General features: G+C 69.1%; 50 protein-coding genes, 1 other RNA gene, 2 pseudogenes and 1 riboswitch (1 of these 54 cut by a window edge). Of the genes and pseudogenes, 33 read left to right on the top strand and 20 right to left on the bottom strand.

Annotated elements, in window-relative coordinates; translation table 11 throughout:
• On the bottom strand, positions 1 to 19 hold the start of the coding sequence (gene lptG / locus AC1DKV_RS26765; RefSeq protein ID WP_441618714.1) for an LPS export ABC transporter permease LptG. Its footprint begins 1,136 nt before the window's first position; 19 of the gene's 1,155 nt are visible here — the first part of the coding sequence; it begins with the start codon at positions 17 to 19; its stop codon lies off the left edge, out of view.
• Positions 16 to 1,137: an LPS export ABC transporter permease LptF gene (lptF, locus tag AC1DKV_RS26760; RefSeq protein WP_441618712.1), complete on the bottom strand. Its 1,122-nt coding sequence runs from the start codon at positions 1,135 to 1,137 to the stop codon at positions 16 to 18. Before lptF ends, lptG begins: the two co-directional genes overlap by 4 nt.
• A gap of 136 nt (positions 1,138 to 1,273) precedes the next feature.
• On the opposite strand from lptF, the gene AC1DKV_RS26755 reads away from it, so the two are divergent.
• From AC1DKV_RS26755 to AC1DKV_RS26745, 3 genes are all read left to right on the top strand, one after another.
• The gene (locus AC1DKV_RS26755; protein WP_441618710.1) at positions 1,274 to 2,824 is read left to right on the top strand and encodes a leucyl aminopeptidase; all 1,551 of its coding nucleotides are present in this window, start codon (positions 1,274 to 1,276) and stop codon (positions 2,822 to 2,824) included.
• Between the two features lie 73 nt (positions 2,825 to 2,897).
• A complete protein-coding gene (locus tag AC1DKV_RS26750) occupies positions 2,898 to 3,341 on the top strand; it encodes a DNA polymerase III subunit chi (RefSeq protein WP_441618708.1) in 444 nt (147 codons plus the stop codon).
• Entirely contained in the window at positions 3,338 to 3,931 is a 594-nt protein-coding gene (locus tag AC1DKV_RS26745; protein ID WP_441618706.1) for a hypothetical protein, read from the top strand. The genes AC1DKV_RS26750 and AC1DKV_RS26745 overlap by 4 nt, the downstream gene beginning before the upstream one ends.
• Positions 3,932 to 4,061: 130 nt before the next feature.
• Here the strand turns inward: AC1DKV_RS26745 and ilvD are convergent, their stop codons facing one another.
• Entirely contained in the window at positions 4,062 to 5,735 is a 1,674-nt protein-coding gene (gene ilvD, locus AC1DKV_RS26740) for a dihydroxy-acid dehydratase (RefSeq protein ID WP_441618704.1), read from the bottom strand.
• 164 nt (positions 5,736 to 5,899) lie between these two features.
• Between ilvD and AC1DKV_RS26735 the strand changes: the two genes are divergently transcribed.
• From AC1DKV_RS26735 to AC1DKV_RS26725, 3 genes are all read left to right on the top strand, one after another.
• The gene (locus AC1DKV_RS26735) at positions 5,900 to 6,874 is read left to right on the top strand and encodes a LysR family transcriptional regulator (protein ID WP_441618702.1); all 975 of its coding nucleotides are present in this window, start codon (positions 5,900 to 5,902) and stop codon (positions 6,872 to 6,874) included.
• Between the two features lie 63 nt (positions 6,875 to 6,937).
• The gene (gene lgt, locus AC1DKV_RS26730; protein ID WP_441618700.1) at positions 6,938 to 7,750 is read left to right on the top strand and encodes a prolipoprotein diacylglyceryl transferase; all 813 of its coding nucleotides are present in this window, start codon (positions 6,938 to 6,940) and stop codon (positions 7,748 to 7,750) included.
• A gap of 273 nt (positions 7,751 to 8,023) precedes the next feature.
• Complete coding sequence (locus AC1DKV_RS26725; protein WP_441618699.1) at positions 8,024 to 9,871, top strand: cytochrome P450; 1,848 nt, start codon at positions 8,024 to 8,026, stop codon at positions 9,869 to 9,871.
• Positions 9,872 to 9,898: 27 nt separating this feature from the next.
• Here the strand turns inward: AC1DKV_RS26725 and AC1DKV_RS26720 are convergent, their stop codons facing one another.
• Both AC1DKV_RS26720 and AC1DKV_RS26715 read right to left on the bottom strand, forming a co-directional pair.
• A complete protein-coding gene (locus AC1DKV_RS26720; protein WP_441618697.1) occupies positions 9,899 to 10,873 on the bottom strand; it encodes a Bug family tripartite tricarboxylate transporter substrate binding protein in 975 nt (324 codons plus the stop codon).
• A gap of 165 nt (positions 10,874 to 11,038) precedes the next feature.
• On the bottom strand, positions 11,039 to 12,025 hold the full coding sequence (locus AC1DKV_RS26715) for a LysR substrate-binding domain-containing protein (RefSeq protein WP_441618695.1): 987 nt from the start codon (positions 12,023 to 12,025) through the stop codon (positions 11,039 to 11,041).
• 176 nt (positions 12,026 to 12,201) lie between these two features.
• Between AC1DKV_RS26715 and AC1DKV_RS26710 the strand changes: the two genes are divergently transcribed.
• From AC1DKV_RS26710 to AC1DKV_RS26685, 6 genes are all read left to right on the top strand, one after another.
• Positions 12,202 to 13,374, top strand: coding sequence for a CaiB/BaiF CoA transferase family protein (locus AC1DKV_RS26710; RefSeq protein WP_441618693.1), 1,173 nt, complete (start codon positions 12,202 to 12,204; stop codon positions 13,372 to 13,374).
• A 295-nt stretch (positions 13,375 to 13,669) separates the two neighbouring features.
• Positions 13,670 to 14,461, top strand: coding sequence for a GntR family transcriptional regulator (locus AC1DKV_RS26705; protein ID WP_441618692.1), 792 nt, complete (start codon positions 13,670 to 13,672; stop codon positions 14,459 to 14,461).
• Positions 14,462 to 14,490: 29 nt separating this feature from the next.
• Positions 14,491 to 15,981, top strand: coding sequence for a malonyl-CoA decarboxylase domain-containing protein (locus AC1DKV_RS26700; protein ID WP_441618690.1), 1,491 nt, complete (start codon positions 14,491 to 14,493; stop codon positions 15,979 to 15,981).
• Between the two features lie 114 nt (positions 15,982 to 16,095).
• Positions 16,096 to 17,082 carry a Bug family tripartite tricarboxylate transporter substrate binding protein gene (locus AC1DKV_RS26695; RefSeq protein ID WP_441643597.1) on the top strand — a complete coding sequence of 329 codons (987 nt, stop codon included), beginning with the start codon at positions 16,096 to 16,098 and terminating at the stop codon, positions 17,080 to 17,082.
• 28 nt (positions 17,083 to 17,110) lie between these two features.
• A complete protein-coding gene (locus AC1DKV_RS26690; protein ID WP_441618687.1) occupies positions 17,111 to 17,893 on the top strand; it encodes an enoyl-CoA hydratase/isomerase family protein in 783 nt (260 codons plus the stop codon).
• A 132-nt stretch (positions 17,894 to 18,025) separates the two neighbouring features.
• Positions 18,026 to 19,579 carry a malonate--CoA ligase gene (locus tag AC1DKV_RS26685; RefSeq protein ID WP_441618728.1) on the top strand — a complete coding sequence of 518 codons (1,554 nt, stop codon included), beginning with the start codon at positions 18,026 to 18,028 and terminating at the stop codon, positions 19,577 to 19,579.
• A gap of 1,225 nt (positions 19,580 to 20,804) precedes the next feature.
• Here AC1DKV_RS26685 and AC1DKV_RS26680 read toward each other — a convergent pair.
• The gene (locus AC1DKV_RS26680; RefSeq protein ID WP_441623225.1) at positions 20,805 to 21,611 is read right to left on the bottom strand and encodes a LytTR family DNA-binding domain-containing protein; all 807 of its coding nucleotides are present in this window, start codon (positions 21,609 to 21,611) and stop codon (positions 20,805 to 20,807) included.
• Between the two features lie 275 nt (positions 21,612 to 21,886).
• On the opposite strand from AC1DKV_RS26680, the gene AC1DKV_RS26675 reads away from it, so the two are divergent.
• From AC1DKV_RS26675 to AC1DKV_RS26640, 8 genes are all read left to right on the top strand, one after another.
• Positions 21,887 to 22,753, top strand: a complete 867-nt coding sequence (locus AC1DKV_RS26675; RefSeq protein ID WP_441623223.1) for an FAD binding domain-containing protein — start codon at positions 21,887 to 21,889, stop codon at positions 22,751 to 22,753.
• A 49-nt stretch (positions 22,754 to 22,802) separates the two neighbouring features.
• A complete protein-coding gene (locus AC1DKV_RS26670; RefSeq protein ID WP_441623221.1) occupies positions 22,803 to 23,324 on the top strand; it encodes a (2Fe-2S)-binding protein in 522 nt (173 codons plus the stop codon).
• Positions 23,325 to 23,409: 85 nt separating this feature from the next.
• The gene (locus AC1DKV_RS26665; RefSeq protein ID WP_441623219.1) at positions 23,410 to 25,821 is read left to right on the top strand and encodes an aerobic carbon-monoxide dehydrogenase large subunit; all 2,412 of its coding nucleotides are present in this window, start codon (positions 23,410 to 23,412) and stop codon (positions 25,819 to 25,821) included.
• 52 nt (positions 25,822 to 25,873) lie between these two features.
• A complete protein-coding gene (locus tag AC1DKV_RS26660) occupies positions 25,874 to 26,539 on the top strand; it encodes an SRPBCC family protein (RefSeq protein ID WP_441623217.1) in 666 nt (221 codons plus the stop codon).
• Between the two features lie 15 nt (positions 26,540 to 26,554).
• Positions 26,555 to 27,448, top strand: a complete 894-nt coding sequence (locus AC1DKV_RS26655; RefSeq protein ID WP_441623215.1) for an AAA family ATPase — start codon at positions 26,555 to 26,557, stop codon at positions 27,446 to 27,448.
• Positions 27,442 to 28,644 (top strand): vWA domain-containing protein, encoded by a 1,203-nt coding sequence (locus tag AC1DKV_RS26650; protein ID WP_441623213.1) that lies wholly within the window; start codon positions 27,442 to 27,444, stop codon positions 28,642 to 28,644. Before AC1DKV_RS26655 ends, AC1DKV_RS26650 begins: the two co-directional genes overlap by 7 nt.
• A gap of 35 nt (positions 28,645 to 28,679) precedes the next feature.
• Positions 28,680 to 29,789, top strand: coding sequence for an XdhC family protein (locus tag AC1DKV_RS26645; protein WP_441623211.1), 1,110 nt, complete (start codon positions 28,680 to 28,682; stop codon positions 29,787 to 29,789).
• On the top strand, positions 29,786 to 30,442 hold the full coding sequence (locus tag AC1DKV_RS26640) for a nucleotidyltransferase family protein (protein WP_441623209.1): 657 nt from the start codon (positions 29,786 to 29,788) through the stop codon (positions 30,440 to 30,442). The genes AC1DKV_RS26645 and AC1DKV_RS26640 overlap by 4 nt, the downstream gene beginning before the upstream one ends.
• On the opposite strand, the gene AC1DKV_RS26635 is transcribed toward AC1DKV_RS26640, so the two are convergent.
• The 3 genes and pseudogenes from AC1DKV_RS26635 to AC1DKV_RS26625 form a co-directional block, all read right to left on the bottom strand.
• Positions 30,402 to 31,103, bottom strand: coding sequence for an SIMPL domain-containing protein (locus tag AC1DKV_RS26635; RefSeq protein ID WP_441623207.1), 702 nt, complete (start codon positions 31,101 to 31,103; stop codon positions 30,402 to 30,404). The two genes, AC1DKV_RS26640 and AC1DKV_RS26635, sit on opposite strands and share 41 nt — an antisense overlap.
• A gap of 110 nt (positions 31,104 to 31,213) precedes the next feature.
• Positions 31,214 to 32,024: pseudogene (locus AC1DKV_RS26630) on the bottom strand (sulfite exporter TauE/SafE family protein).
• Between the two features lie 151 nt (positions 32,025 to 32,175).
• Complete coding sequence (locus AC1DKV_RS26625) at positions 32,176 to 32,670, bottom strand: EVE domain-containing protein (RefSeq protein WP_441623205.1); 495 nt, start codon at positions 32,668 to 32,670, stop codon at positions 32,176 to 32,178.
• 41 nt (positions 32,671 to 32,711) lie between these two features.
• Here AC1DKV_RS26625 and AC1DKV_RS26620 point away from each other — a divergent pair, with 41 nt between their 5' ends.
• Complete coding sequence (locus tag AC1DKV_RS26620; RefSeq protein WP_441623203.1) at positions 32,712 to 32,909, top strand: hypothetical protein; 198 nt, start codon at positions 32,712 to 32,714, stop codon at positions 32,907 to 32,909.
• A gap of 17 nt (positions 32,910 to 32,926) precedes the next feature.
• Here AC1DKV_RS26620 and ssrS read toward each other — a convergent pair.
• The 3 genes from ssrS to AC1DKV_RS26605 all read right to left on the bottom strand — a co-directional run bounded on the left by ssrS (position 32,927) and on the right by AC1DKV_RS26605 (position 34,127).
• A non-coding RNA gene (ssrS, locus tag AC1DKV_RS26615) (6S RNA) lies at positions 32,927 to 33,133 on the bottom strand.
• Between the two features lie 311 nt (positions 33,134 to 33,444).
• On the bottom strand, positions 33,445 to 33,786 hold the full coding sequence (locus tag AC1DKV_RS26610; RefSeq protein WP_441623201.1) for a cell division protein ZapA: 342 nt from the start codon (positions 33,784 to 33,786) through the stop codon (positions 33,445 to 33,447).
• A complete protein-coding gene (locus tag AC1DKV_RS26605; RefSeq protein ID WP_441623231.1) occupies positions 33,783 to 34,127 on the bottom strand; it encodes a hypothetical protein in 345 nt (114 codons plus the stop codon). Before AC1DKV_RS26605 ends, AC1DKV_RS26610 begins: the two co-directional genes overlap by 4 nt.
• A 219-nt stretch (positions 34,128 to 34,346) precedes the next feature.
• Positions 34,347 to 34,592, top strand: a riboswitch (cobalamin riboswitch).
• Positions 34,593 to 34,674: 82 nt separating this feature from the next.
• Between AC1DKV_RS26605 and AC1DKV_RS26600 the strand changes: the two genes are divergently transcribed.
• Genes AC1DKV_RS26600 through cobC form a run of 7 tightly spaced genes read left to right on the top strand, consistent with a single transcriptional unit; the run spans position 34,675 to position 41,614 of the window.
• On the top strand, positions 34,675 to 36,615 hold the full coding sequence (locus AC1DKV_RS26600) for a TonB-dependent receptor plug domain-containing protein (RefSeq protein ID WP_441623199.1): 1,941 nt from the start codon (positions 34,675 to 34,677) through the stop codon (positions 36,613 to 36,615).
• 15 nt (positions 36,616 to 36,630) lie between these two features.
• Positions 36,631 to 37,629 carry a FecCD family ABC transporter permease gene (locus AC1DKV_RS26595; RefSeq protein ID WP_441623197.1) on the top strand — a complete coding sequence of 333 codons (999 nt, stop codon included), beginning with the start codon at positions 36,631 to 36,633 and terminating at the stop codon, positions 37,627 to 37,629.
• A 5-nt stretch (positions 37,630 to 37,634) separates the two neighbouring features.
• Positions 37,635 to 38,486: an ABC transporter ATP-binding protein gene (locus AC1DKV_RS26590; protein ID WP_441623195.1), complete on the top strand. Its 852-nt coding sequence runs from the start codon at positions 37,635 to 37,637 to the stop codon at positions 38,484 to 38,486.
• Positions 38,483 to 39,160: a cob(I)yrinic acid a,c-diamide adenosyltransferase gene (cobO, locus tag AC1DKV_RS26585; protein WP_441643596.1), complete on the top strand. Its 678-nt coding sequence runs from the start codon at positions 38,483 to 38,485 to the stop codon at positions 39,158 to 39,160. Before AC1DKV_RS26590 ends, cobO begins: the two co-directional genes overlap by 4 nt.
• Before the next feature lie 51 nt (positions 39,161 to 39,211).
• On the top strand, positions 39,212 to 40,252 hold the full coding sequence (cobT, locus tag AC1DKV_RS26580) for a nicotinate-nucleotide--dimethylbenzimidazole phosphoribosyltransferase (protein ID WP_441623191.1): 1,041 nt from the start codon (positions 39,212 to 39,214) through the stop codon (positions 40,250 to 40,252).
• 31 nt (positions 40,253 to 40,283) lie between these two features.
• On the top strand, positions 40,284 to 41,048 hold the full coding sequence (locus AC1DKV_RS26575) for an adenosylcobinamide-GDP ribazoletransferase (protein ID WP_441623189.1): 765 nt from the start codon (positions 40,284 to 40,286) through the stop codon (positions 41,046 to 41,048).
• Complete coding sequence (gene cobC / locus AC1DKV_RS26570) at positions 41,033 to 41,614, top strand: alpha-ribazole phosphatase family protein (protein WP_441623187.1); 582 nt, start codon at positions 41,033 to 41,035, stop codon at positions 41,612 to 41,614. The genes AC1DKV_RS26575 and cobC overlap by 16 nt, the downstream gene beginning before the upstream one ends.
• A 15-nt stretch (positions 41,615 to 41,629) precedes the next feature.
• On the opposite strand, the gene AC1DKV_RS26565 is transcribed toward cobC, so the two are convergent.
• Genes AC1DKV_RS26565 through cobU form a run of 4 tightly spaced genes read right to left on the bottom strand, consistent with a single transcriptional unit; the run spans position 41,630 to position 45,319 of the window.
• Complete coding sequence (locus tag AC1DKV_RS26565; RefSeq protein ID WP_441623185.1) at positions 41,630 to 42,553, bottom strand: cobalamin-binding protein; 924 nt, start codon at positions 42,551 to 42,553, stop codon at positions 41,630 to 41,632.
• The gene (gene cobD / locus AC1DKV_RS26560; RefSeq protein WP_441623183.1) at positions 42,550 to 43,593 is read right to left on the bottom strand and encodes a threonine-phosphate decarboxylase CobD; all 1,044 of its coding nucleotides are present in this window, start codon (positions 43,591 to 43,593) and stop codon (positions 42,550 to 42,552) included. The genes AC1DKV_RS26565 and cobD overlap by 4 nt, the downstream gene beginning before the upstream one ends.
• Positions 43,590 to 44,606, bottom strand: coding sequence for an adenosylcobinamide-phosphate synthase CbiB (cbiB, locus tag AC1DKV_RS26555; RefSeq protein WP_441623181.1), 1,017 nt, complete (start codon positions 44,604 to 44,606; stop codon positions 43,590 to 43,592). Before cbiB ends, cobD begins: the two co-directional genes overlap by 4 nt.
• Positions 44,606 to 45,319 (bottom strand): bifunctional adenosylcobinamide kinase/adenosylcobinamide-phosphate guanylyltransferase, encoded by a 714-nt coding sequence (gene cobU / locus AC1DKV_RS26550; RefSeq protein WP_441623179.1) that lies wholly within the window; start codon positions 45,317 to 45,319, stop codon positions 44,606 to 44,608. Before cobU ends, cbiB begins: the two co-directional genes overlap by 1 nt.
• Before the next feature lie 146 nt (positions 45,320 to 45,465).
• Here cobU and AC1DKV_RS26545 point away from each other — a divergent pair, with 146 nt between their 5' ends.
• Complete coding sequence (locus tag AC1DKV_RS26545) at positions 45,466 to 46,920, top strand: cobyric acid synthase (RefSeq protein ID WP_441623229.1); 1,455 nt, start codon at positions 45,466 to 45,468, stop codon at positions 46,918 to 46,920.
• A 161-nt stretch (positions 46,921 to 47,081) separates the two neighbouring features.
• Entirely contained in the window at positions 47,082 to 47,741 is a 660-nt protein-coding gene (locus tag AC1DKV_RS26540; RefSeq protein ID WP_441623177.1) for a nucleotide-binding protein, read from the top strand.
• Here AC1DKV_RS26540 and AC1DKV_RS26535 read toward each other — a convergent pair.
• Positions 47,738 to 48,289, bottom strand: a complete 552-nt coding sequence (locus AC1DKV_RS26535) for a GNAT family N-acetyltransferase (protein ID WP_441623175.1) — start codon at positions 48,287 to 48,289, stop codon at positions 47,738 to 47,740. The two genes, AC1DKV_RS26540 and AC1DKV_RS26535, sit on opposite strands and share 4 nt — an antisense overlap.
• A 218-nt stretch (positions 48,290 to 48,507) precedes the next feature.
• Between AC1DKV_RS26535 and AC1DKV_RS26530 the strand changes: the two genes are divergently transcribed.
• Positions 48,508 to 49,731, top strand: a complete 1,224-nt coding sequence (locus tag AC1DKV_RS26530; RefSeq protein WP_441623173.1) for a PepSY-associated TM helix domain-containing protein — start codon at positions 48,508 to 48,510, stop codon at positions 49,729 to 49,731.
• An 84-nt stretch (positions 49,732 to 49,815) separates the two neighbouring features.
• Here AC1DKV_RS26530 and panC read toward each other — a convergent pair whose 3' ends face one another.
• The 3 genes from panC to AC1DKV_RS26515 all read right to left on the bottom strand — a co-directional run bounded on the left by panC (position 49,816) and on the right by AC1DKV_RS26515 (position 51,884).
• Positions 49,816 to 50,664, bottom strand: coding sequence for a pantoate--beta-alanine ligase (gene panC / locus AC1DKV_RS26525; protein ID WP_441623227.1), 849 nt, complete (start codon positions 50,662 to 50,664; stop codon positions 49,816 to 49,818).
• A 124-nt stretch (positions 50,665 to 50,788) separates the two neighbouring features.
• Positions 50,789 to 51,670, bottom strand: a complete 882-nt coding sequence (locus tag AC1DKV_RS26520) for a segregation and condensation protein A (protein ID WP_441623171.1) — start codon at positions 51,668 to 51,670, stop codon at positions 50,789 to 50,791.
• 28 nt (positions 51,671 to 51,698) lie between these two features.
• Positions 51,699 to 51,884, bottom strand: coding sequence for a DUF3460 family protein (locus AC1DKV_RS26515; protein ID WP_441623169.1), 186 nt, complete (start codon positions 51,882 to 51,884; stop codon positions 51,699 to 51,701).
• Between the two features lie 198 nt (positions 51,885 to 52,082).
• Between AC1DKV_RS26515 and AC1DKV_RS26510 the strand changes: the two genes are divergently transcribed.
• Positions 52,083 to 53,945, top strand: a complete 1,863-nt coding sequence (locus tag AC1DKV_RS26510; RefSeq protein ID WP_441650044.1) for an autotransporter assembly complex protein TamA — start codon at positions 52,083 to 52,085, stop codon at positions 53,943 to 53,945.
• Between the two features lie 37 nt (positions 53,946 to 53,982).
• Positions 53,983 to 55,012, top strand: a pseudogene (locus AC1DKV_RS26505) (translocation/assembly module TamB domain-containing protein); the annotation flags it as partial.

The following is a 55,012-nucleotide window of genomic DNA, read 5'->3' as shown; positions in this document are numbered from 1 at the left end:
AGACGCGCAATACCCTCATGCCTGGCCACCCTTGGCGGCCTTGCGCGGCAGCCCCAGCACGGCGCGCCAGCCGCCCAGGCTGATGTTCTGGCGATAACGGAACAGCATCACCGCGCCCAGCAGGGCGATCAGGTGGAACGGCCACCAGGCCATGGCGAAGGGGATGGAGCCGGAGCGCACCCAGGATTGCGAGAGATTGATCAGGTTGCTGTAGGTCAGGTAGATCAGCACCGCGAACACCAGCGGCGTGTAGCGGCCCAGGCGCGGGTTGACGTAGGCCAGGGGAATGGCGATCAGCACGAAGTTGAAGGCCAGCAGCGGCAGCGACATGCGCCACAGCAATTCGCCCAGGTTCTCATTGGTGCGGTTGCGCAGCAGGTCGATGGTGTCGCGGCTCTTGGTGGGCAGGCTGGCGTCGGACTCGGGTGGTTTGTTGTCCACCTTGACCGCGTACTGGTCGAATTCGACGATGCGGTAATCGAGCTTGCCGGGGGTGCCGGTATAGCGGCGGCCGTTTTCCATCACGACCAGGCGGTCACCGTTGGGCATGGTGCGGAACTGGCCCTGGTGGGCCAGCGACACGCCGATCTTGCCGGCTTCGGCGCTGGCCACGAAGACATTGCGCGCGTGGCTCATGTCGGCGTCGATGCTTTCGATGAACAGCACGTAGTTGCCCTTGGCCGGCTCGATGAAGCGCCCGGCGGCGATCATGGACAGCACGCCGCGCTGCTCGAAGCGGTCGCGGAACAGGGCGCTCTGCTGGTTGGCCCACGGCCACGCGAACATGCCCAGCAGCAGCGACATGACGATGAACGGCGCGGCGAACTGCAGCACGGGCTTGACCAGGTCGCGCAGCGAGATGCCGGCCGAGAACCACACCACCATCTCCGAATCCTTGTACCAGCGCGTGAGCACGATCAGGGTGGAGATGAACAGCGTGGCGGAGAGCAGGATCGACAGGTAGCCGATGGTGGCCAGGCCGATCAGCATCAGGACGTCGTTCGGGCTGGCCTGGCCATTGGCGGCCATGCCAAGGATGCGGATCACGAGCGAGGTCAGCATGAAGGTCAGCATGACCAGGAACACCGCCCCGGCGGTGTAGGCGAGCTCGCGACGCAAGGCTTGTTGAAAGATCATGCGTTGTCGGTTCCGGGCTGCCGGCCGGCGCGGGCGATGGTGCGCCGGTGGGCTTGCTAGTCAGCATAGCGGACCGGCGGCGGCAAATCGCGGATAATAGGAGCTTTCTTTGGACGAGCCCCTGGAAGGAAGCGCGATGGAATTTAGCACAAAAGCCTTGGATTGGAGCAAAGCTGGCCAAAATGGTTTCCTGGCGACCAAGACCGATTGCCTCGTGGTGGGCCTGTTTGAAGGACAGAGCCTGGCCGGTGTGGCAAAGGCGCTCGACGTGGCCACCAAGGGCTTGGTGTCGCGGCTCGTCAAGCTCGGCGATTTCGAGGGCAAGCGCGCTACGCAGCTGATGCTGCACGAGGTGGCCGGCGTGGGCGCGGCCCGCGTGCTGTTGGTGGGCCTGGGCAAGGAGGGCGAGTTCAACGACAAGGCCTTCGCCGAGGCCGTGCGCACCGCGCTGCGTGCCTTGTCCGGCACGCGTGCGTCCAATGTGCTGTGGTGCCTGGCCCAGCAGCAGGCGCCCCAGCAGGCCGGCAACGCCGCCAACCTGTCCTGGCGCCTGATCACCACCGTCACGCTGATCCGCGAGGCGGGCTACCGCCTGCTGGAGCGCCATCCCGGGCTCAAGCGCGCCGGCGCCGCCGCCAATGGCAAGGACAAGGCCACCGGCCTGCGCAAGGTGGTGCTGACCGTGGATGCGGCCGACGCCAAGGCAGCGGCCCAGGCTGTGGTGCGCGGCGCTGCCATCGCCAGCGGCATGGAGCTGACCAAGGACCTCGGCAACCTGCCTTCCAATATCTGCACGCCCACCTACCTGGCCAACACCGCGCGCGGCATCGCCAAGCGCCACAAGCTCAAGGTGGAAGTGCTGGGCCGCAAGCAGATCGAAGCGCTCAAGATGGGCGCCTTCCTGGCCGTGACCAAGGGCGCGGTCGAGCCGCCCCAGTTCATCGTGCTGCGCTACGACGGCGCCTCGGCCAAGCAGGCGCCGGTGGTGCTGGTGGGCAAGGGCATCACCTTCGATACCGGCGGCATCTCGCTCAAGCCCGGCGAGGGCATGGACGAAATGAAGTACGACATGTGCGGCGCGGCTTCCGTGCTGGGCACCCTGCAGGCGGTGGCCGAGATGGGCCTCAAGCTGAACGTGATCGCCGTGGTGCCCACTTGCGAGAACATGCCCGCGGGCAACGCCACCAAGCCGGGCGACGTGGTCACCAGCATGTCCGGCCAGACCATCGAGATCCTCAACACCGACGCCGAAGGCCGCCTGGTCCTGTGCGACGCGCTGACCTACGTGGAGCGCTTCAAGCCCGCGGCGGTGATCGACGTGGCCACGCTGACCGGCGCCTGCATCATCGCGCTGGGCCACGTCAACAGCGGCCTGTACGCGCGCAACGACGGCCTGGCCGACCAGCTGCTGCAGGCGGGCCGCAAGGCCATGGACACCGCCTGGCGCATGCCGCTGGACGACGACTACCAGGACCAGCTCAAGTCCAACTTCGCCGACATGGCCAATATCGGCGGCCGCCCGGCCGGCAGCGTGACCGCGGCCTGCTTCCTGGCGCGCTATACCGAGAAGTACGACTGGGCCCACCTGGACATCGCCGGCACGGCATGGAAGAGCGGCGCGGCCAAGGGCGCGACCGGCCGTCCGGTGCCCCTGCTGGCGCAGTTCCTGATGGACCGCGCAGGCTGAGGCGGGCACGGTCCGGTGCCTGCGGGCGCCGGACCGTGCCGCCCCTCCCGCATTAAGAGGATTGCCCTTGACCATGACGCGCATCGATTTCCACAGCAACGTGCCCGACAAGCTCGGCTACGCCTGCCGCCTGATCCGCAAGGCCTACGGCGCCGGCCAGAAGCTGGTGGTGCATGGCGCGCCGGAGCAGCTGGCGCAGCTCGATGCGCTCCTGTGGACATTCTCCGCGCTGGATTTCCTGCCGCACTGCGGCGTCGATCACCCGCAAGCCGCGATGACGCCGATCGTGCTGGCCGCCACGCTGGACCAGGCGCCGCACCACCAGTTGCTGATCAACCTCGATACGCAGCCGCCCGCGCAGTTCGCCAGTTTCGAGCGCATGATCGAAGTGGTGGGCAGCGAAGCCGCCGACCGCGACGCCGGGCGCGAGCGCTTCCGCCTCTATCGCGAGCGCGGCTATCCGCTGGCGCACCACGATATCGCGCAGGCCAGCCAGGGCAAGGGAGAGGCAGCATGACCGAACGCACCACCTCGCGCGTGATCCCGCGCATCGGGCCCAACGACAGCATTCCCCTGCTCACGGAGGTCATCGACCTTCCCGCCGATGCATCCCGGCAGGCTGCTGCCGAAACCGCGCAAGCTGTGCCCGCGCACCCCGTCGCCGATCGCGCGACCCAGCCGCATATTGACCACGAACCATCCTGGCCCGGCCCGGCCACCCATGTGGTGGTGCCGCGCGAAGCCGGTGCGGCCACGCCCGCACCCGAAGTGCCGTTGCTGGGCCAGCCCAGCCCGTCGGCGCTCGAGGGTGCGTATTCCGCCTGGCATGGCTTGCCGCCGGCGGCAGGCCATGCTGCCGTGCCGGCGCCGCCGAGCGACGAGGAACTGCGCGCGGTGCGCAGCGAACTGCTGACCCGCGTGATGATGCGCTTTCGCACCGAGTGGCCGCAGGTGGTGGAGGCGCACACCGAAGCCACGCTGCAATCGCGGCTGGCCCCGCTGACCGCGCAGCTGGCCGCCGAGCTGACGCAGGCGCTGGAGGCGCGGCTGGTGGAATGGCTGGACGCCACGCTGGAAGAGATCGAACGGGATCCGGGCGGGGTCTGAGCGCGGGCGACGGATTGCCCGACGTTTTACACTCTCCCGACTCAGGGGGAGCAGAACAAACGGAAGTCGAAAAAAAGCCCGCGATCTCTCGCGGGCTTTTTTCTTCAGGCCTGGGGCAGTCTGCGCGGACTCAGTCCGTCACCGCGCCCTTGCTTGCCGTCGACGCCAGCTTGGCGAACTTCGCCAGCACGCCACGCGTGTAGCGCGGTGCCGGCTGCTTCCAGCTGGCGCGGCGCTTGGCCAGTTCTTCGTCGCTCACGTTGAGCTGCAGCAGCAGCTTGTGCGCGTCGATGGTGACCGAGTCGCCTTCCTGCACCAGGGCGATATTGCCGCCCACGTGCGCTTCCGGCGCGACGTGGCCGACCACCATGCCCCAGGTGCCGCCGGAGAAGCGGCCGTCGGTGATGAAGCCGACCGATTCGCCCAGGCCCTTGCCGATGATGGCGGAGGTGGGGGCCAGCATCTCGGGCATGCCGGGGCCGCCCTTGGGGCCCAGGTAGCGCAGCACCAGGATGTCGCCGGCGTTGATCTTGTCGGCCAGGATGGCGTCCATGGCGCTCTGCTCGTCTTCGAACACACGGGCCGGGCCGGTGATGACCGGGTTCTTCAGGCCGGTGATCTTGGCGACCGCGCCTTCCTCGGCCAGGTTGCCCTTCAGGATGGCGAGGTGGCCTTCCTTGTAGAGCGCCTTTTCGATCGGCAGGATCACGTCCTGGTCGGCACGCGGGGTGTCGGACACGTTTTCCAGTTCCTCGGCCAGCGTGCGGCCGGTGATGGTCAGGCAGTCGCCGTGCAGCAGGCCGGCCTTGAGCAGGATCTTCATGACCTGCGGGATGCCGCCGGCCTTGTGCAGATCAGTGGCCACATACTGGCCCGACGGCTTCAGGTTGCAGATCACCGGCACCTTGCGGCGGATGCGCTCGAAGTCGTCGATGGTCCATTCGACTTCCGCCGAGTGGGCGATCGCCAGGTAGTGCAGCACGGCGTTGGTCGAGCCGCCGGTGGCCATGATCAGCGAGACCGCGTTCTCGATCGACTTGCGCGTGATGATGTCGCGCGGCTTGATGTCCTTCTTGATGGCCTCGACCAGCACGCGAGCCGATTCGGCGGCGCTGTCGACCTTTTCCTGGTCGGGGTTGGCCATGGTCGACGAGTACAGCAGCGACATGCCCAGCGCCTCGAACGAGGAGCTCATGGTGTTGGCGGTGTACATGCCGCCGCACGAACCGGACGACGGGCAGGCGTTCTTCTCCACACCCTCGAAGTCTTCCACGCTCATGCGGCCGGCGGTGAATTCGCCCACGGCCTCGAACGAGGACACGATGGTCAGGTCCTTGCCCTTCCAGTTGCCCGGCTTGATGGTGCCGCCGTAGACATAGATGCCCGGCACATTGGTGCGCGCCAGCGCGATCATGCCGCCCGGCATGTTCTTGTCGCAGCCGCCGATCACGACCACGCCGTCCATCCACTGGCCCTGCGTCGCGGTCTCGATGCAGTCGGCGATGACTTCGCGCGAGATCAGCGAGTACTTCATGCCTTCGGTGCCCATCGACATGCCGTCGGAGATGGTCGGGGTGCCGAAGATCTGCGGGTTGGCGTCGGAGGCCTTGATGGCGGCCACGGCCGCGTCGGCCAGGCGCTGCAGGCCCGAGTTGCACGGCGTGATGGTCGAGTGGCCGTTGGCGATGCCCACCATCGGCTTGTCGAAGTCTTCCTTCTGGTAGCCGAGCGCGTAGTACATCGAGCGGTTGGGGGAGCGCGCCACGCCTTGCGTGATGTTTTGCGAGCGTTTGTTGTATGCCATGGGAATCTCCGGGGGATGGGGTGCCGGCCTGCGGGGGCCGCTCAGCTGACTGAGCGCCGGGCAGGCGCCTGCCATGTTGTGGGCGACAGCATGCCGCTTGCGTTTTATCGTGTCAAATATATTATTCAACCTCTATTGAGTCGAAAAACATATCAGGAGACCAATTGGACCTGCGCCAGTTGCGGTACTTCGTCACGGTGGCGGAAGAGTTGCATTTCGGCCGCGCCGCGCGGCGCCTGGCCATGACCCAGCCGCCGCTGTCCCAGCAGATCCAGGCGCTGGAAGAGGAGATCGGCGTGCAACTGTTCCTGCGCACGCGCCGCTCGGTGGCGCTCACCCCCGCGGGCCAGCAATGGCTGCCCGAGGTGCGCCGCGTGCTGGCCGATGCCGCCGCGCTGCCCGGGCTGGCCCAGCGCCTGGCGCGCGGCGAGGCGGGCACGCTCTCGCTGGCCTTTGTCAGCACCGCCGACTACGGCATCCTGCCGGACCTGCTGCGGCGCTTCCGCGCGCGCCATCCCAATGTGCAGTTGCAATTGCGCGAAGCCACCAGCGATATCCAGCTCGAGGCGCTGATGGAAGGCGCCATCGACGCCGGCCTGGTGATCCGCCCGCAATTGCCGGCCATGCCGCACGGCGTGTCCTACCTGCCACTGGTGCGCGAGCCGCTGGTGATGGCCGTGCCGCAGGGCTGGCGAGCGCAGGGCGCGGCCCACGACGGCAGGGACGCGGGGCAGGGCATCTCGCTGCGCGAGGCGGCTGGCGAGCCGCTCATCATCTTCCCGCGCAGAAGCGCGCCGGCGTTTTATGACATCATTACGGGCTGCTATGCGCGCGAAGGCCTGACGCCGGTGATTGCCCAGGAGGCCATCCAGATGCAGACCATCGTCAGCCTGGTATCCGCCGGCATGGGGGTGGCGCTGGTGCCGGCTTCGCTGTGCAACCTTCGCCGCACCGGTGTGTCCTACCTGCCGTTGCGCGACGCCGGGCCGGATATCGAGACCGGGCTGGTCTGGCGCGAGGCCGGCGCCGGCAGCGTGAGCCCGGTGCTGAGCTCCTTCATCGAGATCGCCGGCGCGCTCGCGTCTGCCATGACTGTGACGCAAAAGGCTGGCATAAAGCCGGACGCGGCCGCCGCCTGATCCTGGCGCGGCCACGCGCCGCGCGTGCGCGGCGCGAACCTACAACCCTAATTCACGGCAAACATGCTGATTCACCCGCAATTCGACCCGGTCGCCATTCACCTCGGTCCGCTCGCCATCCGCTGGTACGGGCTGATGTACCTGGCCGGCTTCATCATGTTCCTGTGGTTCGGCCGCCTGCGCATCCGCCAGCCGCATATCGCCGCGCAAGGCTGGACCGTCAAGGACCTCGACGACATGCTGTTCTTCGGCGTGCTGGGCGTGATCCTGGGCGGGCGGCTGGGCTACGTGCTGTTCTACAAGGCCGACTACTACCTCGCGCACCCGCTCGAAGTCCTCAAGGTATGGGAAGGCGGCATGGCCTTCCACGGCGGCTTTCTCGGCGTGATCGTGGCGATGTGGCTGTTCGCCAGGCTGCGCGGCCGGCACTGGATGGAAGTGACCGACTTCATCGCGCCGATGATCCCGTGCGGCCTGGCGGCCGGGCGCATCGGCAACTTCATCAACGGCGAGCTGTGGGGCCGGCCCACCGACCTGCCGTGGGGCATGGTCTTCCCGCAGGCCGGCGACAACATCCTGCGCCATCCGTCGCAGCTGTACCAGTTCGCCGGCGAAGGCGTGGCGCTGTTCATCATCCTGTGGCTGTTCGCCAGGAAGCCCCGCCCGATGGGCGCGGTCTCGGGCGTGTTCCTGATCGGCTACGGCGGTTTCCGCTTCCTGGCCGAGTTCGCGCGCGAGCCGGACAACTTCCTCGGCCTGCTGGCGCTGAATTTCTCGATGGGGCAGTGGCTCAGCCTGCCGATGATCCTGGCGGGCGTGGGGATACTGGTGTGGGCCAATCGCCGGGGCGATGCGGCGCGGGCCCAGGTGCGGTAAGCGCCGGCCGCGGACTGGAGAAAGCGGGCTTCGGCCCGCTTTTTTCATGGGGCTCCCCCATGTTCGTCCAGGCAAGAGCCGTCGCTTGCGACGGCGTGGACGGCGCGGATGTGATGGCCGCGCGATGTCGACAGGGCGGCTCCGGCTTGCGCGCCAACGGCCCCTGGGCGGGGCCGCCGGCGGTGTATATGCTTGCCTTCAGGCGCGCCGTCTGCCACACCCCGGCCAGCGGCGCACGCCGTCCGGCCCGAGGCGGGGCCAGGGGAGACAGCGATGGAAATGGCGCGTGAGGCGGCGGCACCGGCGGCGTCTGCGAAGCGGGTGCGCCTTGCTGCCACGGCGGACCTGCGGGACGATGCCGTGCTGCCCGCCCGGGTGGACGGCGTGGATCTGGTCGTGATCGGACATGGCGGCGGCGCGGCGGTCTACCAGGGGCACTGCCCGCACCGGGGCACGCTGCTGGCCGAGGGCGTCATCGACAACGGCGTGCTGACCTGCCGCGGGCACGGCTGGCGCTTCGACTGCGCCTCGGGAAATGCCGTGGACCAGCCCGGGGTCTGCCTGAAGCGGTTCGCCGCCTTCGTCGAGGACGGCGGGGTCAGCGTGGACCGCGACGAGGTTCTTGCCTGGCAATGCCGGGAGGCAGACAGGGAGGCAGACAGGGAGGCGGACGGGCAGGCTGACCGGCAGGTGGCGCCGCCATCCGCGGCGCCAGGCGCTGGCCCGCGGCCGCTCTCGGCGCTTCCCGGGCCGAAGGGCCTGCCCTTGCTGGGCAGCACGCTGCAGCTGCTGTGGGCGCAGCGGCGGATGCACCTGGTGTTCGAGCGGTGGTGCGACGAGTTTGGCCCGCTTTACCGCATCCGCCTGATGAACCGCCCGGCTCTGGTGATCGCCGAGGGGGCATGGATCGACAAGATCCTGCGCGACAGGCCCGCGACCTATCGTCGCCTCGGCGCGCTCGAGGCGGTGGCCTCCGAGATGGGCGCGCTCGGCGTGTTCGCCGCCGAGGGCGAAGCGTGGCGCAGGCAGCGCCGGCCGGTGGCGCAGGCGCTCGATGCGCACCGGCTGCGCGATTTCTTCCCCATGCTGGCCAAGGTCACGCGCAGGCTGCAGCGGCGCTGGGAATCCGCCGCTGCGCAGGGGCGCGCGGTCGACGTGCAGCAGGACCTGATGCTGTACACGGTGGATGTGACGACCGCACTGGCCTTCGGCTACGACATGAATACGCTGGAGCGCGAAGGCGAGGTCATCCAGCGGCATCTCGAGCAGATCCTGCCGATGGTGAACCGGCGCATCAATGCGCCATTTCCGTACTGGCACTATCTCCGCCTGCCGGCCGACCGCGCCTTCGACCGGGCAAGGGCCGAGATCCGCCAGACCATCGGCGAGTTCGTGGCCGCGGCCCGCCAGCGCCTGGCGCAGGCGCCCGAACTGGCCGGACGCCCGTCCAACTTCCTGGAAGCGATGCTGGTGGCCCAGGCCGCGGGACAGGCGCCACTGGATGACGAGGAGCTGTTCGCGAATATCTTCACGATCCTGGTGGCGGGCGAGGATACGACCGCCAACACGGTGGCCTGGATGATGCATTTCATGTGCTGCCATGCGGACGTCCAGCGCAGGATGCAGGAGGAAGTGGCGGCAGTGCTGGGGCAGGCCGACATCCTGCAAGACATGGGCGATGCCGCCAGGCTCGTGTACGTGGAGGCGGTCGCGCACGAATCGTTGCGGCTCAAGCCGGTGGCGCCGTTCTTCTTTCTCGAACCCAACGAAGACGTGGAGATCGGCGGCGTGCGCGTGCCGCGCGGAACGCTGCTGGTGCTGCTGAACCGTCCGGGCGTGCTGCAGGAGCGCAATTTCCCCGCCGCCCGCGAGTTCCGGCCAGAGCGCTGGCTGCAAGGCACGGCGGCCGCGGCCCGGCATCGCAGCGGCTTCGTGCCGTTCGGCTCGGGACCGCGCTTGTGTCCGGGGCGCAACCTCGCCTTGCTGGAGGCCAAGGCGGCCATCTCCATGGTCTGCCAGCGCTTTGACGTCAGGCATGCGCCCGGATCTGGGCCGGTGGGAGAGGCCTTTGTCTTTACGATGATGCCGACGGCGCTGCGGGTGGTGCTGTCCGCGCGCTAGCCGGACCGGCAGCGTGGCTGCCGGGGCTCAGTCCACCTGGGCCCCGGACTTCTTCACGATCACCGCCCATTTGTCGAGGTCGGCCTTGAGCATGGCGGCGAACTGCTGCGGCGTGCCGGAGAGCACTTCGGCGCCTTGCGCCGCCAGCTTGTCGCGCAGGGTCTTGTCGGCCAGCGCGGCCTGCATGGTCTGCGCGAGCTTCTGCGTGACTTCCCTGGGCGTGCCCTTGACCGCGAACAGGCCGACCCAGAGGTCGCCGCTATAGCCCGGCACGGTCTCGCCGATGGCCGGAATGTCCGGCGCGAACGGCGAGCGCCTGGCCGAACTGACGCCGAGCGCGCGCACCTTGCCGGCCTTGATATGCGCCAGCACCGAGGGCAGGCTGGCGAAGGCCAGCGGCACCTGGTTGCCGAGCACGTCGTTGAGCGCGGGCGCCACGCCCTTGTAGGGCACGTGCTCCAGCTTGATGCCGGCCATGCTGTTGAGCATCTCGCCCAGCAGGTGGTTGAGCGTGCCGTTGCCGGCCGAGGCATAGCGGTAGAAGTCGGGCTTGGCCTTGGCCATGCTGATCAGCTCGGGCAGGGTCCTGGCGGGGAAGGCGGGATTGGCCACCAGCACATTGGGCACGCTCGCCACCGGCGAGATCGGCTCGAAATCGCGCACCGGGTCGAACGGCACCTGCCGGTACAACGAGGGATTGATGGCCTGGGTGCTGCTGATGGTCATCAGCAGGGTGTAGCCGTCCGGCGCCGAGCGCGCGGCCGCCTGCGTACCGATATTGCCGCCCGCGCCGGGGCGGTTTTCCACCACCACCTGCTGGCCCAGGCGCTGCGACAGGTCGGCCGCGACCAGGCGCGCGACGATGTCGTTGGTGCCGCCCGGGGCCTGGGGCACGATCATCTGGATGGGTTTGGCAGGGTAGCCCTCGGCTTGCGCGGCAGTGCCGGCGAACAGCGAAATCGCCGCGGCGATGCCGGCCAGGACATGGCGGGTGCGTTGCATGGTGTCTCCTCATTGTTGTGATGGCGGCGCGCCTGCCTCTGCCTTCTGCGTTCTGCTTTTCGCTTCGCAGGGCTGACGGCTGCGCCTTGCCTTTGCTGGCAACGACTCTACATCAGGGGAATGTGCCGGGGAAATTCAATCGCCGACTACCGCCATAAGTTTTATTTATTCCGGCACGCCTGGCTCAAAGGTGCCCGGCGCGAGCTTGAGCGAGCCGCCCTGGGCGATGCGCGCGTCGACGATCTCGCGCAGGATCTCCGCCACGGCTTGCGCCGCGCGCGTGCGCGGCAGCGCGCGCGGCCAGCACAGCGACAGCGTGCGGCGCAGTTCGGGCACGATCAGGCGCGTGGGCATGGCGGCGTCGCCGGGGTCCACCGCCGAGGCCGGCAGGATGGTGCAGGCCAGCCCTTCGCGCGCGCAGGCCAGCAGGAAGGGCAGGGAATCCAGATCGGCCACCACGTTCAGCGCGAGGCCTGCCTGCGCGAAGCTGCGTTCGATCACCTCGCGCAAGCCCTGCGAGCCGCTCGGCAGGACCAGCGGCACGCCGGCCAGTTGTCTGAGCGCGATGGTGTCGCGGCGCGTGCGTGCCGGACGGCGGCCGCTGCCGGCGGCGCCTTGCACCGGTCCGGCGGGCCCGGGCGGGGTACCGACCAGGTACAGCGCTTCGCTCGCCAGCATCTCCGGCTCGACCGCGCGGGAGGCGGTGTCGCGGAACAGGATGGCGAAGTCGAGCCGGTTGTTGTTGAGCAGCTCCGAGATGTAGCCGCTCATGCTTTCGAACAGTTGCAGGCGCACCTGCGGATAGCGCGCCCGCACCGCCCTGATCAGCGGCATGCCAAAGGCCGCGGCGGCGGTGGTAGGCAGGCCGATGGCGACCGCGCCGGTGACTTCGGCGCCCGCAGCCCGCACGTCGGCCCCGGCGCTCTCCACCTGCTTGAGGATGGTGCGCGCGTGCCGGTACAGGGTCTTGCCGGCTTCGGTGGGCTTGACGCCCTTGGGGCCGCGGTGCACCAGCGGCACGCCGTACTCTGCCTCGAGCGCGGCCAGTTGCTGGCTCAGCGCGGGCTGCGCCACGCACGCCACTTCGGCCGCGCGGGTCAGGCTGCCATGGTCGACGATGGCTACGAAGTAGCGCATGGAGCGGATATCCATCGGGTGTCCCTTGCTTCTGCGTTACGGGTGTGAGGTATTCATTCCACTTATGGCCGCCTCGGCATTCCCTATTTCCCAAGGGGCGCAGCCAAGGCTAGATTGTGGGCTGGCCGGCCGGGTTCGCATGTTCGCGCGCCGGCATTCATCCACGTACCAGCGCACCCACGCATCCAGCCATGTCCCAACCGCTGCAAGGCATCACCGTTGTTTCCCTGGAGCAGGCGATCGCCGCGCCATTCTGCACCCGCCAGCTGGCCGACCTCGGCGCGCGCGTGATCAAGATCGAGCGCCCCGGCACGGGCGATTTCGCGCGCGCCTACGATGGCCGCGTGCGCGGATTGTCCTCGCATTTCGTGTGGACCAACCGCTCCAAGGAAAGCGTGACGCTGGACGTCAAGCATGCGCTCGCCGCGCCGGTGCTGGATGCACTGCTGGCGCGCGCCGACGTGCTGGTGCAAAACCTGGCGCCGGGCGCGGCGGCGCGGCTCGGGCTCGACTACCAGGCGCTGAGCGCGCGCTTCCCGCGCCTGATCGTCTGCGATATCTCGGGCTATGGCGCCGACGGCCCCTACCGCGACAAGAAGGCATACGACCTGCTGGTGCAGAGCGAATCGGGCTTTGTCTCGGTGACCGGCACGCCGGAGGAAGGCGCCAAGGCCGGCGCCTCGGTGGCCGATATCGCGGCCGGCATGTATGCCTACAGCAATATCCTGGCGGCGCTGATCGAGCGCGGCCAGACCGGTCGCGGCAAGCGCATCGATATCTCGATGCTGGAATCCACCGTGGAGTGGATGGGCTTTCCGCTCTACTACGCGTTCGATGGCGCCGAGCCGCCTGCGCGCGCCGGTGCCGCGCATGCCACCATCTATCCCTATGGCCCGTTCCCCACCGGCGACGGCAAGACCGTGATGCTGGGCCTGCAGAACGAGCGCGAATGGAGTACGTTCTGCCAGCGCGTGCTGGAGGATCCCGCGCTCGCCACGCATGCCGACTATGCCGACAACACCCGGCGCAGCGCGAACCGTGCCGCGCTGCGCGCGCGCATCATACAGGCCTTCGCCGCGCTGAGCGCCGAGCAGGTCACGGCGCGCCTCGATGCGGCCGGCATCGCCAATGCGCGGGTCAACACCATGGCCGATGTCTGGGCGCATCCGCAGCTTGCGGCGCGCCAGCGCTGGCGCCAGGTCGCCACGCCCGCGGGCCCGGTGCCCGCGCTGCTGCCGCCCGGCACGCAGGATGCACGCATGGACCCGGTGCCGGCGGTTGGCGAGCACACCGCCGCCGTGCTGGCTGAACTGGGCTGGACCCCCGGCCAGGTGCAGGCGCTGCAGGGCGCGGGCGCGGTCTGAGCGCGCCCGCTGCCGGCGAGGGGCCGGCGCGCATCGGCCGCGCGGCCGGTCCGGGCCTGGATGCGGTCTTCGTCGATTTCGAGTGCGCGGTGGCACCCGCGGCCGAGGGGCCGGCGCCCGGCCGTCGATCCCTCCGCTGACGAAGCCTATCCTGCATGCGGCTATGCAACATCGATTTTTGTTGTCTTCACGCCCCTATTATTCATAATTATGAATTATTGGGACGGCTGAGCCCCGCCACGCATGGCGTTGCCGTGACCCCGATGCCATCGCCCTTTTCCCGCCGGAGCGTTTCATGCGCATCATCCAGCAGGCCCTGTATCTCGAAGTCGCGGAGCGCCTGCGCACCATGATCGACGAGCATGCGCTGATGCCCGGCGCGTGGATCGACGAGGCCAGCGTGGCCGAATCGATGGGGATCTCGCGCACGCCGATGCGCGAAGCGCTCAAGGTGCTGGCGGCCGAGGGCCTGGTGCGGCTGGAACCACGCCGCGGCTGCTTCGTCAATGCGCTGTCCGAGCAGGATCTCGACGAAATCTTCCCGCTGATGGCGCTGCTGGAAGGGCGCTGCGCCTTCGAGGCCGCACGCAATGCCGGCGCCGCCGACCTGGAGGCGCTCGAAAGTCTCCACGCCGAGCTGGCGCAATACGCGCAGGCCGGCAATATCGACGCCTACTACGAAACCAACTACCAGATCCACGAAGCGATCCAGAGGCTGGCGGGCAACCGCTGGCTGTCCGGCCTGATCAGCGACTTGCGCAAGGTGCTGCGGCTGTCGCGCCACAAGAGCCTGAAGCTGCCTGGCCGCATCCGCGAGTCCTGCGCCGAGCACCTGTCGGTGTTCTCGGCGCTCAAGGCGCACGACTCCGAGGGCGCGGAGGCGCTGATGAAGACCCATCTGCTGCGCCAGCGCGGCGCGCTCAGGGCGCTCGACGTGGCGGAGCAGCAGGCCGGCACCGCGCCGGCCGAACCGGCCGCGGCCGGCGCGTCGCGTCGCGGCGGCTTGCGCCTTGCCGGCAAGGATGCGGCCGGCATCGCCGATGCGGTGCCGGGCAAGCCTGCCATCGCCCGATCCCCCGAAGTCTGACCATTTGACAGTTCGATAGCAGGTACGCCATGGATGCCCTCAGCAGCGAACAGAAAGTCAGTGCGCCTCTTGCCGGTCCCGAGCCTTCGGGCGAAACCCTGTTGTCGCGCTTCGGCCGCTGGTGGGGCCGCAAGGGCGATCGCGATACCGCGGGCAACGCCAAGCCAGGCGCCAGGGCCGACGCCAGGACCGGTGCCACCCCGGCGGCGCTGCCGGCGCGCGTGCTGCGCCGGCAGCGCGAGCAGCTGCGCCAGTGCTTCGACGCGCGCCTGACCGATGGCGCCGCCAATGCCGCCGCGCAGTCGTGGCGCGCGGAGTACGAGGCGGCGGGCGACGAGGCGCGGCAGGCCATGCTCGGCGTGCTGGCCGAAGTGGCCGCCAGCGGCAGCGAGGCCGGCGAGGCCGGCGGCAATGCCGGCGCCGCGTCGGGCTTGTCGCAGGCGCTGTCCAATGCGCGCATCCGCTTCTTCAAGCGGCTGGCCGCCTTGCACGGGCAGCAGCAGGACGCCAGCGTGTGCGGGCTGCATTTCCTGATCGGCCTGCGCGCCGACATGCTGCGCTGGCACAAGCGCATGCCGGGCCTGCGCCCGCTCGACGACGATCTCGAGGCATTGTTCTCCAACTGGTTCGACGTGGGGCTGCTGGAGTTGCAGCCGATCACCTGGGACTCGCCGGCCTCGCTGCTGGAGAAACTGATCCGCTACGAGGCGGTGCACGAGATCTCCTCGTGGGCCGACCTGCGCAACCGGCTCGATTCCGACCGCCGCTGCTACGCCTTCTTCCACCCGCGCATTCCGCGCGAGCCGCTGATCTTCGTCGAGGTGGCCTTCGTGCCCGAGATGGCGGCCAACGTGCATGCGCTGCTTGACGAAGCCGCGCCGGTGGAAGACCTGCGCCGCGTGAAATGGGCCATCTTCTATTCGATCTCCAATACGCAGGCGGGGCTGTGCGGCGTGAGCTTCGGCAACTTCCTGCTCAAGCGCGTGATCGAGGAACTGCAGCGCGAGTTTCCCAAGCTCAAGCAGTTTGCCACCTTGTCGCCGATTCCCGGCTTTGCCGACTGGCTGCGCAAGCGCGACGGCGCGGCGGTGGCCAAGGTGCTGGGCGACAAACGCCTGGCGCGCTGGCGCGAGCGCCACGGCGAGCCGCCGGCGGACGGCGCCGGCTGGCTGGCGGCGCTGGCGCCCGGAGCGGACGCCGACGCCGCGCAGTCCGTGGATGGCAAGCACGCCAGGGAGGATGCGGTGCAGCGCGATACCGCGCTGGCGCTGGCCGCGCATTTCCTGGTGCGCGAGCGCCACCAGGCATTGCCGGCAGATCCCGTGGCGCGCTTCCACCTTGGCAACGGCGCCTGCGTGGAGCGCCTGAACTGGGCCGCCGACCTCTCGCGCAAGGGCCGCGCGCAGTCGTGCGGCATGATGGTGAATTACCTTTACGTGCCCGAGGCGCTCGACGACAATCTAGCTCGCCTTGGCAATGGCAACCCGCGCATCAGCAGATCCGTCGGCAAGCTGTTGTGACCCTGGTCAGGTCGTGAACAAGGTTTTCTTCGTCGGGCCATCCAGCACTTCCCCGCAGTTTTTCGCAGTTCTATCGTTTGACTTTCCGCAGCAGAAGAGAGAGGAGACAGAGCAATGAATCGTCGTCAGTTCCAACTGGCAGGGCTGGCCTGCGCACTGGGCGCGAGCCTTGGCGTGGCCGCGTCCGCGGCGCAGGCCGATACCTGGCCGTCCAAGCCGATCACCGTGATCGTGCCTTTCCCGGCCGGCGGCGGCACCGATGCCTTCGCCCGCCCGCTGACCGCGCAGCTCTCCAAGCAGCTGGGCAAGCAGTTCGTGATCGACAACCGGGGCGGCGCCGGCGGCACGGTGGGCGCGAGCATCGCGGCGAAGGCCGCGCCGGACGGCTACACGGTCTTCATCGGCGGCGCCCATCATGCGATCGCGCCGTCCTTCTACAAGAAGCTCGACTACGACATCGAGAAGGACTTCATTCCCGTCACGGTGATCGCGCAGCCGCCGCAGGTGGTGGTGGTGAACCCGACCAAGGTCTCGGCCAACACGCTGGGCGAACTGATCGCCGACGCCAAGAAGAATCCCGGCAAGCTCAACTACGGCTCGGCCGGCAACGGCTCCTCCCACCACCTGGCGGGCGAGCTGTTCAAGCTGCAGACCAAGACCTTCATCACGCATATTCCCTACAAGGGAGCGGGCCCGGCCTTGTCGGACCTGATCGCCGGCCAGGTCGACCTGGTGTTCGACGGCCTGGGCTCGTCGGCCCAGCATATCCGCGCCGGCCGCATCAAGGCGCTGGCGGTCGCATCGAACAAGCGCTCGGCCGCCTTCCCCAACGTGCCGACCGCCGCCGAAGCCGGCGTGCCCAACTACGATGTCTCCACCTGGTACGCGATCTGGGTGCCCAAGGGTACGCCGAAGGACATCGTCGACAGGCTCTACGCCGAAGTGGAGAAGGCGCTCAACACGCCCGAGATGAAGCAGATCTGGCTGGCCAACGGCTCCGATACGCCGGCCTACACGCAGGAACAGTTTGCCCAGTTCCAGCGCGCCGAGATCAAGCGCTGGGCCCAGGTGGTGCAGCAGTCCGGCGCCAAGATCGACTGATGGGGACGGCGATGGCTGGAGCACGGGCATGAGCGGCACGGTGGAGTTCACGCGCGACGGCGATGTCGCCACCGTCACGCTGGCGAACGCAGGCAAGCTCAATGCGATCTCGGTAGCGATGTGGCGCGCGCTGGCGCAGGGTTTCGCGGGCCTGTCGGCGGACGACTCGGTGCGCTGCGTGGTGGTGCGCGGCGCGCACGGCAACTTTGCCGCCGGCGCCGACATTGCCGAGTTTCCGCAGGAGCGCGGCGATGCCGCCGCGCTGCGCCGCTATCACGTGGAGGTGATCGCGCCGGCGCTGGCCGCCATCGCGGGCTGCGTCCATCCCACGGTGGCGATGATCGAAGGGGTTTGCGTGGGCGGCGGACTGGAGATCGCCTGCCACTGCGACCTGCGCATCGCCGCCGACGACAGCCGTTTCGGCGTGCCCATCAACCGGCTCGGTTTTCCGATGGCGCCGGGCGAACTGACCGGCCTGCTGGCGCTGGCCGGCCGCGCGACGACCCTGGAGATCCTGCTCGAAGGGCGGGTGTTCGATGCCGCCGAGGCACGCGAGAAAGGCTTGCTTACGCGCGTGGTGCCGGCTGCCGCGCTGGCCGGGGAAGTGACGGCAACGGCCGCGCGCATCGCCGCCGGCGCGCCGCTGGCCGCGCGCATCAACAAGGAGAGCATCCGGCGCCTCGCGCCCGCCCCGGCGCCGCTGGGCCCGCAGGAGCTGGAAGCGCACTTTCGCTATGGCGACAGCGCCGACCACGCCGAAGGCGTGGCCGCTTTCCTGGCCCGCCGCGCGCCGCGCTTTACCGGGCACTAGCCGCGGCTCTATCATGGCCGGCTGTTGATTTCCCCATTCATCTTGCTTCATTGATCTTTCGAGCTATCGGCCCTGGCCCTCGGCTATCGATTGCCAATGTTATTGACGATCCCGTTCTACATCTTCCGCAACATGAACGCTAACCTGTTCGCCCTGTTCGAATCCCGCTTCCCGGCGGACCGCAGCGCCTGCTGCATCGAAACCCACGATGGCCTCTACTACAGCTGGGACGATCTCGATCGCGCCACCGCCAAGCTGGCCAACCTGCTGACCTCGCTCAAGCTGCCCGAGGGTGCGCGCGTGGCGGTGCAAGTGGAAAAATCGCCCGAGGCGCTGTTCCTGTACCTCGCCACGCTGCGCGCCGGCTATGTCTACCTGCCCCTCAACACCGCCTACCAGGAAGCCGAGATCGACTACTTCATCGGCAACGCCGAGCCGGCGGTGGTGGTGTGCAGCAGCGCCAACTTCGGCTGGGTTTCCAAGGTTGCGTTCCGCCACGGCACCAGGCATGTGTTCACGCTGGACGATGACCGCTCGGGCTCGCTGCTGGCGCGTGCCGCCGCCAAGCCGGACACCTTTGGCACGGTGGCGCGCGGTGCCGACGATCTCGCCGCCATCCTGTACACCTCGGGCACCACGGGCCGCAGCAAGGGGGCCATGCTCACGCACGGCAACCTCGCATCGAACGCGAAGACGCTGCACGAATACTGGGGCTGGCGCAGCGACGACGTGCTGCTGCACATGCTGCCGATCTTCCACGTGCACGGCCTGTTCGTGGCCTCGCACGGCGCGCTGCTGGCCGGCGCCAAGATGATCTGGGCGCCCAGGCTCGACATGGCGCAGGTGCTGAAATTCCTGCCGCGCTCGACGGTGATGATGGGCGTGCCCACGTACTACGTGCGCATGCTGCAGGAGCCGCGCTTCGACGACGACACCTGCCGCCGCATGCGCCTGTTCGTATCCGGCTCGGCGCCGCTGCTGATGGAAACCTTCGATGCCTTCCGCGAGCGCACCGGCCATACCATCCTGGAGCGCTATGGCATGAGCGAGACGGTGATGCTGGTCTCCAATCCGTACGAGGCGGATGGCGGCGAGCGCATCGGCGGCACCGTCGGCAAGCCGCTGCCTGGCGTCGAGGTGCGCGTGTTCGACGGCGAGGGCAAGCCCTGCGCGTCCGGCGAGATCGGCAATGTGGAAGTGCGCGGCCCGAACGTGTTCAAGGGCTACTGGCGCATGCCCGAGAAGACCAGGGAAGAATTCACCGCCGACGGCTGGTTCAAGACCGGCGACGTGGGCCGCTTCGGCGGCGCCATCGCCGGCCAGGCCGGCGAGCGCAAGGTGCCCGAGGACTACCTGACCATCGTCGGCCGCAGCAAGGACCTCATCATCTCCGGCGGCTACAACGTCTACCCGAAGGAGATCGAGAGCTTCATCGACGAAATGCCCGGCGTGGCGGAGAGCGCCGTGATCGGCGTGCCGCACGCGGATTTCGGCGAGGCCGTGGTGGCCGTGGTGGTGGGCAAGCCCGGCTCGGCGCTGGATGAGTCCAGCCTGATCGGCTCGCTCAAGGGACGCATCGCGAATTTCAAGGTGCCCAAGCGGGTGCACCTCGTCGATGAACTGCCGCGCAATACGATGGGGAAGGTGCAGAAGAATTTGTTGCGGGTGCAGTTTGGGGGGGGTTAAGGGGGTGCTTTTGGCTTCGTTCTCGGACGTCTGTGGGCCTGGCGGCTTGGGCTCGATTGGCCATTCAGAGGCGTGAGAGTGTGCTCGCGGCTGTGGGCCTAGCGGCGCGGGCTTGGTAGCCCGTTCGCACACATGTAAGTGTCACTTTTCTTTTCTCGAAAAGAAAAGTAACCAAAAGAAAGCGACTCTTGCAGAGGGCTGGGCGCTCAGACTTCTCGTCTGAGGCTGGTTTCGTGGTGGGTCTCGTGGCTTCGGCTGGACTGCTGGCGCTACCGGCGCTGGCCGCGGTGCCATCCCGAAGGTGGCCGTTTCACGTTACGGCTCCATGGTGGCCGAGGCCCAGGTAGTTCAAGCTGCTGCCGCTACCGGCTTGGGCGGCCACGGAGTAGCACCCTCGTGTTTTCGTGGTGGGCGCGGTGGACCGGGGCGCGGGTGTGCTGGGTTACTTCTCAAGCCGGTGCCATTGGGCCCGCTACCGGCGCTGGCCGCGGTGCCAACCCGGATGTGGCCGTTTCACGTTACGGCTCCATGATGGCCGAGGCCCAGGCCCAGGCCATTCAAGCTGCTGCCGCTACCGGCTCGGGCGGCCCCGACATGGCACCCTCGTGTTTTCGTGGTGGGCGCGGTGGACCGGTACGCAAATGTGCCGGCTCACTTCTGAAGCTGGCGCTATTAGGCACGAGCTATGAGGCACCGAGCTCAAGCAGGGGCCACCGCGCCCACCACGAAACCAGCGCCGTTGCCATGACGTGCCCATCCACCCCGGTCGCGGCAGCAGCCTGAACCACCTGGGCTATCGCCATCATGCAGCGCCACCACGAATCGGACACCACCCGCGATGCCGCAGGCGAGCAAACCGGCAGCGTCAGCAGCCCAGCCGAAGCCAACGCGCCCACCACGAAACCACCATCCCCCATAAAGTCTGAGCGCCCAGCCTTCTGCAAGAATCGCTTTCTTTTGGTTACTTTTCTTTTCGAGAAAAGAAAAGTGACACTTACATGTGTGCGAACGGGCTACCAAGCCCGCGCCGCTAGGCCCACAGTCCCAGGCGTACCCTGAATGCACACAAAAATCCAAAGAGGCCCAAGCCGCTAGGCCCACAGACTCAGGCGCACCCTGAATGCACACAAAAAATCCAAAGAGGCCCAAGCCGCTAGGCCCACAGACTCAGGCGCACCCTGAATGCACACAAAAATCCAAAGAGGCCAAGGCCAAGAGCCCACCCCTAAGCCACCCCCAACCTCTCCCTCAACTCCGCGATCTTCGTCCGGCTCACCGGTACCGGCGTGCGCTGGGCGTCGGCCATGACGAGTTGTATGCGCTCCTCCGATCGCACCACTTCCACCGCATGCGCCAGGCTGACGATATGGCTGCGGTGCACGCGCAGGTAGACGCTGTCGTCGAGCCGTGACTCGAGGTCGGTCAGCGAGAGGTTGGACAGGTAGTGCTCGTCCTTGGTCACGATGGTCGTGTAGTGGCCGTCGCCCTGGAAGCGGACGATGTCCTTCAGGTCCACCAGGATCACGCGGTTCTTCCGGTACACCGGGATCTTGAACAGCCGCCGGGGCGAGGCGGCGCTGCCGGCCGAAGCTGTCTGGTGCGGCTCGGTGGTGATGTCGGTGACGTCGTAGAAGATCATGCAGGTGCCGCATACACCGCTCGTGTCCGTCATCTTGGACACCTTGATGAGCAGCACCCGGTCGGGGATATTGATCATCATGGCCAGCGGCGGCGGGGACTTCACCGGGCAGCCGCTGGCGTCTTCGGACTGCAGCAGGAAGCGCAGCTTCTCGCGGCTTTTCTCCGGGTGCAACTGGACCACGTCGATGCCGATCAGCCGGTCCTGGCTGACGCCCAGCGACTGCTCGCTGGCCGGACCGAGGATCTGCAGCGCGACGTCATTGAAGGCGGTGACGCGGCCTTGCGCGTCGAGCCAGACGATGCCGGGATTGAACTGCTCCAGCTTGTGCTGGAACGTCTCGCTGCGGCGCGCCTCCGGCGGTGGCGTGGTGAACGGCGCAAGGCGGTCCATTGCTTGTCTCCAGGTCTGACGTCGGGCCATCGCGCGCCTGCGCGGCATTTCAGTTGTATGCCTCTGCCGTGGTTCGTGCAAGTTTCCCGGCGTTTGGCGCAGCACAGCCTTGCGTTCGGGAAGCCACATTGCTTTGCTGCGCTGCATTATGAAATGCTTCAGGAAACACAGCGATCCGCGCACGCCGCCGGACCGGCGCACATGGCGATGCCCATGCCGGCGCACATGCGGCGCACATGCCGGTGCACGTGGCCGCGCAAGCCAAGGAGACCAGCGTGATCCCTCGCCCCTTTGAATACCATGCGCCCAGGACCCTGCCTGAAGCGGTAGCGCTGCTGGAAGAATACGGCGACGGCGCCAAGCTGCTTGCGGGCGGGCACAGCCTGCTGCCGATGATGAAGCTGCGCTTCGCCGAGCCGGCCCACCTGATCGACCTGGGCAAGGTCGAAGGCCTGAAGGGCATCCGCGAGGAAGGCGGCGAGCTCCGCATCGGCGCGATGACCACCGAGAACGAGTTGATCTGGTCGCCCCTGCTGCAGGAAAAATGCCCCTTGCTGGTCGAGGGCGCGCGCCTGATCTCGGACCCGCAGGTGCGCTACCGCGGCACCATCGGCGGCGACATCTCGCACGGCGATCCCGGCAATGACCATCCGGCGCTGATGATGGCGCTGGACGCCTCCTTCGTGCTGGCCGGCAAGCTGGCCGAGCGCGTGGTGCCGGCAGACGGCTTCTTTCTCGGCACCTACATGACGCTGCTCGACCCGGGCGAAATCCTGACCGAGATCCGCATCCCGGTACCGGTGCAGGGAACGGGCTATTGCTACGCCAAGCTCAAGCGCAAGTCCGGCGATTTCGCCACCGCCGCCGCGGCGGTGATGCTGCGCCTGCGCGGCGAAACCGTGGAGGACGTGCGCATCGCGTTGACCAACGTCGCGCCCACGGCGATCCGCGCCAGCGATGCCGAGCAGAGCCTGCGCGGCAAGCCGCTCGACGATGCGGCCATCGCCGAGGCAGCGCGCCTGGCGATGGCGGTGTGCGACCCGGCCGAGGACCTGCGCGGCGACGCCGCGTACAAGACGGCCATGGCGGGCGAGATGACGCAGCGCGCGCTGCGCGTCGCTTATTCGCGGGCGGCGCACTGAGCGCCATATCCATTGTCGAACCCATTGCAGGCCCCAGCGGAGACCGGACATGATCAAGAAAGTGATGGTGTCGTTCAAGCTCAACGGCAAGGACACGGATGTGGTGGCGGAGCCGCGCGAACTGCTCATCCACACGCTGCGCGAGCGATGCCTGCACACCGGTCCGCATATCGGCTGCGAGACCTCGCACTGCGGCGCCTGCACGGTGGACATGGACGGCATGTCGGTCAAGTCCTGCACGGTGCTCACGGTGCAGGCCGAGGGTGCCCAGGTGCTGACGGTCGAGGGCCTGGCGCAGGGCGGCGAGCTGCATGCGTTGCAGGAAGCCTTCATGCAGGAGCATGCGCTGCAGTGCGGCTTCTGTACGCCCGGCATGCTGATGCGCGCGTACCGCCTCCTGCAGGAAAACCCCGACCCGAACGAAGACGAGATCCGCTACTGGATGGCCGGCAACCTGTGCCGCTGCACGGGTTACCAGAACATCGTGAAAGCGGTGCAGTATGCCGCCCGCAAGCTGCGCGGAGAAGCGGTCCAGACCTCGCATCCCTTGATGGACGAGGCAACGCACTAAACGCGGTCGCAAGGACGGGAAGAGGGCAACGCCGGGCGTGGACCGGTCCCGCCCGGAGGCTCAAGCAGACGCACGGAGACGCACCATGGGAACGATGACCGCCGAAGCCGAGCGCCTCGCCGCGCTGGAGGGCATGGGCTGTTCGCGCAAGCGCCGCGAAGACCCGCGCTTCCTGCAGGGCAAGGGCACCTATGTCGATGACATCAAGATGCCGGGCATGCTGTTCGGGGCGATGGTGCGCAGCCCCTACGCGCACGCCCGCGTGAAGAAGATCGACAAGTCGCGCGCGCTGGCGCTGCCCGGCGTGCACGCGGTGCTGACCGCCGACGACCTCAAGCCGCTCAAGCTGCACTGGATGCCGACGCTGGCCGGCGACGTGCAGGCGGTGCTGGCCGACGAGAAGGTCTGCTTCCAGAACCAGGAGGTGGCCTTCGTGGTCGCCGACGACCGCTACGTGGCGGCCGACGCCGCCGAGCTGGTGGAGGTGGAGTACGAGGAACTGCCGGCGCTGGTGGACCCGCACCAGGCCCTGGCGCCGGATGCGCCGGTGATCCGCGAGGACATTCGCGACAAGCAGGTGGGCGCGCATGGCGCGCGCCGGCATCCCAACCATATCTTCAACTGGAAGATCGGCGACAAGGACAAGACCGACCGCGCCTTCGACAATGCCGAGGTCACGGTGACGCAGGACATGGTGTATCCGCGCGTGCATCCGTGCCCGCTGGAGACCTGCGGCTGCGTGGCGTCCTACGACAAGGTGCGCGGTGACCTGACGGTGTACATCACCTCGCAGGCGCCGCACGTGGTGCGCACGGTGGTGGGCATGCTGTCGGCGATTCCCGAGTCGAAGATCCGCATTGTCTCGCCGGACATCGGCGGCGGCTTCGGCAACAAGGTGGGCGTGTATCCCGGTTACGTGGTGTCGATCGTGGCGTCGATCGTGCTGGGCCGGCCGGTGAAGTGGATCGAGTCGCGCGCCGAGAACCTCAGCAGCACGGCGTTCGCGCGCGACTATCACATGAAGGGCGAACTGGCCGCCGACCGCGACGGGCGCATCAAGGCGCTGCGCGTGAACGTGGTCGCCGACCACGGCGCCTTCGACGCCTGCGCCGATCCGACCAAGTGGCCGGCCGGCATGTTCCATGTGTGCACCGGCTCGTACGCCATTCCCAACGCCTTCGTCTCGGTCGACGGCGTCTACACCAACAAGTTTCCGGGCGGCGTGGCCTATCGCTGCTCGTTCCGCGTGACCGAGGCGGTGTACCTGATCGAGCGCATGATCGATGTGCTGGCGCTCAAGCTCGGCATGGACAAGACGGAGCTGCGGCTGCGCAACTTCATCCGCAAGGACCAGTTCCCGTATCTCACGCCGCTCGGGCTCGAATACGACTCCGGCGACTACGAGCCCGCGCTGCGCAAGGTGCTGGCCGCGGTGGACTATCCCGCGCTGCGCGCCGAGCAGGACGCGCGCCGCGCGGATCCCAAGGCCGAGTGGCTGATGGGCATCGGCGTGTGCACCTTTACCGAGGTCGTCGGCGCGGGGCCGTCCAAGGCTTGCGACATCCTCGGCATCGGCATGTTCGATTCCTGCGAGATCCGCGTGCATCCGGACGGCTCGGCCATCGCCCGCATGGGCACCATCACGCAGGGGCAGGGCCACCAGACCACCTATGCGCAGATCATCGCGTCGGAGGCCGGCATCCCGGCCTCGGTGATCCAGGTGGAGGAGGGCGATACGTCCACCGCGCCCTACGGGCTCGGCACCTATGGCTCGCGTTCCACGCCGGTGGCCGGCGCGGCGGTGGCGCGCGCGGCGCGCAAGATCCGCGAGAAGGCCCGGCTGATCGCCGCGCACCTGTTCGAGGCCGGCCCGGACGATGTGGAGTTCGACCTCGACCGCTTCGTCCTCAAGGGCTCGCCGGGCAAGTTCAAGACCCTGAAGGAGGTGGCCTGGGCCGCCTACAACAATGTGCCCGAAGGCATGGAGATGGGGCTGGAGGCGGTGGACTACTACGATCCGCCCAACTTCACCTTCCCGTTCGGCGCCTACCTGTGCGTGCTCGACATCAACCGCTATTCGGGCGAGACGCGCGTGCGCCGCTTCTATGCGCTGGACGATTGCGGCACGCGCATCAACCCGATGATCATCGAAGGGCAGATCCACGGCGGCCTGACCGAAGGCTTCGCGGTGGCGATGGGCCAGGAGATGCCCTACGACGAGGCCGGCAACCTGCTCGGCGCCACGCTGATGGACTACTTCGTGCCGACCTCGCTCGAGACGCCGCACTGGGACACCGACTTCACCGTCACGCCGTCGCCGCATCACCCGATCGGCGCCAAGGGCGTGGCCGAATCGCCGCACGTCGGCTCGATCCCGTGCTTTACCTCGGCCATGGTCGACGCCTTCGCCCACCTCGGGGTCACGCACATGAACATGCCCCACAACGCCTACCGCGTCTGGCAGCAATGCCGCGCGCTGGGCCTGGCGCAGCGCTGAAGCCCGGCCCGCCAACGCGCGCCGTGGCGCGCACGCATGCGAGGACAAGCAGATGAAAGTCGTGCTCGAAAAGGTCTTCCCGCTGGCATCCACGGCCGATGCCGCCTGGCAGTCGCTGCAGGACATCGAGGCGGTGGCCGGCTGCATGCCGGGCGCCACCATCACCGGGCGCGTGGACGACACGCACTACAAGGGCACCATCGTCGTGCGGCTCGGGCCGGCCACGATGTCGTTCAAGGGCGATATCGAAGTGCTGGGCCTGGACCCGGCGGCGCGCAGCCTGCACCTGGCGGGCAAGGGCGCGGACTCGACCGGGACTTCCGGCGCGTCGATGGACCTGCTGGCGACGGTGCGGCCCGGCGCTGGCGCGGCCTGCGAGCTGGCAGGCAGGAGCGAGGTGGCGATGAGCGGCAAGGCGGCCGCTTTCGGCGGGCGCATGATGAACACCGTGGCCGACCAGATCCTCAAGCAGTTCGCGGCCAACTTCGCTGCGCTGGTGGAGGCGCGGCAGGCACAGGTGGCCCCGGAGGTGGCGGGGGGCGCGGCCGAAGCCGACGCCGACGCCGCGCAGCCGGTGTCCAGTCGCGCGCCGGTGCCACCACTGGCCGCTGCTGCTGCGGCGCCGCCGCCGCCGCGCGCCGAACTCAACGGGCTGGCGCTGGCGTGGGCGGTGCTGCGCGACTGGTTGCGCGGGATCTTCTCGCGCAAGGCTGCCTGAGCCAGGGGTGATGCCATGCCTGTCGACCGCATGCCTGACGTGGCCGCGCTGCAACAGCGCCTGGCGCAGCACGGCTATATCGCCGAGCGCAGCTTCGCCGCCACCATGCTGCTGACCATGGAGATGCGCCGTCCGCTGCTGCTCGAGGGCGAAGCCGGGGTTGGCAAGACCGAGGTGGCCAAGACGCTGGCGCGGCTGCTCGACACGCGCCTGATCCGCCTGCAGTGCTACGAGGGGCTGGACGCGCATTCGGCGCTCTACGAGTGGAACTACCAGCACCAGCTGCTGGCGATCAAGCTGCTGGAGCATGACCAGCGCTCCGTGGCCGACAAGGAGCAGGACATTTTCTCCGAACGCTATCTGCTCAAGCGCCCACTGCTCGAGGCCATCACCGCCACGCCGGCGCCGGTGCTGCTGATCGACGAGATCGACCGCACCGACGAAGCGTTCGAGGCCTACCTGCTGGAGCTGCTGTCGGATTTCCAGATGTCGATCCCGGAGCTGGGCGTGATCCGCGCGACCGAGCGGCCCTACGTGGTGCTCACCTCCAACGGCACGCGCGAGATATCGGACGCGCTGCGCCGCCGTTGCCTCTACCAGTACGTGGACTATCCGAGCTTCGACAAGGAACTGATGATCGTGCGCATGCAGGTGCCGGACGTGCCGGAGGCGCTGGCGCGGCAGATCGTCGAGTTCGTGCAGGCAGTGCGCCAGATGGACATGCAGAAGCGCCCCGGGCTGGCCGAGACGCTGGACTGGGCCTCTGCGCTGCTGCGCCTGGGCGTGAGCGCGCTCGATGCCGACGGCGCCGAGCGGATCATGGATTCGCTGTCCGCGCTGGTGAAGACGCGCGCGGACCTGGCCGGGCTGGCGCGCCCGGTCGTCGAGAAGCTGGCGGCCTCATGCTGACCGCGTTGCCCGGCGCCGCGCAGGGCGCGCTCCCGCAGGACCTCGCCGATAGGCTGGTGTCGCGCTACACCGGCTTCGCGGGGTGGCTGCGCGCCAATGGCTTCCGCGTGGCCGGCCCGGACATGGCCGCCGCCATGGACGTGGCGCGCCGCATGGGGCAGCTCGACAGCGAGCTGCTGCGCTGGAGCCTGCGCGCGCTGCTGTGCTCGCGTGCCGAGGAGTGGCGGCGCTTCGACACGCTGTTCGATGCCTACTTCCAGCGGCCCAACCGCCGCGCGCTGGTGCAGGCGCAGACCGGCGGCGCCGGGCGTATCGAGCCGCGGCGCGAGGCCGGCCTGGGCGACGACAGCGAAGGCACCGCGCTGGCATCGGCCGGTGCCGACGCAGACATGGCGCAGGCGGAGGGCAGCGCGGCGGCGCGCGGCGCCAGCGCGGAGGCCTCGCTGGTGCACGCGGATTTCCGCCATCTCAACCAGCCCGACGCGCTGTTCGCCATCGACGACGCGATCCGGCGCTTCGCGCAGCGGCTGCGCGGCCTGCAGACGCGCCGCGAACGCAGCGCGATGTCGGGCCGCACCATCGACCTGGCCACCACCATCCGGCGCAGCGTGTCGCGCGGCGGCCTGCCGCTGGAACTGGCGTGGCGGCAGCGCCGGCGGCAGCGGCCGCGCATCGTGCTGCTGCTGGATGTGAGCCGCTCGATGAGCCTGTACAGCTTTTTCTTCCTGCGCCTGGCGCGCGTGCTGAGCGCGCGCCTGGCCGACGTGCACTGCTTCATCTTCCACACCACGCTGGAAAACGTGGGGCAGGCGCTGCGCGATCCCGACCCATGGCGCTCGCAGGAGCGCCTGGCGCTGTTGTCGGCCGGCTGGGCCGGCGGCACGCGTATCGGTGAAAGCCTCGAGGCGTTCTACCGCCGGCACGGGGCGGCCCTGCTGCATTCGCGCACGGCGGTGGTGATCGTCAGTGACGGCTACGACGCGGGGCCGCCCGGGCTGCTGCAGGAGGCCTTGCACAAGATGCGGCGGCGCTGCCGCAGGCTGGTCTGGCTTAACCCGCTGGTTGGCCAGGCGGGCTTTACGCCAGCGAGCGCCGGCATGTCGGCGGCACTGCCGTACGTCGACCTGCTGGCAGGCGCGCGCGACCTGGCGAGCCTGCAGCAGGTGCTGCCCCAGGTCTTGTCGGTACTGCAATGAACGACGCCATGGATCACGCCATGATGGATCACGCCATGAACCACGCTAGCAAAGACGAGACGAAAGACGCCACCGCGCAGGCTATCGACTGCGAAGCGCTCCTGCAACGCGAGCAGCGGCTGATCGAAGCCGCGTGTCCGTTCGCGGTCGTCACCGTGATCCGCGCACAGCCGCCTACCTCGGCCTGGGTGGGGGCGCAGGCGCTGGTGGAGGAGGATGGCTCGCTGCACGGCTGGGTTGGCGGCGGCTGCTCGCGCGCGATCGTGATCCAGGCCGCGCTCGAGACGATCCGCAGCGGCGGGCCCAAGCTGCTGCGCATCAGCAACGCGACCGCCCCGGCCGAAGCCGGCATCGAGATGCACGCCATGCCATGCGCGAGCAACGGCACGCTCGACGTATTCATCCAGCCGACCCTGCCACCGCCCGTGGTACTGGTACTCGGCTCCACGCCCACCGCGCTGGAGGCCTGCGTGCTGGCGCAGCGCATGGGGCTTGCCGTGGCGGCCGCGGCGAGCGTGACCGTGCCGCTGGCGGCGCTGGGCCTGAGCCGGGTGATCGACGGCTATGACCAGGAAGCCTTCGCCTTGCTCGCGCCGCGGCTGGTGCTGGTGGCCACCCAGGGCGATGCGGACGAAGACGCGCTGGAAGCGGCCCTGCGCAGCCCGGCCGCGGCCATCTTGCTGGTGGCAAGCCAGCGCAAGGCGCAGACCCTGCGCGAAGCCATGCGCCGGCGCGGCATCGCGCCGCAGCGGCTGGACGCGCTGCATGCGCCGGCCGGCCCGCATATCCATGCACGCACGCCGCAGGAGATCGCGCTTGGCGCGGTCGCGGGGCTGGTGGCATTGCGCCGGCAGCTGGAACAGGAACAGTGCGCCGGGGCCGCGGCGGCGAGCGTGGACGCGCCGCCGGTGATGTTGCCGTGCGAATCGATGGCGCCGGTCGGGCCGGGCGCGTCGGCGGTACCGCCACTGGCCCGCTACATCAACCCGGTGTGCGGCATGACGGTCGATATCGCATCGGCCCGGCATGTGGTCGAGTATGGCGGGCAGCGCGTGTATTTCTGCTGCGACGGCTGCAAGGTGGAGTTCGAGCGCGAACCGGAGAAATACCTGCCGGCGGCGCGGGGCGTGCGGGAGACGACGTGAGCGCGCATGCGGATGTGGCGCTGCCCGCCTTCTCTGCGGTGGTACTGGCCGCGGGCACGTCGTCGCGCATGGGTGGGCAACACAAGCTGCTGCTGCCGCTGGACGGCGAGCCGGCAGTCAGGCGCACCGTGCGCGCGGTGCTGGCCGCGCGGCCGCTGGAGGTCGTGGTGGTGACGGGATGCAAGGGCCGCGAGGTCATCGGCGCGCTCGCTGGCCTGCCGGTCGATTTCCAGCCGAATCCGCGCTACGAAGAAGGACAGATGACATCGGTGGCCGCCGGCGTGGCCGCGCTGCGCATGCCATGCAGCGTGGTGCTGGTGTGCCTGGCCGACCAGGTATTGCTGGAGCCGGCCGATTACCTGGAGCTGGTACGCGCCTTCGCGACGATGCCGCGCGGCTCGATCGTGGTGCCGGTGCACGCGGGGCAGCGCGGCAACCCGGTGGCGTTCTCTGCGAGCTATGCGGCCGAGGTGGTGGCGGGGCACGTGAACCCGGGTTGCCGCAAGCTGATCGCCGACCACCCGGACGAAGTCTTCGTCCACGAGGCCGGCCACGACCGCTTCACTACCGATATGGATACGCCCGAAGACTACGCGCGTATCGTGGAACGGCTTACTTCAGCATCTGCACCGAGCCGTTTACCGTCACCGTGACCTGCGCCTTGCCGCCTTCGACCGGCACCGGCGCCGAGTCCGCCATCATGGCCTTGGCCGCATACATGCGTGGCACCGGCTGCACCGCGCCGACATCGCCGACCTGCACTTCGCGGATCGAATAGCTGCTGTAGCCGAACAGCTTGGTGGTGGCGTCGGCCTTGCCGCGGAACGAGGCCACGGCCTGCTCGGTCAGCTTGGCCTCGGCTGCCTGGCGTGCTTCGCGCGAGAGCGAGAAGGCGATGCTCTGCACCTGCATCTGGCTGGAAAGCTGGCCGGCGAGCTTGGACACGGCGGTGAAATCGCGCGATTGCAGGATCACCTCGGCGCGCCCGCGCCAGGTGCTGATACGGCCGTTGCGGTCGGTCGACGGGTTGATGGAGAAGCCGCCCGATTCGGCCTGGACGCCGGAAGTGCGCCTGGCCTGCTCGATCACCTGCTTTGCCTTGGCCGACAGTGCCGAGGAGATCGCACCCGGCTCGGCGCCTTCCTGCTCGGCGGCAAGGGTCAGGTGGACCACGTCGGTGGGCACGTCGGTGGCGGCCTGGGCGGCCAGCGCCAGCACGCCGGCCGGCGCCGGATCGTGGGTCGGGACACCGCCCTGGGCGGATGCGACCATGGCGGCGGTACCGAGCAGCGTGGCGGCAAGCAGTTGTTTCATGTAGTTTCTCCCGTTCAGACGATGCGTATCAGACGCGTGGCGCAGGTGATCGTTCCGCTACGCGGGGCCAACGTTGTATCTGCATGTATCCGCCGGGCCGCTGCGCCGTGCTAGAACGCGTGCCAGGCCTTCCAGAACATATAGGCCGAGAGGCAGAACAGCAGGCCGGCGAAGACCTTCTTGAGCTGCGCCGTCCAGGCTGTGCGCGGTGCGCGCGCCCAGCGGCGCGGTCAGCACGCTGGCCACTGCGATCACCGCCAGCGCGGGCAGGTAGATATAGCCGAGCGAGCCCGGCGGCAGCCCGGCCTGGCCCAGGCCGCTCCACACATAGCCGATCACGCTTGCCACCGCGATCGGGAAGCCGAGCGCGGCCGACGTGGCCACCGCATTGTGGATGGGAACGTTGCACCAGGTCATGAACGGCACCGAGACAAAGCCGCCGCCGGCACCCACGAGGCTGGAGAGAAAGCCGATCACGCCGCCAGCGCCGAGCATGCCCGGCGTGCCGGGCAGCTGGCGGTGTGGCGCCGGCTTGCGGTTGCGCAGCATCTGCCACGCCGAAAAGCCGACGAACAGCGCGAACAGCAGCGACAGCCAGCTCGTCTTGAGCGCGGCAAAGACCTTGCCGCCGCCGATCATGCCGCCGACCAGGATGCCTGGCGCCAGCGCGAGCACCAGCCCCCAGCGCACCATGCCGCGCTTGTGGTGGGCGCGCACGGAGGACAGCGAGGTAAACAGGATGGTCGCCATCGAGGTGGCGATCGCCATATGGACGATGGCCTCGTGCGGGAAGGCCATGTACGTGAACAGCAGCGTGAGGAAAGGCACCATCAGCATGCCGCCACCGACGCCGAGCAGGCCGGCGCAGAAGCCAGTAAAGGCACCGAGCAGCAGCAGCCCGGGAATCAGGGAGAAGCTCATGAAGCGGATTCGACCTTGTTGGTGTTATTGATGTTTTTGGTGTTGCTGGCGTCGAAGCGCCGGGGCGCGGCCGGTGTGGCGGGTGTGACCTGAGTGACCTGAGTGGCCCGGGTGATGCCGGGGGCTGGGGGTGCGTGTAGCTGTGCGCGGCTCAACCCATCAGCCGCGTGGTGATGAAGCGCCATTCGGCAGGCGTCACCGGCGTGATGGACAGGCGGTTGCCGCGGCGTAGCACGGCCATGTCCGCGAGTTCCTCGTGCGCGCGCAGGTCGGCCAGCGAGATCAGCGCGCTCTTGGAGACGTAGCGCACATCCACCAGCATCCAGCGCGGCGCGTCGGCTTTGGCGGCGGCATCGTAGTAATCGCTCTTGGGGTCGAACTGGGTGGGGTCGGGGTAGGGCTGCGAGCTGACCTCGGCCAGGCCGGCGATGCCGGGCTGCGGGCAGGAGGAGTGATAGAACAGCACGCCGTCGCCGATGCGCATGGCGTCGCGCATGAAATTGCGCGCCTGGTAGTTGCGCACACCGGTCCAGGGCAAGGCGCCGCGTTCGGCAAGGGTATCGATGCTGGCCTCGTCCGGTTCCGATTTCATCAGCCAGTACTGGCGGGCCCGGTCGGCGGCAGTGGCTTGCGAGGATCGGCTCATTGGCTTGTGGCTCACGGCGGAGTGGCGTTGGCGACAGCGCTATGGTGCAGCAAGCCCGGCCAAAAGAAAACCATGCGGGAAACGATGCGGAAAATCATGCGGAAAACCAGGCACGCCGGCAGTTCTCGCGCGCGCCGGAGCTCCCTGCGCAAATGCATGCCGCCGCGTGGCGGCATCGCGAGCCCGCGCGCAAGGAGAGCGCAAAAAGGAAACGCAAAAAGAAAAGGGCGGTGGTCTGAAACCACCGCCCTTTGTAGGGGTCCCCGCCTCGGCCGCTGGATCGGCATCCTGAACCCAAGTGAGGTTCAGAGTGGCTGCGGAAGCCGTATTTTGGGTACATCACTGAATCAGGGAGTCCGAAGACTATGAACCAAGCGACGCGCTCGCCCACACGGCATTGTCCCGCACCAACAAATGCTTATCGGTTCAAGGAATATGATCCTGACGAACCAGGCAGGGAAACTGTCAAACGTCTGACTTTTTTTGCTGCCGGACCAGATACTTCCGCAGGCTGTCAGACGTTTGCCGTTTCTAACTTGGATGGGATGAAAACGGCGGTCAGGCGCGATAACCCGACCTAAGGTGTCGCGACTATGTGGCTTTGCGCGACTTGGCTCCACTATACACCTCTGGGCTTTTCATACCAAGCCCGTCTTGGCGCGTCGTTACATTTTGCCGGCGCGCGCGGCACCTCGGGCACATCGTGGCGTTCCTGCCGCAATACCTGTGCCGTGCGGGGCACCGCGCCATGCGGGCGCGCACCCGAACCCGCGTTCAGCCACGCGAGACCGGCGCGTTGGTGCCCACGTGGGCGTACTGGCGCAGGGCCTCGTCGGCGCGTTCGTTGAGCTCGCGGATACGCGCGCGCACGGCGTCCACCGGGATGGTGCCGTCTTCCTGCTGCTTGCGCTTGAGCGATAGCAGGTCCGAGGCGATGCTGATCGCGGCCATCACGGCGACACGTTCCACGCCCTTGGCGGAAACGCCGCCCTTGAGGCGGGTCATCTGGTCGTCTACCAGGGCGACGGCCTCGAGCAGCGCGGCCTCGTTGTCGGGCGCGATGGCGAAGCGGTAGGACTGGCCGGCGATGTTGACTTCGACTTGCTTGTTGCTCATGCGTTTTCTCCGGGTGCCTTGGTGTGGGCGCTGTCAGCGGTATGGGCGCTGGCCGCGTGGCCGGCCGAGTCGCCGTCGCCCAGCAGGTCGAGCTGGCGGGCGTCGCTGGCGGTGGGGAGTTTGTCGAGGATCGACTGGATGCGCAGCTGCGCTTCCTCGATCTTGATATTGAGCAGCTCGCGGTCGGCTGCCATGGCCTCGCGATCGCCGCGCAGCTGGCTGGCTTCGGCCTGCAGGCGTTCGATCTCCTCGCGCAGGCGCTGGTTCTCGGCGGCAAGGGTGTCGGCGTGGTGCAGCACGCGTCCGATCTTGGCGGCGAGTTGTTCGAGTTCGTTGAGCATGGAGCCTGTCATATCTAGGGTCTCGGGTTTTGGGATTCTAGCCCAAGCGCTATCGGGCGGATGGCGAAAGCAGCCCGGTGTGACCGGGCCAGCGCGCCGAAGTTGCACGCAACGTCGCCCAACGGGCGCCGTGGCGGCCATTTTCTGCCCGCTTCCGCGCGTTTGCGCCTGGCTTGGGGGATGCCGGCGGGCGTCATTGACGCTCGCCTTGAAACTGCCTACACTCGCGCACGTTCCAGGTGCTCGCAGTTCTGTTCACTACAGGGTTGCAGTTCAACGGGAAACAGGGAGCCAGCCTGCGCCGCCAGGGCGCAGGCGTGCCAACCTGTGCTGCCCCCGCAACGGTAAGCGACCGCGATCGCAAGAATCGCAGGGCCGGCCCATCTGCCACTGAACCGCAAGGTCCGGGAAGGCGGTCGGACCAGTGTCGCCAGCCCGGATACCGGCCTGAACGAGAGTGCGCCACTTTCCGCAGGAGCAGTGGCGCGCTTCATCGCCAGACGGTCCGCGGGGGAACGGACCAGGCTGCTCTCTCCCTCTTCGCATCATGCGCTCATCGTCTTCCAGGTCGAGCCGCCCGGCATTGCCGGCGTCCCGCCAGTCCACCCACGCACTTGTCCTACGGCCTTTGCCCGTCGCGCTGCTTGCCTTGCTCGCCGCCGGCGCGCCCGGCCTTGTCCATGCCCAGTCCGCCCCGGAGCCCGTGCCGGAACCCGCGGCGCAGCCTGCCGCCGCGCAGCTGACGCCGGTAGTGGTCACCGCCACCCGCACGGCCCAGTCGCTGACCGAGGCGCTGCCGCACACCACCGTGGTGACGCAGCAGGACATCGTCAATTCGCAGGCGCTGGACCTGCGCACGCTGCTGCGCTCGCAGGCCGGCGTGGAGTTCGCCACCAACGGCGGCCTTGGCGCCAACACCAGCCTGTTCATGCGCGGCGCCAACTCCAACCAGACGCTGATCCTGATCGACGGCGTGCGCGTTTCCTCGGTCAGCAGCGGCACGGCCCAGCTGGCCAATATTCTGCCCGACCAGATCGACCATATCGAAGTGGTGCGGGGCAATGTGTCGGCGCTCTACGGCTCGGACGCCATTGGCGGCGTGGTGCAGATCTTTACCAAGAGCGGCGCCGGGCAGCCCCCGGCGGCCAATGCGCAGATCGAGTATGGCAGCAACAATACGCGGCAGGGCACGGCGGGCTACGGCGGCCAGATCGGCGATACCTCGTTCAATATCACCGGCTCGGCCATCAAGACCGACGGCTTCTCGTCGGTCAACACCCAGCAGCAGCCCAAGGCCAATCCCAACGACAACCCGTACGACAACAAGAGCGTATCGGGCCAGGTCAAGCACCGCTTCACCAGCGACTGGGATGCGGGAGTGACGGCCTACTATTCAAAGAGCAAGCTGTCCTACGACAGCACCACGGGAAAGCCCACCGACGTCTGGTGGATGAACAGCGAGCTGTACACGGTATCGGGTTTCGTTAACGGCAAGCTGGGCCGGGACTGGAGTACGCATTTCAAGGTGGCGCAGAGCGAGGACCGCAGCAACACCACCAAGAACGGCCTGTTCGACAGCCGCTTCAATACGCGCAACCGCCAGTACACCTGGCAGAACGAGTACGCACTGGCGCCCACGCATACGCTGCTGTTCGGCGCCGAGTACGCGCAGCAGGAACTGGATTCCAGCGCCTACACCGCGCCCGTGCGCAATATCGCCTCGGTGTTTGGCGGCTACGATGGCCGCCTGGGCAAGCACCAGCTGCAGCTCAATGTGCGCAACGATCACTACTCGGACTTCGGCAGCCAGGCCAGCTACTTCGCGGGCTACGGCTATAACCTGACCGATGCGTTCAAGCTGATTGCCAATGCCAGCAACGCATTCCGCGCGCCCACCTTCAACGAGCTCTATTTTCCCAACTTTGGCCAGCCCGGCATCAACCCCGAGCGTGCCAAGTCGGTCGAGCTGGGCGCGCAGTACAGTACCGACAGCGCCGGCCTGCTGCGCGTGACCGCGTTCCAGACCCGCTACGACAACCTGATCACTTCGGCGCTGCAGCCCAACGGCCTGTTCCTGGCGCAGAATATCAACAAGGCCAAGGTGCAGGGCATCGAAGCCTCGTGGCGCGCCAGGCTGATGGGCACCGATGTCGGCGCCAGCGTGACGTTCCAGAACCCGGTGGACGAGCAAAGCAATACGCAGCTGCTGCGCCGCGCGCGCCGCCATGCCGCGTTCGACGTGGGCCGCCAGTTCGGTGACTTCCGCTTCGGCGGGGAGTGGATCATTTCGTCGGCGCGCATGGACAGCGGCTCGCGCACCCTGGGCGGATACGGTATCGTCAACCTCAATGCCCGCTACAACATCGACAAGCAATGGTTCGTCGCCGCCCGTGTGGAAAACCTGTTCGACAAGAACTACCAGCTCGCCTACCCGTACAACACGCAGGGGCGCGCCGGCTTTATCACGCTGGGATGGCGCCAGCGCTGATGGCGGCGGCCTGAGATGCGGCGCGCGCTTGCCGTCTGGCTGATGCTCGCCGCCGCCGGCGTGGCGGTGTTCCTGCTGTCGCTGGCAGTGGGCAGCGTGTCGCTCAGCGGCGCCCAGGTGTGGGGTGCGCTGGCCGGCGGCAGCACCGATACCGCCAGCGCCATCGTGCGCGAGCTGCGCCTGCCGCGCGCGGCGGCGGCTTTCGCCTGTGGCGGCCTGCTGGCTCTCACCGGCGCCCTGATGCAGGTGCTGCTGCGCAATCCGCTGGCCGAACCCTATGTGCTGGGCGTGTCCGGCGGCGCGGCCACCGGCGCGCTGGGCGCCATGCTGATGACGTGGCCGCTGTGGACGGTGCAGGCCGGCGCCGCCGGCGGCGCGCTGTTCTCGATGGTGCTGGTGGCCACGCTGGCGCGGCGCGACCTGTTGCATCCGCAGGTACAGGGCGGCCATCACGAGGCGGGCTCGCGCCTGTTGCTGACCGGCGTGATCCTGGCCGCTGGCTGGGGCGCGCTGATCACGCTGATCCTGAGCGTGGCGCCCGAGGCGCGCCTGCGCGGCATGCTGTTCTGGCTCACCGGCGATCTCGGCGGCACCGCCAGCTATGGCCTCGTGCTGGGCGCGCTGGTGCTGGCGGTGCTGCTGGTCATGCCGCTGGCCCGCTCGCTCAACGCCATGCTGATGGGCGAGACCGTGGCGCAGGCGCTCGGCGTGCGCGTGGGCGCGGTGCGCATGGCGGTATTCGTGCTGTCCTCGGTGGCGATCGCGGTGGCCATCACCGCGGCCGGCTCGATCGGCTTCGTCGGCCTGGTGGTGCCGCACCTGGTGCGGCTGGCGTGGGGCAACGACCAGCGCCTGCTGCTGCCCGCGTCGGCCCTGCTGGGCGGCGCGCTGCTGATGGCGGCCGACCTGGTGGCGCGCACGGTGATCGCGCCGGCGCAGCTGCCGGTGGGCGTGATCACGGCGCTGCTGGGCGTGCCCACCTTCCTCTTCTTGCTGCTGCGCAGGCCGCGCTGACGCTCATGCCGACCTGGAACGAACCTGCCTCGAACTGTCCCACGCTGGCGCTGCAGGCCTTGCAGCTGCGGGCGGGCGCGCGCGCGCTGCTCGATGGCCTGAGCCTGTCCGTGCATGCCGGCGAGCTGTGGTGCGTGGTTGGCCCGAACGGGGTCGGCAAGTCCACGCTGATGTCGGTGCTGGCCGGGCTGCGCAAGCCCGACGGCGGTGCCGTGCTGCTCGACGGCCGCGCGCCGCCGGAGATCGCGCCGGCGGCGCTCGCGCTGCAGCGCGCCTACCTGCCGCAGGCGGTGAGCGATACCTTCTCGATGACCGTGCGCGATGCGGTCGCGGTGGGCCGCCACCCGCATCTCTCGGGCTGGGGCTGGGCACGCCGCGAGGACGACGCCGTGGTCGCCGCGGTGATGCGCGAGCTGGATCTCGATGCGCTGGCCGCGCGCGACGTGCTGACCCTGTCCGGCGGCGAACGCCAGCGCGTCTCGCTGGCCGCCACGCTGGCGCAGCAGGCGCCGCTGCTGCTGCTCGACGAGCCGGCCGCGCACCTGGACCTGCGCCACCAGATCATGGTGCTGGACACGCTGGCCGGCCTGGCGCGGGCCGGCCGCCACGCCGTGGTGGTGATCCTGCACGACCTCAACCTGGCGCGGCGCTATGCCACCCACGCGCTACTGCTGGCCGAGGACGGCCTGTGCCTGCATGGCCCCGCGGCCGACGTCCTCACGCCGGCGAACTGCTCGCATGCGCTGCGCACCCCCATCGTCAGCGTCAGCGACGGCCGGCATACCGCGCTGATCGCGCACGGCGCCTTTCATCCGCTGCATGGCGGACCTACCGGACAAGACGGAACCTCATCATGAACGAACCCCAATCCGGCGCCGCATCCGGCGCCGCATCCGGCGCCGCATCCGACGCCAATCCCGCAACCGGCGACGCCGGCCGCGACGAACGCCACAAGACGCGCATGGCGCGCAAGAAGGACGTGGTGGACGCCAAGATCGCCGCCGCCCGGGACGAGCGCGGCGTGATCGTCATCACCACCGGCAACGGCAAGGGCAAGTCCAGCTCCGGCTTCGGCATGGTGGTGCGCGCGCTCGGCCACGGCATGCAGGCCGCCGTGGTGCAGTTCATCAAGGGCGCGATCCCCAGCGGCGAGGAAATGTTCCTGCGCCGCTTTCCGGAACACTGCGCCTTCCACGTGATGGGCGAGGGCTACACCTGGGAGACCCAGGACCGCGCACGCGACGTGGCCAAGGCCGAAGCCGCGTGGGAGGTGGCGCGCGGGCTGCTGCGCGACCCGGCCGTCGAGCTGGTGCTGCTGGACGAGCTCAATATCGCGCTCAAGCTGCACTACCTGGACGTGGACACCGTGATCGCCGACCTGCGCGCCCGCCCGCCGATGCAGCATGTGGTGATCACCGGCCGCGGCGCGCCGCAGGCGCTGATCGACGCGGCCGACACCGTGACCGAGATGACCCCGGTCAAGCACGCGTTCAAGCAGGGCATCAAGGCACAGCGCGGCATCGAAATGTAGGCGCCGCTCGCGCTATCGATCAACCCAACCGTAACCGTGGTCTCGAACATCATGCAGTTTCCCGTCATTGCTCCCCTGGATGCCTCCCTGCGCCCCGCCCTGCAGGCCGCCATCGACGCCAAGACCAAGCCGCTGGGCGCGCTTGGCAGGCTCGAGGCGCTGGCCCTGCAGATCGGCCTGATCACCGGCAGCACCGCGCCCGAACTCAAGCGCCCTGCGGTCATCGTCTTCGCCGGCGACCATGGCATCGCCGACACCGGCGTGAGCGCCTATCCGGCCGAGGTGACAGCGCAGATGGTGCTCAACTTCCTCGGTGGCGGGGCTGCCATCAATGTGTTCTCGCGCCAGCACGGCCTGTCGCTGGAGGTGGTGGACGCCGGCGTGCGCGCGCCGCTGCCGGCCGCGCCCGGGCTGGTCAACTGCCGCATCGCGGCGGGCACGCGCAACTTCGCGCAGGAGCGCGCGATGAGCGCCGGGCAGGTACAGGCCGCGCTCACGGCCGGCATGGCGCGCGTGCTGCGCCACGCGCAGGAAGGCACCAATGTGATCGCCTTCGGCGAGATGGGCATCGCCAATACCTCTTCCGCCGCCTGCCTGGCGAGCCGGCTCACCGGCACGCCGATCGACGAATGCATCGGCCGCGGCACCGGGCTGGACGACGCCGGCCTGGCGCACAAGCGCGCGGTGCTGGCGCAGGCGCTGGCCTTGCATGCCGATGCGGTCGAGCCGCTCGATGCGCTGGCCGCGTTCGGCGGCTTCGAGGTCGCCATGATGACCGGCGCCTTCCTGGCCGCGGCGGCCAGCCGCATGGTGATCCTGGTCGATGGCTTCATCGCCTCGGCCGCGCTGCTGGTGGCGCAGGGCCTGGCGCCCGAGGTGCTGGACTACTGCGTGTTCTCGCATTGCTCGCACGAGCACGGCCACCGCAGCCTGCTCGCGCATTTCGGCGCCGAGCCGCTGCTGGCGCTGGACCTGCGCCTGGGCGAGGGCACCGGCGCCGCGCTGGCCTATCCGCTGCTGGTGTCCGCCACTGCCTTCCTGCGCGAGATGGCCACCTTCGGCGGCGCGGGCGTCAGCACGGCATCGGCGTAGACTGCGGCGGACCTCTCTCTCGTACCGGCCCATGCTCGATGAACTTCGCTACTTCCTGACCGCGGTCGGCTACTTCACGCGGGTGCCGGTGCCACGCTGGGTCGGGTTTGCGCCGCACTACCTGAACGCGGCGGCGCGCTACTTCCCGCTGGTGGGCCTGCTGGTGGGCGGGCTCGGCGCGCTGGCGAGCTGGGGCGCGCTGCAATGGTGGCCGCCCGGCGTGGCGCTGCTGCTCGGCATGGCGGTGACCCTGCTGGCCACGGGCGCCTTCCACGAAGACGGCCTGGCCGATTGCGTGGACGCCTTCGGCGGCGGCTACCGGCCCGAGGATGTGCTGCGCATCATGCATGACTCGCGCATCGGTGCGTTCGGCGCCATCGCCCTGGTGGTGGCGCTGCTGCTGAAGTGGCAGTTGCTGGTAGCGATCGCCGCGCGCGGCGGCATGGCGGAACTGCTGCTGGTGCTGGTGGCCGCGCATGCGGCCAGCCGCGCGATGGCGGTGAGTTATCTCGCCACGCTCGATTACGTGCGGCCCGAGGGCAAGGCCAAGCCGGTGGCGCAACGCCTGGGCGGCATCGGGCTGGTCTTTGCCTTGTCGTGCGGCGCGGTGCCGCTGGTGCTGGTGTCGCCCGCCTTTGCAGGGTCGGCGCTGGCCGCGCTGCTGGTACTGCGCGTGCTGCTGGGCCGCTATTTCGTGCGGCGCATCGGTGGCTATACCGGCGACTGCCTCGGCATGGCGCAGCAGCTGGCCGAGATCCTGATCTACCTGGTGGCGGCGGCATGGACCTGGTCCTGATCCGCCATGCGCAGCCGCAGGTGGCGCCAGGCATCTGCTACGGCGCGCTCGACCTGGCGCTGGCCGAGCCTGTCTCGCCGGCGCCTGCGCGCATGCTGGCGGCGCTGGAAGGGCTGCGGCCGCAGGGCATTCTCTGCAGCACGCTGGCGCGCGCGCGCGCCACCGCATCCCTGCTTGCCGAAGGCCTGGCAGCCGCGCTCGTGCCCGAGCCGGACGCGCGCCTGCGCGAGCTGGATTTCGGCAGCTGGGAAGGCCTTGCCTGGGACGCGGTGCCGCGCGCGGAGCTGGACGCGTGGGCGGCCGACCTGCTCAACGCAAGGCCGCACGGTGGCGAAAGCGCCGCCACGGCCATGGCGCGCGTGGTGGCGTGGGCCGATGCGCTGCCCGCCGAGTCGCGCGATTGCATCTGGGTGGTCACGCATGCCGGCCCGATGCGCATGCTGGCCGCGCACTGGCTCGGCGTGCCGCTGGCCACCACGCTGGGCTGGGATCTCGCGTTCGGCGCCAGCTGCCGCTTCACACTGGGCAAGGGCGCGCCGCGCCTGCGGTGGTGGAACCGCGTGTGAGGTGCCGCCAGGGCGCTACTGCGCCGGCCGCTTGGCTCGCGCGTTGTCCAGGTCCTTGCAGATGATTTCCGCGCCGCGCGCCAGGCGCGGCCCGGCACGGTTGACCAGGTCGCCATCGATGGCGTACAGGTTGCCGCGCGCCACCGCCGTGACCTGCTTCCAGCGCTCCCACATGGAGAAATCGGGCAGGGGGCGGTCCGAGCGCGTGGCCCCGATGGCCGCCGTCATCATCACTTCGGGATTGCCCGCCACCACCGCTTCCACCGATACCGTGGGCACCAGCAGGGACTCGCTGGCGAACAGGTTGCGCCCGCCGCACAGCGCCAGCACGTCGCTGATCAGGTGCTGGCCGCTGAGGGTCATCAGCGGCTGTTGCCAGACCTGGTAGAACACCGTCACCGGCGGCCGCGCGGCATAGGCCTGGCGCAGCTTGTCGACCTGCTGGCGGAAGCTCGCGGCGGCGCCGCTGGCGGTGGCCTCCGTGCCCATCAGCACGCCCATGCGCTCGATATTGCTGGGAATGCCTTCGAGCTTGCGTGGCTCGCTGAAGAACAGCGGCAGGCCGAGCGCGCGCAGGCGGTCGGTCTGTTTCTGCGCATTGCCGTGGCGCCACACCACGATCAGGTCCGGCTTGAGCGCGGCGATGCGCTCCAGGTCGAGCGCCTTGTTGTCGCCCACGCGCGGGATCTCGCGTGCCTGCGGCGGGTAGTCGCTGTAGCTCACGGTGCCGACGATACGCGCGCCGCCGCCGGCCGCGAACAGCAGCTCGGTGACGTGCGGCGCCAGCGAGATCACGCGCCGCGCGGGCTGGTCCAGCGTGACGGTCTGCCCGGCATCGTCGACCACCGAGACGGCGGCGCCGGCGTCGGCGCAGTGCGCACCGCCCAGCAGCGTGATGAGTGTCAGCAGGATGCGGGCGGCCAGCGGGGTTTCATTCATCGGGAATCCAGGGTGCGGTCGGAAAAGTGGGTGGCGCATGCGCTTGCCAGCGCGGCATCGAGCCGCTGCCAGGCTTGCGCCGATGCCGGCGGCAGGCCCAGGCGCAGGCTCGGCAGGACACCGTCCTGCGCCTCGAACAGCCGCGTCCACACGCCTTGCCGCGCCAGCGCGTCGTGCAGGATTGCCGCGTCGGCGTGCGGCACCCAGCTGAACAAGGGATGGCTCGCCGGCACCAGCCCATGCGCGCGCAGCATCGCTGCGAGCCGGTCGCCCGCTTGCTGCAGGCGGGCGCGCGTTGCGTCCTGCCAGGCGGTGTCGGCCAGCGCCAGGCGTGCCACCGCGCGGGCAGGGCCGGCCACGGTCCAGTGGCCCAGATGCGCGTCCAGCGCGGCCAGCAGGTCCGCTCGCGCCAGCACGAAGCCGCAGCGCACGCCGGCCAGTCCGTAGAACTTGCCGAGCGAACGCAGCACCACCAGGCCCGGCCGGCCGGACAGTGCCGCCAGCGACAGCGCCGGTGTGCAATCCATGAAGGCTTCGTCGAGCAGCAGCGTACCGCCGCGCGCGGCCAGCCCGGCATGCCAGGCCAGCAAGGTGGCCGGGGCAAGCGTGCGCGCGGTCGGGTTGTTCGGGTTGACGACCACCAGGTGATCGAGCCGCGCGGCGAGGCCGGCTTGGGCGAAATCCGCCTCGGCCAGGGGCACCACGTCGTGCCCGGCGCGCGCGAAGGCGGGCGCGTATTCGCTGTAGCCCTGCGCGGCCACGCCTACGCGCCCGGGCCTGAGCAGCAGCGGCAGGGCGCGGATGGCAGCCTGCGAGCCTGCCACCGGCAGCGCGCGCGGGGCGCCATAGGCCTGCGCGGCGAGCGCGGCCAGGCCGTCGTCGTCCTGCGGCAGGCGCTGCCACGCCTCGGCGGGCAGGGCGGGCACCGGATAGCCGTCGGGATTGATGCCGGTGGAAAGGTCGAGCCATCCGGCCGCGGGCCGGCCGTAGCGGCGCACGGCGGCGAGCAGGTCGCCGCCGTGGCGGATCTGGGTGGTCATGCGATGGCGTAATGCAGGAGGCAGGGGACGGCGGCGCTGGCGCAGGCGGCGGCCAGCCACAGCCACAGCGTGCGCTGGACCAGCCGCAGGCAGGCGCGTACCTGGGCGCATCCGGGGCGCGTGCCAGCGCCCAGCGGCGGACGGTCCTCCCATTCGCCGTGGTAGCGCGCGGGACCGCCCAGCGCAACGCCGACGGCGCCGGCGCCGGCGGCCATGACCGGACCCGCGTTGGGGCTCGACCAGGCCGGCGCCTGCGCGCGCCAGCACCGCAGGGCCTGCCTGGTGTGGCCCAGCAGCGCGTACGACAGCGCGGTCAGCCGTGCGGGAATCAGGTTGAGCAGGTCGTCCAGGCGGGCGGCGGCCCAGCCGAAATACAGCAGCCGGGGCGTGCGGTAGCCCCACATGGCGTCCAGCGTATTGGCCAGGCGAAAGGCGATCACGGCCGGCGCGCCGCCGAGCAGGAACCAGAACAGCGCGCCAAAGACGGCGTCGTTGCCGTTCTCGAGCGCGGATTCGCAGGCCGCGCGGGCCAAGGCTTCGGCGTCTGCCCCGGCGGTGTCGCGCGAGACGATGCGCGCGGTCAGGTCGCGCGCCGCCGGGAGATCGTCTTGCGCTAGGGCCTCGGCGATCGGCGCGATATGCTGGGCCAGGCTGCGCGCGCCAAGCGCCGCGTACAACGCCAGCGCGTGCAGCAGCCAGGCCAGCGCCACGCTCAGTTGCGCTGCCGCCTGCACCAGCACGGCGGCCAGCGCGGCAGGCACCACCACCATCAGTGTCCAGGCTGCCAAGCCGCTGGCGCGCCGGCGCAGCGGCGCGCCTCCGCGGTTCAGGCGGCGCTCAAGCGCGGCGGCCAGGTTGCCGAAGCCCACCAGCGGATGCCAGCGGCGCGGCTCGCCCAGCCACTGGTCCAGCAGCACGCCGGCCACGGCCGCGGCCACGCAGGCCGGCCAGGGGATTGCGGGAAATGTCCACCAGGACGAAAGCGCAAGGGGAAACGCAGGCAAGGACAGCATCAGCACGCCAGATCGGCGCCTTTCACGCTGATGGGAATGCCGGCCACCACCAGCCGCACGCGGTCGGCCGCGGCCGCGAGCTTCTGGTTGAGGCGGCCCAGTTCGTCGACATAGAAGCGCGTGATGGCGCCCATCGGCACCACGCCGAAGCCGATTTCGTTGGAAACCAGGATCACGTGTCCGGGCAGGGTGGGCAGCGCGGTCAGCAGCGCGTCGATTTCCTCCGTGAAGGCGGCCGGCGGCGTCACCAGGCCGTGCTCGGGATAGCTGCGCGCATCGAGGAAGATCAGGTTGTTGAGCCACAGCGTGACGCAGTCGACCAGGATGCAGCCGTCGTGCGTGGCGTTGGCGTAGAGGGCGTCGGCCAGTTGCAGCGGCGCCTCCACCAGGCCCCATTCGTTCGGGCGCCGGGCGCGATGCAGCGCGATGCGCAGCTGCATTTCCTCGTCGGCGCTGTCGTCGTCATGGCGCGCGGTGGCGATATAGGTGACCGGGCCGCCGGTGGCCGCCGCGTGGTCGGCGGCCAGTTGCTCGGCGAAATGGCTCTTGCCGGAGCGCGCGCCGCCCAGCACCAGCGTGAGCTGGCGCGCGGGTCCGGCCGCGGCGGCCGCATGCGGCGCTGCGGCGGCACGGGGGGAGCGTTCGCCCTGCGGCGTGGTGGCCGAGGTGCTGGCAGGCTCGGTAGCGGTGGCGGATGCGTGGGCCGAAGTCATCCGGGTATTGTAGCGGGCGCATCCGGGGATCGCACGCCCTGCGATGGCGCCAGCCCGCCATGCACCGATGCGATAATCCCGCGATGCAAAAACCTCTCTCCAAAGCTGGCGCCGGCGGGCTGCCGGGTGGCTTGCGCGGTACCCTGATGGTGCAGGGCACCACCTCCGACGCGGGCAAGAGCACGCTGGTGGCGGGCCTGTGCCGCGTACTGGCGCGCGGCGGCGTGCGCGTGGCGCCCTTCAAGCCGCAGAACATGGCGCTCAACAGCGCCGTCACCGCCGACGGCGGCGAGATCGGCCGCGCCCAGGCCCTGCAGGCACAAGCGGCCGGGCTGGCGCCGCACACCGACATGAACCCCGTGCTGCTCAAGCCCAGCAGCGACACCGGCGCCCAGGTCATCATCCACGGCCAGGCGCGCATGGACCTGAACGCGCGCGCCTACCATGCCTACAAGCCGGTGGCGATGCAGGCGGTGCTGGCGTCGCACCGGCGCCTGTCCGAGGCCTACGAGGTGGTCCTGGTGGAGGGCGCCGGCAGCCCGGCGGAGATCAACCTGCGCGACCGCGACATCGCCAACATGGGCTTTGCCGAGGCGGTGGACTGTCCGGTGGTGCTGGTGGCCGATATCGACCGGGGCGGCGTGTTCGCCCACCTGGTGGGCACGCTGGATTGCCTGTCCGACTCCGAGCGCGCGCGCGTGAAGGGCTTCATCATCAACCGCTTTCGCGGCGACATCGCGCTGCTCGAGCCGGGCCTGGACTGGCTGGAGGCGCGCACTGGCAAGCCGGTGCTGGGCGTGCTGCCCTACCTGCACGGCCTGCACCTGGATGCGGAGGACGCCATCATCGGCGCGCAGGCGGCCAAGGAGGGCGAACTGTTGCGCGTGATCGTGCCGGTGCTGCCGCGCATTTCCAACCACACCGATTTCGACGCGCTGCGCGCGCACCCGCAGGTGGACCTGCGTTTCGTCGGCCCCGGCATGCCGATTCCGCCGGCGGACCTGATCGTGCTGCCCGGCAGCAAGAGCGTGCGCGCCGACCTGGCCTTCCTGCGCGCCAACGGCTGGGAACCCGCGCTGCGGCGGCACCTGCGCTATGGCGGCAAGGTGATCGGCATCTGCGGCGGCATGCAGATGCTGGGGCGGCGCGTGGAGGATCCGGCCGGCCACGAAGGCCCGGCCGGCGGCAGCGATGGCTTCGGCCTGCTGGACTACGACACCGAACTGGCACCACACAAGCAGCTGCGCGTGGTGGCGGGGCGCCTGGCGCTGGAGGCGCAGGACGCCGTGGTCGGCGGCTACGAGATCCACATGGGCGTGACCCGCGGCCCCGCGCTGGCGCGTCCGGCACTGTGGCTCGACGGCGGGCGCCCGGACGGAGCGCAGTCCGAAGACGGCCAGGTGCTGGCTTCCTATGTGCATGGCCTGTTCGACCAGCCGGCCGCCTGTGGCGCGCTGCTGCGCTGGGCCGGGCTGGCGCGCGCCGGCGGCGTGGACCTGGCCGCGCTGCGCGAGGCGTCGCTGGAACGCTTGGCCGACACCCTGGCCGCGCACCTCGACCTGGACGCATTGCTGGCACCGCTGCAAGTACCCGCCGGCTGAGCCACAGGGCGGGCGGCAACTGCTAAACTCGCACGCGGGCCCGCGCCGCCGCGGGCCCGGCGCAGTGGCGGCCAGGCTGGCCACCGCGAGAACGGCCACGGCGGAACCGGTGCGGCGCGTCCCATGGCGGCCGCCATGGAAATCGCTTACGGAGAGCGCCCATGCCCGTAGTCGTGATCGCCAATCCCAAAGGCGGCGTAGGCAAGACCACGCTGGCCACCAACCTGGCTGGCTACTTCGCCAGCGCCGGCCACGCGGTGATGCTGGGCGACACGGACCGCCAGCAATCCTCGCGCGCCTGGCTGGGCCTGCGTCCGCCCACGGCGCCCGCGATCCAGACCTGGGAGATCGGCGCCGACCATATCGCGCGCCCGCCCAAGGGCATCACCCACGTCGTGCTCGACACCCCGGCCGGCCTGCACGGCTGGCGCTTCAACGACGTGATGAAGCTGGCCCACCGCGTGGTGGTGCCGCTGCAGCCTTCCCTGTTCGATATCCTTGCCACCCAGGATTTCCTGACGCGCCTGGCCGACGACAAGCGCGTGCGTCATGGCGAGGTGGAAGTCGGCGTGATCGGCATGCGGGTGGACCTGCGCACGCGCGCCGCCGAGCAGCTGCAGCGCTTCGTGGCGGGACTGGAGCTGCCGGTGCTGGGCTTCCTGCGCGACACGCAGAACTATGTGCAGCTGGCCGCGCATGGCCTGACCTTGTGGGATGTGGCGCCGTCGCGCGTGGCGCGCGACTGGGAGCAATGGCAGCCGATCATCGGCTGGCTCGAGCCGGCCCGTGCGTCGGCCGCACGCAACGCGCCGGCAGGCTAGGCGCCAAGCCGGGCAAGCAGCGCGCCCACGTCTTTCCAAGTGACGCGGCGCACTGCCACGGTCAGGTCCGTGCCGGGAAACAGATCGTCGAAGGGTTCACTCTCGATGCCGTCGAGCCGCCGGTAGAACTCGCGCGCCTGCGCATTGCCATCCAGTACATACAGAAACAGCGGCTGCCCCGGCCAGCCCGCGGCGACACGCCGCGCGCAAGCGGCGAACAGGCGTTTGCCCAGGCCAACGCCATGAAACTCCGGCATCACATGGAGGTTGTCGAGATAGATGCCGAATTCCGGCTCCGACGCCGGCAGCAGGCAGGAGAAGCCTGCCGGCTCGCCGTCCACGCGCGCCAGCGTGACTTCCAGCGGCGCCTCCGCCCCTTCCACCAGGCGCGCGTGCCAGGCGCGCAGGCGCTGGGCCGGTGCCTCGCTCGCCAGGTAGCTGTCGGGCAGCAGGCCGCGGTAGGTGTACTGCCAGCTGCGCGTATGCAGGCTGGCGACGAGCGCGGCGTCTTGCGGGCCGGCAGGCGTGAGTTCGATCGTCTTGGTCATGGTCGGTGCAACAGTCCTGGCGGCCGCCGTGGGCCGTGGATCGTCATTTTGCCGCAAGCGCGGTGGAGGCCGGCGTTGATGCGCTGCGGACGCCCGTCCTGCGGGCCGTCCTGATAGAATCGCGAATCTTTCGCATTCTCATCTTGTCGGCAGCGCGCGGCGTGCTTCTGCCGGCACGCGATGCGCCGTACCCAACCCCCACACTGGTCCAAGTTCCCATGGTCACCGGCCGCCTGCGCGTCGTCATCGTCAAGATCCACCTGTATATCGGCCTGTCGCTGGGGCTGCTGTTCATCATGCTGGGCCTGACCGGCACCACCATTGCCTGGCGCGACGAACTGGATGCGCTGATCAACCCCGAGCTGCTCACGGCCACGGCCGACGCGCCGATGCCGCTGGCCCCGGCCACGGTCAAGGCGGTGACCGACCGCCTCGAGGCCGATCCGCACTACGGCCGCCCGCGCATGTTGATGCTGCCATCCTCGCCGCGCCAGGTTTTCATCGCCTGGTACCCGGTCAAGGGACCGGGCGGCGAGGGCCGCTCGCGCCAGGTCATGGTCGATCCGGTCACGCTGGCGGTAAAGGGCGAACGCGTCTGGGGCGAGCCAGGCCTGTCGCGCCCGCTGCTGATGCCGACCCTGTTCCAGTTGCATCACTACCTGCTGTCGGGCGAGACCGGCCGCACCATCCTCGGCGTGACCGGCATGATGCTGCTGGTGATGATCATCGCTGGCGTGTCGCTGTGGTGGCCCAAGCTCAGGCCGCGTGCGCTGCTGCACGCGTTCCGCGTCAGCCACGGCGGCTCATGGTCGCGCTTCAACTACTCGCTGCACCGGGCCGGCGGCATTTTCGCAGCCCCCGTGCTGGCCACCATGGCTTTCTCGGGCTGGTACCTGAACCTGCCCAAGTGGGTGACGCCCATCGTGGCCAGCGTGATGACGGTGACGCCGCCCGTCAAGCAGGTGTCGGCGCCGGCGCCGGCCGGCACGCCGCTGCTCGGCGCGGCGCAGGCGGTCAGCGCGGCGCAGGCGCTCTATCCTGCCGCGGAAGTCACCCGCCTGAGCTTCCCGCGCAAGCCCGGCGATCCTTTCGAAGTGCGGCTGCGCCAGCCGGGCGAGGTCCGCCGCGACACCGGCGCCACCCGTCTCTGGCTCGACACGCATACCGGCCAGCGCGTGGCGGTGCGCGATCCGATGAACGCACCCGCCGGCGACACCTTCCTCAACTGGATGTATCCGCTGCACACCGGGGAGGCCTTCGGGCTGCCCGGTCGGGTGTTTATCTCCGTATTCGGCCTGGTGCCGCTGATGTTCGGCGTGACCGGCTTCCTGATCTGGTGGAAGCGGCGGCGCGGCCACCGCCGCCACATGGTGCGGACGATGGCGCGGGCCAGGGTCGGGGTGAAGGCGACGCAGAAGGAAGAGGTGAAGCTGGGCGCCTGAGACCGGCGCGGCAGCGATCGCGTCAGCGTGCCAAAGCAAAGGGGCGTCCAAGGACGCCCCTTTTTCGTGCCGGCAGGACCGGGTTCAGATTTCGAGGTTGTCGATCAGCCGGGTCGCGCCCAGCTTGGCCGCGGTCAGGATCACCAGCGGCTCGCCGGCGACCAGTTCGTCGCGGCTGGGCGCCTGCAGGTCCACGCGCTTGCGGATCGACACGTAGTCCGGCTTCCAGCCACGCGCTGCCAGGGCGGAGACCGCGCCGGCCTCGATGGCGAGCAGGTCGGCGCTGGCGCTGTTGGCCGCCAGCACGGTGTCGCGCACCTGGTGCAGGGTCTTGTAGAGCACGGGTGCTTCGGCACGCTCGTCGGGCTGCAGGTAGCGGTTGCGCGAGGACAGTGCCAGGCCGTCGTCGGCGCGCACGGTCTCGGCCGGCACGATGTCGATCGGCAAGGCGAACTGGTTGACCATGCGGCGCACGATCATCAGTTGCTGGTAGTCCTTCTTGCCGAACACGGCAACGCGCGGCTGCGCGCACGAGAACAGCTTCATCACGACGGTGCACACGCCCTTGAAGAAGCCGGGGCGGAACTCGCCTTCGAGGATGTCGCCGAGGTCGTGCGGCGGTTCGACGCGGTATTCCTGCGGCTCGGGGTACATGTCGCGCTCGGTGGGCGCGAACAGGACGTAGACGCCTTCCTTCTGCAGCTTCTCGATGTCATCCTGCAGCGTGCGCGGGTACTTGTCGAAGTCTTCGTTGGGCCCGAACTGGAGCCGGTTGACGAAGATCGAGGCGACCACCGGGTCACCGTGCTGGCGCGCCAGCCGCATCAGCGACAGGTGGCCTTCGTGCAGATTGCCCATGGTCGGCACGAAGGCCGCCCGGTTCTGTCCGCGCAACTGGTCCCGCAACTCGTGAATGGAGGAAATGACTTTCATGAAGTTGGTGTGCTGGTCGTGGTAGGAGTGTGCCCGGCGCGCCCGTCCGGCGCGCTTCTTGGCGCCCGCTGTCGGCGGATTGTAGAGCATGTGGCGCCGTTCGGACGGCGCTTATCGGCGCGGCCTAGTTGGGAATGTACGCCAATCGCACATAAATCGGCGCAAAGGGCTCGGCCTGGGTGATCTCGACCAGCGCTTCGCGCGCCAGCTCGAGCATGGCGATGAAGTTCACCACCACCACCGGCACGCCCTTGCCTGAGCGCACGGCCTCATCGAAGAGCTGGGTGAACTCCATGAAGCGCGCATGCTGCAGGCGGCGCAGGATGTGGCTCATGTGCTCGCGCACCGACAATTCCTCGCGCGAGATCTTGTGATGCTGGTTGAGCTTGGCGCGCTTGAGCACGTCCGCCCACGCGGCCTGCAGGTCCGACATTTCCACGTCGGGAAAGCGCGGCGCCAGGCTCTGCTCGATATAGACCTGCGTATGCAGGAAGTCGCGGCCGAGCTGCGGCACCTGGTCGATGCGCAGGGCGGCCAGCTTCATCTGCTCGTATTCCAGCAGGCGGCGCACCAGTTCGGCGCGGGGATCCTCGGCCTCCTCGTCGCTGTCGCTCTTCTTGACCGGCAGCAGCATGCGCGACTTGATCTCGATGAGCATGGCCGCCATCAGCAGGTACTCGGCGGCCAGTTCCAGGTTGCTCTTGCGGATCTGCTCGATATACGAAAGATACTGGCGCGTCACTTGCGCCATGGGGATATCGAGGACGTTGAAGTTCTGCTTGCGGATCAGGTACAGCAGCAGGTCCAGCGGCCCTTCGAAAGCCTCGAGGAAGACTTCGAGCGCATCCGGCGGGATGTAGAGATCCTGCGGCAGCTTGAACAGCGGCTCGCCGTACAGCCGGGCGAAGGCCATGCCGTCGATTGCCGCCGGCGTGGAGTCCTGGCCGGGCGCGACGCCGGGCAGCTCGACCGGCGGCGACAGCTTGTCCTGCTCGCTCTGGTTCATCGGGGGCGGGGGCGGCGGACCGGGTGCCTTAGTCCAGCGAGTAGACGTACGGCTTTTGCGCCACGCGCGAGGCGCCGGCGCGCTCGCTTTCCTCGAGGTTGATCGGGGTCTTGTCCCACAGCAGGGCGCGGCCCTGGCGCTGTTCGGCCTCCAGGGAAGGACGTTCTTCCTTGAGCGACTTCAGGAACTGGGTGATATCCGATTCGTAGGCCATGGCGGGGAAAGTAGGTGAGATTGGAGAACAGCCGGGATTTTACCGTATCGGCAGCCCCGGGCAGGGGTTTGCGCGCGGTTTTGCCCGCCGATGCCGGATTTCGGGCGTGCACGCGGGACTTTTTCGCCTGCCGCGGCAGGCCGGGCGCGCGGGTGTGGTCAAATGTCGACTTCGCATGTTGTGCACCGATCGATGAGGATGGATCCAGGCAACGAGCGCACGCTGCCCGCCGCGCCCTCCGGCCAGACGCCGGGGAAGCCGTCCGCCCCGTGCCGCCGGCCAGGATGGCCGCGGCTGCTGCCCGCGACGGCGCTGGCGACACTGGCCCTGTGCGCGCTTCCGGCCACGGCCAGCTACAAGGTCGAGGTGGACGCGCCCAAGCCCATCAAGGAAATGCTCGAGGAGCACCTCGATCTCTCGCGCTACCGCACGCGCGACGATATCTCGCCGGACCAGTTCGACTACATGGTCGAGACCGTGGCCGAGCAGGTTCGCCAGTTCACCTCCACCGAAGGCTATTTCGACCCGGCCACCACCACGCGGGTGGAGGGCAGCGGCGACGAGCGCACCGTCCATCTCACCGTGGATCCCGGCGCGCGCACGCTGATCCGCGCGGTGGAGGTCGGCGTGAGCGGCCCTGCCGCCACCCAGTCGCCCGCGCAGGTGGCCGAGCTGCGTGCCAAGTGGGGCCTGCCGGTGGGCGAGCCGTTTCGCCAGGCGGACTGGGCCAAGGCCAAGGAAGACGCGCTCGTGGAGCTGCAGAGCCACACGTACTACGGCGCGCGGCTGGCCAGCTCGCAGGCGCGCGTCGACCCCGACGAGCAGGCTGCCGACCTGAGCGCGCGCTATGCCAGCGGCCCGGCCTACAGCCTGGGGCCGCTGCGCATCAGCGGCCTGCGCCGCTACCCCGAGCAGATCATCCGCAACGTCAATCCCTTGAGCGAGGGCGAGCCCTATCGTGTCGAGCGGCTGCTGGAGTTCCAGCGCGCGATCCAGAACCAGCCGTACTTCTCCAATGTGCAGATCGACCTCGGCGAGCAGGGCGATGCCGTGCAGGGCCAGGAGAACAAGGTCGACCAGAACGCCGAGCGCGTCGTCGCGCCGGTGTATGTGCGGGTGCGCGAGTATCCGGCCCACCGGCTGTCGACCGGCGCGGGCTACACCACCGATACCGGCGCCCAGGTCGAAGGCCGCTATTCGTACTACAACCTGTTCAACCGCGCCTGGGTCCTCGACACCCAGGGGCGCCTCGAGCAAAAGCGCCAGTACGCCTTCGCCGAGGTCGCCATGCCGCCCGACAGCCGGACCTACCGCAACAGCGTCTACGGCAGCTACGAGCGCACCATCGACGTGGAAAGCACCGACCTGACCAGCCTGCGCACCGGCCTCAAGCGCTCGCGCTCGCGCGAGAAGTACGACACCACGCTCTCGCTGGACTACTACTACGACAACCTGCAGCCGTTCGGCCAGCCGCAGCAGCTCAGCCATGCGCTGGTGCCGGCCTTTGCCTGGGCGCGGCGCGACGTGGACAACCCGGTCTTTCCCCGGCGCGGCAACGTCATCAACACGCAGCTGGGCGTGGCCGCCAAGCACGTGCTCAGCGACGAGACCTTCTTCCGCGTCTACGGCCGCATCCGCCAGTACATCGCGGTGGGCAAGCGCGACCTGGTGGTGGCGCGGCTGGAGCTGGGCGCCGACATCACCCATGGCGACGTGACCAAGATCCCGGCCTCGCTGCGCTTTCGCGCCGGCGGCACGGACTCGATCCGCGGCTACAGCTACCAGTCCATCGGCACCCGCAACGGTGCCAGCGTGCTGCCGGCCAGGTACCTCGGCACGGCCAGCCTGGAATACCAGTACTGGTTCCTGCACGACTGGGGCATGGCGGTGTTCTGGGACACCGGCACCGCGACCGACAACCTCAGCGGCGTCAAGCTCTACAACGGCGTGGGCATCGGCGCGCGCTGGCGCAGCCCGGTCGGCCCGGTGCAGCTCGACGTAGCCTACGGCATCCAGGAGAAGCAGTTCCGCCCGCATATCTCGCTGGGGGTCGCATTCTGATGGCGATGCGCGAACCCGGCCGCAAAGGACCCGCCGCATGAGCATTCCCGACATGCCTCCGGTGCCCGCCCGCGACAATGCGCCGCCGCCGCCGCGCCCGGGCCGCCGGCGCCTGGGGCGCTGGCTGGCCTGGCTGGCGGCGCTGCTGTTGCTGGCGCTGGCGGCCGTGGTGCTGGCGGCGGTGCTGGCGTTGCGCACCGAGCCCGGCACGCGCCAGCTGTGGTCGCTGGCCACGCGGCTGTCGGCGGGCACCCTGTCCGGCAAGCTGGAGGGCGGCACGGTGGCGCACGGGCTGCGCCTGCGCGATGTGGTCTTCGCCAGCGGCGAGACACGCGTGACGGTGGACCGCGTCGAGGGCGACTGGTCGCTCGGCTGGTCGCCGGCGCGGCTGCACGTGAACTGGCTGCGCATCGGCGCGGTGACGCTGCGCCTGCCGCCGTCCGAGCCGGACAGCGCGCCCGCCACGCTGCCGAAGTCGCTCGAACTGCCGCTCGCGGTGGATGTGGATGTGCTCACGCTGGCGCGTCTGGCGCTGTTGCAGGGCCCGCCGGCCACGCCGGGCGAGATGGTGTTTTCCGACCTGGCTGGCGCGCTCCATTCCGACGGGCAGCGCCACCGCCTCAGCATCGACCGGCTGGTCACGCCCTACGGCAAGCTCGCCGCCAGCGCGCAGATCGCCGCGCAGGCGCCGTTCGCGCTGAGCGGCGCGGCTTTGCTCGAAGGCAGCTGGCAGAAGGAGTCGTTCGATATCAGCGCCAATGTGCATGGCTCGCTCGCCGCCTTGCGCGCGGAAGTGGACGCCAGCGGCGACCGCCTGCGCGGCCGCGCCGAGGCGGACCTGACGCCGTTCGGCAAGGTGCCGTTTACCCACTTGCTCGTCAACGGCGAGCACATCAACCCGCAGTTGTTCAGCCCTTCGGCGTTGCGTGCCAACCTGTCCGTGCATGCCGATCTGCGTCCGGTGGACGGTGCCGCGGCGTCGCCGGACCCGGCTGCGGCCGCATCGGCGCCGGCGGGTGTGGCCGATTCGGCGTCCGCGTCCGCCTCCGCGCCGCAGGGCGCGCCCG

Source organism: Cupriavidus sp. 05T41 (assembly GCF_056396525.1).
Note: the sequence above shows the minus strand (reverse complement) of the source record. Positions and strands in the feature narration are given on the sequence as shown.

What these genes read in the sequence shown, in the direction of transcription:
- lptF (WP_441618712.1), bottom strand. Translation starts at nt 1,137, where the DNA reads ATGATCTTTCAACAAGCCTTGCGTCGCGAGCTCGCCTACACCGCCGGG.
- AC1DKV_RS26755 (WP_441618710.1), top strand. Translation starts at nt 1,274, where the DNA reads ATGGAATTTAGCACAAAAGCCTTGGATTGGAGCAAAGCTGGCCAAAAT.
- AC1DKV_RS26750 (WP_441618708.1), top strand. Translation starts at nt 2,898, where the DNA reads ATGACGCGCATCGATTTCCACAGCAACGTGCCCGACAAGCTCGGCTAC.
- AC1DKV_RS26745 (WP_441618706.1), top strand. Translation starts at nt 3,338, where the DNA reads ATGACCGAACGCACCACCTCGCGCGTGATCCCGCGCATCGGGCCCAAC.
- ilvD (WP_441618704.1), bottom strand. Translation starts at nt 5,735, where the DNA reads ATGGCATACAACAAACGCTCGCAAAACATCACGCAAGGCGTGGCGCGC.
- lgt (WP_441618700.1), top strand. Translation starts at nt 6,938, where the DNA reads ATGCTGATTCACCCGCAATTCGACCCGGTCGCCATTCACCTCGGTCCG.
- AC1DKV_RS26725 (WP_441618699.1), top strand. Translation starts at nt 8,024, where the DNA reads ATGGAAATGGCGCGTGAGGCGGCGGCACCGGCGGCGTCTGCGAAGCGG.
- AC1DKV_RS26720 (WP_441618697.1), bottom strand. Translation starts at nt 10,873, where the DNA reads ATGCAACGCACCCGCCATGTCCTGGCCGGCATCGCCGCGGCGATTTCG.
- AC1DKV_RS26715 (WP_441618695.1), bottom strand. Translation starts at nt 12,025, where the DNA reads ATGGATATCCGCTCCATGCGCTACTTCGTAGCCATCGTCGACCATGGC.
- AC1DKV_RS26710 (WP_441618693.1), top strand. Translation starts at nt 12,202, where the DNA reads ATGTCCCAACCGCTGCAAGGCATCACCGTTGTTTCCCTGGAGCAGGCG.
- AC1DKV_RS26705 (WP_441618692.1), top strand. Translation starts at nt 13,670, where the DNA reads ATGCGCATCATCCAGCAGGCCCTGTATCTCGAAGTCGCGGAGCGCCTG.
- AC1DKV_RS26700 (WP_441618690.1), top strand. Translation starts at nt 14,491, where the DNA reads ATGGATGCCCTCAGCAGCGAACAGAAAGTCAGTGCGCCTCTTGCCGGT.
- AC1DKV_RS26695 (WP_441643597.1), top strand. Translation starts at nt 16,096, where the DNA reads ATGAATCGTCGTCAGTTCCAACTGGCAGGGCTGGCCTGCGCACTGGGC.
- AC1DKV_RS26690 (WP_441618687.1), top strand. Translation starts at nt 17,111, where the DNA reads ATGAGCGGCACGGTGGAGTTCACGCGCGACGGCGATGTCGCCACCGTC.
- AC1DKV_RS26685 (WP_441618728.1), top strand. Translation starts at nt 18,026, where the DNA reads ATGAACGCTAACCTGTTCGCCCTGTTCGAATCCCGCTTCCCGGCGGAC.
- AC1DKV_RS26680 (WP_441623225.1), bottom strand. Translation starts at nt 21,611, where the DNA reads ATGGACCGCCTTGCGCCGTTCACCACGCCACCGCCGGAGGCGCGCCGC.
- AC1DKV_RS26670 (WP_441623221.1), top strand. Translation starts at nt 22,803, where the DNA reads ATGATCAAGAAAGTGATGGTGTCGTTCAAGCTCAACGGCAAGGACACG.
- AC1DKV_RS26665 (WP_441623219.1), top strand. Translation starts at nt 23,410, where the DNA reads ATGGGAACGATGACCGCCGAAGCCGAGCGCCTCGCCGCGCTGGAGGGC.
- AC1DKV_RS26660 (WP_441623217.1), top strand. Translation starts at nt 25,874, where the DNA reads ATGAAAGTCGTGCTCGAAAAGGTCTTCCCGCTGGCATCCACGGCCGAT.
- AC1DKV_RS26655 (WP_441623215.1), top strand. Translation starts at nt 26,555, where the DNA reads ATGCCTGTCGACCGCATGCCTGACGTGGCCGCGCTGCAACAGCGCCTG.
- AC1DKV_RS26650 (WP_441623213.1), top strand. Translation starts at nt 27,442, where the DNA reads ATGCTGACCGCGTTGCCCGGCGCCGCGCAGGGCGCGCTCCCGCAGGAC.
- AC1DKV_RS26645 (WP_441623211.1), top strand. Translation starts at nt 28,680, where the DNA reads ATGAACCACGCTAGCAAAGACGAGACGAAAGACGCCACCGCGCAGGCT.
- AC1DKV_RS26635 (WP_441623207.1), bottom strand. Translation starts at nt 31,103, where the DNA reads ATGAAACAACTGCTTGCCGCCACGCTGCTCGGTACCGCCGCCATGGTC.
- AC1DKV_RS26625 (WP_441623205.1), bottom strand. Translation starts at nt 32,670, where the DNA reads ATGAGCCGATCCTCGCAAGCCACTGCCGCCGACCGGGCCCGCCAGTAC.
- AC1DKV_RS26620 (WP_441623203.1), top strand. Translation starts at nt 32,712, where the DNA reads ATGGTGCAGCAAGCCCGGCCAAAAGAAAACCATGCGGGAAACGATGCG.
- AC1DKV_RS26610 (WP_441623201.1), bottom strand. Translation starts at nt 33,786, where the DNA reads ATGAGCAACAAGCAAGTCGAAGTCAACATCGCCGGCCAGTCCTACCGC.
- AC1DKV_RS26605 (WP_441623231.1), bottom strand. Translation starts at nt 34,127, where the DNA reads ATGCTCAACGAACTCGAACAACTCGCCGCCAAGATCGGACGCGTGCTG.
- AC1DKV_RS26600 (WP_441623199.1), top strand. Translation starts at nt 34,675, where the DNA reads ATGCGCTCATCGTCTTCCAGGTCGAGCCGCCCGGCATTGCCGGCGTCC.
- AC1DKV_RS26595 (WP_441623197.1), top strand. Translation starts at nt 36,631, where the DNA reads ATGCGGCGCGCGCTTGCCGTCTGGCTGATGCTCGCCGCCGCCGGCGTG.
- AC1DKV_RS26590 (WP_441623195.1), top strand. Translation starts at nt 37,635, where the DNA reads ATGCCGACCTGGAACGAACCTGCCTCGAACTGTCCCACGCTGGCGCTG.
- cobO (WP_441643596.1), top strand. Translation starts at nt 38,483, where the DNA reads ATGAACGAACCCCAATCCGGCGCCGCATCCGGCGCCGCATCCGGCGCC.
- cobT (WP_441623191.1), top strand. Translation starts at nt 39,212, where the DNA reads ATGCAGTTTCCCGTCATTGCTCCCCTGGATGCCTCCCTGCGCCCCGCC.
- AC1DKV_RS26575 (WP_441623189.1), top strand. Translation starts at nt 40,284, where the DNA reads ATGCTCGATGAACTTCGCTACTTCCTGACCGCGGTCGGCTACTTCACG.
- cobC (WP_441623187.1), top strand. Translation starts at nt 41,033, where the DNA reads ATGGACCTGGTCCTGATCCGCCATGCGCAGCCGCAGGTGGCGCCAGGC.
- AC1DKV_RS26565 (WP_441623185.1), bottom strand. Translation starts at nt 42,553, where the DNA reads ATGAATGAAACCCCGCTGGCCGCCCGCATCCTGCTGACACTCATCACG.
- cobD (WP_441623183.1), bottom strand. Translation starts at nt 43,593, where the DNA reads ATGACCACCCAGATCCGCCACGGCGGCGACCTGCTCGCCGCCGTGCGC.
- cbiB (WP_441623181.1), bottom strand. Translation starts at nt 44,606, where the DNA reads ATGCTGTCCTTGCCTGCGTTTCCCCTTGCGCTTTCGTCCTGGTGGACA.
- cobU (WP_441623179.1), bottom strand. Translation starts at nt 45,319, where the DNA reads ATGACTTCGGCCCACGCATCCGCCACCGCTACCGAGCCTGCCAGCACC.
- AC1DKV_RS26545 (WP_441623229.1), top strand. Translation starts at nt 45,466, where the DNA reads ATGGTGCAGGGCACCACCTCCGACGCGGGCAAGAGCACGCTGGTGGCG.
- AC1DKV_RS26540 (WP_441623177.1), top strand. Translation starts at nt 47,082, where the DNA reads ATGCCCGTAGTCGTGATCGCCAATCCCAAAGGCGGCGTAGGCAAGACC.
- AC1DKV_RS26535 (WP_441623175.1), bottom strand. Translation starts at nt 48,289, where the DNA reads ATGACCAAGACGATCGAACTCACGCCTGCCGGCCCGCAAGACGCCGCG.
- AC1DKV_RS26530 (WP_441623173.1), top strand. Translation starts at nt 48,508, where the DNA reads ATGGTCACCGGCCGCCTGCGCGTCGTCATCGTCAAGATCCACCTGTAT.
- panC (WP_441623227.1), bottom strand. Translation starts at nt 50,664, where the DNA reads ATGAAAGTCATTTCCTCCATTCACGAGTTGCGGGACCAGTTGCGCGGA.
- AC1DKV_RS26520 (WP_441623171.1), bottom strand. Translation starts at nt 51,670, where the DNA reads ATGAACCAGAGCGAGCAGGACAAGCTGTCGCCGCCGGTCGAGCTGCCC.
- AC1DKV_RS26515 (WP_441623169.1), bottom strand. Translation starts at nt 51,884, where the DNA reads ATGGCCTACGAATCGGATATCACCCAGTTCCTGAAGTCGCTCAAGGAA.
- AC1DKV_RS26510 (WP_441650044.1), top strand. Translation starts at nt 52,083, where the DNA reads ATGGATCCAGGCAACGAGCGCACGCTGCCCGCCGCGCCCTCCGGCCAG.